This window comes from Methylobacterium sp. J-118, from assembly GCF_057836565.1.
The window spans coordinates 57672-114053 of the sequence record NZ_JBYQFA010000001.1 but is presented as its reverse complement, the minus strand read 5'-3'; the positions used below and the strand labels follow the sequence as shown (position 1 = coordinate 114053).

General features: G+C 71.4%; 52 protein-coding genes (1 of these 52 cut by a window edge). 27 read left to right on the top strand and 25 right to left on the bottom strand.

The genetic code is table 11. The features are described 5' to 3' along the window. Positions 1-629, top strand: partial view of an acetyl-CoA carboxylase carboxyltransferase subunit alpha gene (locus AC3IF3_RS00520; protein WP_243970435.1) — the 3' portion only. The gene continues 334 nt to the left of window position 1, outside the view; the window shows 629 of its 963 coding nt (coding positions 335-963); its start codon lies beyond the left edge, outside the window; the stop codon is at positions 627-629. Next, on the top strand, positions 626-1357 hold the full coding sequence (locus AC3IF3_RS00515) for a DUF1796 family putative cysteine peptidase (protein ID WP_489226709.1): 732 nt from the start codon (positions 626-628) through the stop codon (positions 1355-1357). The genes AC3IF3_RS00520 and AC3IF3_RS00515 overlap by 4 nt, the downstream gene beginning before the upstream one ends. A gap of 16 nt (positions 1358-1373) precedes the next feature. On the opposite strand, the gene AC3IF3_RS00510 is transcribed toward AC3IF3_RS00515, so the two are convergent. Next, entirely contained in the window at positions 1374-2276 is a 903-nt protein-coding gene (locus AC3IF3_RS00510) for a LysR family transcriptional regulator (RefSeq protein WP_489226708.1), read from the bottom strand. A gap of 96 nt (positions 2277-2372) precedes the next feature. Here AC3IF3_RS00510 and AC3IF3_RS00505 point away from each other — a divergent pair, with 96 nt between their 5' ends. Continuing rightward, a complete protein-coding gene (locus tag AC3IF3_RS00505; protein ID WP_489226706.1) occupies positions 2373-3548 on the top strand; it encodes an MFS transporter in 1176 nt (391 codons plus the stop codon). A gap of 353 nt (positions 3549-3901) precedes the next feature. Here the strand turns inward: AC3IF3_RS00505 and AC3IF3_RS00500 are convergent, their stop codons facing one another. Continuing rightward, positions 3902-4153, bottom strand: coding sequence for a DUF1640 domain-containing protein (locus AC3IF3_RS00500; protein ID WP_489226704.1), 252 nt, complete (start codon positions 4151-4153; stop codon positions 3902-3904). Between the two features lie 434 nt (positions 4154-4587). On the opposite strand from AC3IF3_RS00500, the gene AC3IF3_RS00495 reads away from it, so the two are divergent. Further along, positions 4588-6081, top strand: coding sequence for a L,D-transpeptidase family protein (locus AC3IF3_RS00495; protein WP_489226702.1), 1494 nt, complete (start codon positions 4588-4590; stop codon positions 6079-6081). Positions 6082-6150: 69 nt separating this feature from the next. On the opposite strand, the gene AC3IF3_RS00490 is transcribed toward AC3IF3_RS00495, so the two are convergent. The 10 genes from AC3IF3_RS00490 to AC3IF3_RS00445 form a co-directional block, all read right to left on the bottom strand. Then, positions 6151-6324 (bottom strand): YqaE/Pmp3 family membrane protein, encoded by a 174-nt coding sequence (locus AC3IF3_RS00490; RefSeq protein WP_243970443.1) that lies wholly within the window; start codon positions 6322-6324, stop codon positions 6151-6153. A 130-nt stretch (positions 6325-6454) separates the two neighbouring features. After that, positions 6455-6724: a hypothetical protein gene (locus tag AC3IF3_RS00485; RefSeq protein ID WP_489226701.1), complete on the bottom strand. Its 270-nt coding sequence runs from the start codon at positions 6722-6724 to the stop codon at positions 6455-6457. Between the two features lie 670 nt (positions 6725-7394). Further along, positions 7395-8984, bottom strand: coding sequence for a c-type cytochrome (locus tag AC3IF3_RS00480; RefSeq protein ID WP_489226699.1), 1590 nt, complete (start codon positions 8982-8984; stop codon positions 7395-7397). A 61-nt stretch (positions 8985-9045) separates the two neighbouring features. Further along, the gene (locus tag AC3IF3_RS00475) at positions 9046-9351 is read right to left on the bottom strand and encodes a hypothetical protein (RefSeq protein ID WP_489226698.1); all 306 of its coding nucleotides are present in this window, start codon (positions 9349-9351) and stop codon (positions 9046-9048) included. Further along, positions 9351-9845 (bottom strand): TspO/MBR family protein, encoded by a 495-nt coding sequence (locus AC3IF3_RS00470; protein ID WP_489226696.1) that lies wholly within the window; start codon positions 9843-9845, stop codon positions 9351-9353. Before AC3IF3_RS00470 ends, AC3IF3_RS00475 begins: the two co-directional genes overlap by 1 nt. Then, the gene (locus tag AC3IF3_RS00465; protein ID WP_489226694.1) at positions 9842-11017 is read right to left on the bottom strand and encodes a geranylgeranyl diphosphate reductase; all 1176 of its coding nucleotides are present in this window, start codon (positions 11015-11017) and stop codon (positions 9842-9844) included. The genes AC3IF3_RS00470 and AC3IF3_RS00465 overlap by 4 nt, the downstream gene beginning before the upstream one ends. A 244-nt stretch (positions 11018-11261) precedes the next feature. Further along, positions 11262-12602, bottom strand: coding sequence for a BCD family MFS transporter (locus AC3IF3_RS00460; protein WP_489226693.1), 1341 nt, complete (start codon positions 12600-12602; stop codon positions 11262-11264). Continuing rightward, on the bottom strand, positions 12602-13486 hold the full coding sequence (chlG, locus tag AC3IF3_RS00455; protein ID WP_243970455.1) for a chlorophyll synthase ChlG: 885 nt from the start codon (positions 13484-13486) through the stop codon (positions 12602-12604). Before chlG ends, AC3IF3_RS00460 begins: the two co-directional genes overlap by 1 nt. A gap of 322 nt (positions 13487-13808) precedes the next feature. Next, positions 13809-15254: a transcriptional regulator PpsR gene (gene ppsR, locus AC3IF3_RS00450; RefSeq protein WP_243970457.1), complete on the bottom strand. Its 1446-nt coding sequence runs from the start codon at positions 15252-15254 to the stop codon at positions 13809-13811. 30 nt (positions 15255-15284) lie between these two features. After that, on the bottom strand, positions 15285-16187 hold the full coding sequence (locus tag AC3IF3_RS00445; RefSeq protein WP_489219282.1) for a cobalamin B12-binding domain-containing protein: 903 nt from the start codon (positions 16185-16187) through the stop codon (positions 15285-15287). Positions 16188-16502: 315 nt separating this feature from the next. On the opposite strand from AC3IF3_RS00445, the gene bchF reads away from it, so the two are divergent. The 16 genes from bchF to AC3IF3_RS00365 all read left to right on the top strand — a co-directional run bounded on the left by bchF (position 16503) and on the right by AC3IF3_RS00365 (position 35336). Further along, positions 16503-17009 (top strand): 2-vinyl bacteriochlorophyllide hydratase, encoded by a 507-nt coding sequence (bchF, locus tag AC3IF3_RS00440; RefSeq protein ID WP_489226691.1) that lies wholly within the window; start codon positions 16503-16505, stop codon positions 17007-17009. Next, positions 17006-18295, top strand: a complete 1290-nt coding sequence (locus AC3IF3_RS00435) for a ferredoxin:protochlorophyllide reductase (ATP-dependent) subunit N (protein ID WP_489226689.1) — start codon at positions 17006-17008, stop codon at positions 18293-18295. The genes bchF and AC3IF3_RS00435 overlap by 4 nt, the downstream gene beginning before the upstream one ends. Before the next feature lie 4 nt (positions 18296-18299). After that, on the top strand, positions 18300-19892 hold the full coding sequence (bchB, locus tag AC3IF3_RS00430; protein WP_243970465.1) for a ferredoxin:protochlorophyllide reductase (ATP-dependent) subunit B: 1593 nt from the start codon (positions 18300-18302) through the stop codon (positions 19890-19892). Continuing rightward, entirely contained in the window at positions 19882-23625 is a 3744-nt protein-coding gene (locus AC3IF3_RS00425; RefSeq protein ID WP_489226688.1) for a magnesium chelatase subunit H, read from the top strand. The genes bchB and AC3IF3_RS00425 overlap by 11 nt, the downstream gene beginning before the upstream one ends. After that, entirely contained in the window at positions 23622-24515 is an 894-nt protein-coding gene (bchL, locus tag AC3IF3_RS00420) for a ferredoxin:protochlorophyllide reductase (ATP-dependent) iron-sulfur ATP-binding protein (protein ID WP_243970468.1), read from the top strand. Before AC3IF3_RS00425 ends, bchL begins: the two co-directional genes overlap by 4 nt. Before the next feature lie 16 nt (positions 24516-24531). Further along, positions 24532-25425 carry a magnesium protoporphyrin IX methyltransferase gene (bchM, locus tag AC3IF3_RS00415; protein ID WP_489226687.1) on the top strand — a complete coding sequence of 298 codons (894 nt, stop codon included), beginning with the start codon at positions 24532-24534 and terminating at the stop codon, positions 25423-25425. Next, on the top strand, positions 25422-26852 hold the full coding sequence (locus AC3IF3_RS00410; RefSeq protein WP_489226685.1) for a BCD family MFS transporter: 1431 nt from the start codon (positions 25422-25424) through the stop codon (positions 26850-26852). Before bchM ends, AC3IF3_RS00410 begins: the two co-directional genes overlap by 4 nt. 18 nt (positions 26853-26870) lie before the next feature. After that, entirely contained in the window at positions 26871-27650 is a 780-nt protein-coding gene (gene puhA, locus AC3IF3_RS00405; protein ID WP_243970473.1) for a photosynthetic reaction center subunit H, read from the top strand. Further along, the gene (gene puhB, locus AC3IF3_RS00400; protein ID WP_489226683.1) at positions 27647-28297 is read left to right on the top strand and encodes a photosynthetic complex putative assembly protein PuhB; all 651 of its coding nucleotides are present in this window, start codon (positions 27647-27649) and stop codon (positions 28295-28297) included. Before puhA ends, puhB begins: the two co-directional genes overlap by 4 nt. Positions 28298-28307: 10 nt before the next feature. Continuing rightward, positions 28308-28823, top strand: coding sequence for a photosynthetic complex assembly protein PuhC (gene puhC, locus AC3IF3_RS00395; RefSeq protein ID WP_489226681.1), 516 nt, complete (start codon positions 28308-28310; stop codon positions 28821-28823). Beyond that, positions 28823-29119, top strand: coding sequence for a hypothetical protein (locus AC3IF3_RS00390; RefSeq protein ID WP_243970479.1), 297 nt, complete (start codon positions 28823-28825; stop codon positions 29117-29119). Before puhC ends, AC3IF3_RS00390 begins: the two co-directional genes overlap by 1 nt. Further along, the gene (acsF, locus tag AC3IF3_RS00385; protein ID WP_489226679.1) at positions 29116-30204 is read left to right on the top strand and encodes a magnesium-protoporphyrin IX monomethyl ester (oxidative) cyclase; all 1089 of its coding nucleotides are present in this window, start codon (positions 29116-29118) and stop codon (positions 30202-30204) included. The genes AC3IF3_RS00390 and acsF overlap by 4 nt, the downstream gene beginning before the upstream one ends. 1 nt (position 30205) lies before the next feature. Continuing rightward, positions 30206-31000: a putative photosynthetic complex assembly protein PuhE gene (gene puhE, locus AC3IF3_RS00380; RefSeq protein ID WP_243970483.1), complete on the top strand. Its 795-nt coding sequence runs from the start codon at positions 30206-30208 to the stop codon at positions 30998-31000. A gap of 112 nt (positions 31001-31112) precedes the next feature. Then, the gene (hemA, locus tag AC3IF3_RS00375) at positions 31113-32330 is read left to right on the top strand and encodes a 5-aminolevulinate synthase (RefSeq protein WP_489226678.1); all 1218 of its coding nucleotides are present in this window, start codon (positions 31113-31115) and stop codon (positions 32328-32330) included. Positions 32331-32469: 139 nt separating this feature from the next. Then, entirely contained in the window at positions 32470-33486 is a 1017-nt protein-coding gene (bchI, locus tag AC3IF3_RS00370) for a magnesium chelatase ATPase subunit I (protein ID WP_489219270.1), read from the top strand. Positions 33487-33713: 227 nt separating this feature from the next. Next, the gene (locus AC3IF3_RS00365; protein ID WP_489226677.1) at positions 33714-35336 is read left to right on the top strand and encodes a magnesium chelatase subunit D; all 1623 of its coding nucleotides are present in this window, start codon (positions 33714-33716) and stop codon (positions 35334-35336) included. A gap of 42 nt (positions 35337-35378) precedes the next feature. Here the strand turns inward: AC3IF3_RS00365 and AC3IF3_RS00360 are convergent, their stop codons facing one another. Beyond that, positions 35379-35525, bottom strand: coding sequence for a hypothetical protein (locus tag AC3IF3_RS00360; RefSeq protein WP_243970491.1), 147 nt, complete (start codon positions 35523-35525; stop codon positions 35379-35381). 207 nt (positions 35526-35732) lie between these two features. Between AC3IF3_RS00360 and bchO the strand changes: the two genes are divergently transcribed. The 6 genes from bchO to AC3IF3_RS00330 all read left to right on the top strand — a co-directional run bounded on the left by bchO (position 35733) and on the right by AC3IF3_RS00330 (position 41764). Continuing rightward, the gene (bchO, locus tag AC3IF3_RS00355; protein WP_489226675.1) at positions 35733-36632 is read left to right on the top strand and encodes an alpha/beta fold hydrolase BchO; all 900 of its coding nucleotides are present in this window, start codon (positions 35733-35735) and stop codon (positions 36630-36632) included. Positions 36633-36723: 91 nt separating this feature from the next. After that, positions 36724-37509, top strand: a complete 786-nt coding sequence (locus tag AC3IF3_RS00350) for a gamma-glutamyl-gamma-aminobutyrate hydrolase family protein (RefSeq protein ID WP_243970495.1) — start codon at positions 36724-36726, stop codon at positions 37507-37509. Between the two features lie 295 nt (positions 37510-37804). After that, positions 37805-38563, top strand: a complete 759-nt coding sequence (gene gntA, locus AC3IF3_RS00345; protein WP_489226673.1) for a guanitoxin biosynthesis heme-dependent pre-guanitoxin N-hydroxylase GntA — start codon at positions 37805-37807, stop codon at positions 38561-38563. A 63-nt stretch (positions 38564-38626) separates the two neighbouring features. Beyond that, on the top strand, positions 38627-39223 hold the full coding sequence (locus AC3IF3_RS00340) for a DUF1989 domain-containing protein (protein WP_489226672.1): 597 nt from the start codon (positions 38627-38629) through the stop codon (positions 39221-39223). 278 nt (positions 39224-39501) lie between these two features. Beyond that, positions 39502-41241 (top strand): methyl-accepting chemotaxis protein, encoded by a 1740-nt coding sequence (locus AC3IF3_RS00335; RefSeq protein ID WP_489219263.1) that lies wholly within the window; start codon positions 39502-39504, stop codon positions 41239-41241. A gap of 139 nt (positions 41242-41380) precedes the next feature. Beyond that, a complete protein-coding gene (locus AC3IF3_RS00330; RefSeq protein WP_489226670.1) occupies positions 41381-41764 on the top strand; it encodes a VOC family protein in 384 nt (127 codons plus the stop codon). A gap of 118 nt (positions 41765-41882) precedes the next feature. On the opposite strand, the gene AC3IF3_RS00325 is transcribed toward AC3IF3_RS00330, so the two are convergent. From AC3IF3_RS00325 to AC3IF3_RS00315, 3 genes are read right to left on the bottom strand one after another with little or no spacing between them, the layout of a single operon-like run. Next, positions 41883-43136, bottom strand: a complete 1254-nt coding sequence (locus AC3IF3_RS00325; protein WP_489226668.1) for a cytochrome P450 — start codon at positions 43134-43136, stop codon at positions 41883-41885. Positions 43137-43144: 8 nt separating this feature from the next. After that, the gene (locus tag AC3IF3_RS00320; protein ID WP_489226666.1) at positions 43145-44416 is read right to left on the bottom strand and encodes an NAD(P)/FAD-dependent oxidoreductase; all 1272 of its coding nucleotides are present in this window, start codon (positions 44414-44416) and stop codon (positions 43145-43147) included. After that, positions 44416-44661, bottom strand: a complete 246-nt coding sequence (locus AC3IF3_RS00315) for a ferredoxin (RefSeq protein WP_243970509.1) — start codon at positions 44659-44661, stop codon at positions 44416-44418. Before AC3IF3_RS00315 ends, AC3IF3_RS00320 begins: the two co-directional genes overlap by 1 nt. A gap of 229 nt (positions 44662-44890) precedes the next feature. On the opposite strand from AC3IF3_RS00315, the gene AC3IF3_RS00310 reads away from it, so the two are divergent. Continuing rightward, positions 44891-45487, top strand: coding sequence for a hypothetical protein (locus AC3IF3_RS00310; protein ID WP_489226665.1), 597 nt, complete (start codon positions 44891-44893; stop codon positions 45485-45487). Here AC3IF3_RS00310 and AC3IF3_RS00305 read toward each other — a convergent pair. From AC3IF3_RS00305 to AC3IF3_RS00265, 9 genes are all read right to left on the bottom strand, one after another. After that, positions 45454-47226 (bottom strand): class I adenylate-forming enzyme family protein, encoded by a 1773-nt coding sequence (locus AC3IF3_RS00305; RefSeq protein WP_489226663.1) that lies wholly within the window; start codon positions 47224-47226, stop codon positions 45454-45456. The genes AC3IF3_RS00310 and AC3IF3_RS00305 overlap by 34 nt on opposite strands. After that, the gene (locus tag AC3IF3_RS00300; protein ID WP_489226662.1) at positions 47223-47993 is read right to left on the bottom strand and encodes an SDR family NAD(P)-dependent oxidoreductase; all 771 of its coding nucleotides are present in this window, start codon (positions 47991-47993) and stop codon (positions 47223-47225) included. Before AC3IF3_RS00300 ends, AC3IF3_RS00305 begins: the two co-directional genes overlap by 4 nt. A 259-nt stretch (positions 47994-48252) precedes the next feature. Then, positions 48253-49041 carry an SDR family NAD(P)-dependent oxidoreductase gene (locus AC3IF3_RS00295; RefSeq protein ID WP_489226660.1) on the bottom strand — a complete coding sequence of 263 codons (789 nt, stop codon included), beginning with the start codon at positions 49039-49041 and terminating at the stop codon, positions 48253-48255. A gap of 2 nt (positions 49042-49043) precedes the next feature. Then, positions 49044-50102 (bottom strand): phosphotransferase family protein, encoded by a 1059-nt coding sequence (locus tag AC3IF3_RS00290; RefSeq protein WP_243970310.1) that lies wholly within the window; start codon positions 50100-50102, stop codon positions 49044-49046. Next, the gene (locus AC3IF3_RS00285; RefSeq protein ID WP_489226658.1) at positions 50099-51340 is read right to left on the bottom strand and encodes an acyl-CoA dehydrogenase family protein; all 1242 of its coding nucleotides are present in this window, start codon (positions 51338-51340) and stop codon (positions 50099-50101) included. Before AC3IF3_RS00285 ends, AC3IF3_RS00290 begins: the two co-directional genes overlap by 4 nt. 189 nt (positions 51341-51529) lie before the next feature. After that, entirely contained in the window at positions 51530-53047 is a 1518-nt protein-coding gene (locus AC3IF3_RS00280) for an ATP-binding cassette domain-containing protein (protein ID WP_489226656.1), read from the bottom strand. Further along, positions 53044-53964 (bottom strand): branched-chain amino acid ABC transporter permease, encoded by a 921-nt coding sequence (locus AC3IF3_RS00275; protein ID WP_243970304.1) that lies wholly within the window; start codon positions 53962-53964, stop codon positions 53044-53046. The genes AC3IF3_RS00280 and AC3IF3_RS00275 overlap by 4 nt, the downstream gene beginning before the upstream one ends. Before the next feature lie 208 nt (positions 53965-54172). Further along, positions 54173-55048: a branched-chain amino acid ABC transporter permease gene (locus AC3IF3_RS00270; RefSeq protein ID WP_489226654.1), complete on the bottom strand. Its 876-nt coding sequence runs from the start codon at positions 55046-55048 to the stop codon at positions 54173-54175. 19 nt (positions 55049-55067) lie between these two features. After that, complete coding sequence (locus AC3IF3_RS00265) at positions 55068-56327, bottom strand: ABC transporter substrate-binding protein (protein ID WP_489226652.1); 1260 nt, start codon at positions 56325-56327, stop codon at positions 55068-55070. Between the last annotated feature and the right edge of the window lie 55 nt (positions 56328-56382).

Here is a 56382-nt window from a genome sequence, read left to right as displayed (position 1 = left end):
CGGTCTTGGTGCTCGGCCAGGAGAAGGGCGCCACCACGGAGGCGCGGCTGCGCCACAATTTCGGGATGGCCCGGCCCGAGGGCTACCGCAAGGCGGTCCGGCTGATGGAGACCGCCGACCGGTTCGGCCTGCCGGTGATCGCCTTTGTCGACACCGCGGGCGCCTATCCGGGGATCGAGGCGGAGGAGCGCGGCCAGGCCGAGGCCATCGCCCGGTCCACCGAGGCGTGCCTGGCGCTCGGCGTACCCAACGTCGCCGTGGTGATCGGGGAGGGCGGCTCGGGCGGCGCCATCGCGCTCGCCACCGCCAACCGGGTGCTGATGCTGGAGCACGCCATCTACGGGGTGATCTCCCCGGAGGGCGCCGCCTCGATCCTGTGGCGCGACCAGGGCCGGGCCGCCGACGCCGCCACCGCCATGAAGATCACCGCCCAGGACCTGCTGCGGCTCGGTGTCATCGACGGGATCATCCCGGAGGCCACCGGCGGGGCCCATCGCGACCGCGAGGCGGCGATCGGCGCCGCCGGCGACGCCGTCGCCGACGCGCTCGCCCCGTTCGACGGCCTGAGCCCGGCCGAGATCCGCGACAAGCGCGCGGAGAAATTCCTCGCCATCGGCCGGAGCCTGTGAGCACCCCGGGCGCGACGGGGGGCCTGCTCGGCGCCCTCGGGCGGCTGCTCGGCCGGCGCGACGCCCGGGAGCCGGGGCGCTACAACCACGTGTCGCTCGGCTGCAATTGCCAGATGGCGCACGTGCTCAAGACGCTCGACCTGCGCCTCTGGTCGGGGCCCCTCGACTGGGTGTTCTCGATGCCCGGCATGGCCCTCGATTGCCTCGCGGACGATTTCGCCGCGCTCACCGACCGGAGCCAGCTGGAGAGCATCCCGGAACCGGAGCGGCGCGGACCGGGCATCTGGCGCGGCCGGCACCGGCTCTACCGGGAGCGCCACGGTCTCGAATGCGTGTTCAACCACCACGACCCGGCGGCGAGCGAGGCGGATTACGCCTTCCTGACCGAAGGGGTGCGCCGCCTGCGCCAGGCGCTCGACACCCCCGGAACCGACAACCGCCTGTGGATGATGACCCACCTGCACACGCCCCGGGCGACGGTCGAGGCGATCGACGATCTGCTCGCGCGGCGCGCGAGCCGCAACCACCTGACCTTCCTGCAGCTCGAGCCGGGACATCCGGAGGTGGCGGTGGTCGAGGCCGCGGACCTGCGGCCCTCCTTGCGCTGGCTCACGGTCCAGACCGCCTCGGAGCCGGTCGGCCTTCGGCTCGCCGACCCGGCCGAGGACGCCCGGCTCGTGGAGATCATCCGCACCGAGGCAGGGCGCCTGCCGGTGGTGTTCGGCTGAGCAGTCGCCGCACCGCTCAACCCCCGCGCATCCGCTCCACCAGAAAATCCACCAGCACCCGAACCCGGGCCGGCAGGCCTGCGCCTCCCACGAACACCGCGTGGATCGCCTCGCGGTCCTGCGGGTTGAACGGCTCCAGCAGGGGCACCAGCCGGCCGGCGGCGAGGTCGTCGGCGATGTGGAAATTTCCGACCCGGGTGATGCCGACGCCGCCGAGCGCGAGCTGCACCAGGGTCTCGCCGTTATTGGCCGCGAGGGTGCCGCGCACCGGCAGGATGACGTCGCGTCCGTCATCGCGGAACGGCCAGCCGGGCTCGCTCCGGCGGAAGGTGAAGTCCAGGCAATTGTGCTCGGCGAGGTCGGCGGGCCGGTGCGGAATCCCGGCCCGGTCGAGATAGGCCGGCGCGGCGACCACGGTCCGGCCGGTCTCGCCCAGCCGCCGGGCGGTAAGCGGGCTGTCGGCCAGGGGCCCGAACCGGATGCCGATATCGGCCCGGCCGCCGAGCACGTCGACGATTTCGTCGCTGAGGTCGATCTCGACCACGATCCCGGGATGGCGCACCACGAAGTCCCCGAGCAGAGGCACGATCACCAGGCGCCCATGGGCGGTGGCGGCGCTGACCCGGACCCGACCGCGCGGGCAGCCCTGATCGGAGAGCGCGGTCTCGGTCTCGTCGAGATCGGCCAGGATGCGCCTCGCCGCGCGCGCGTAGGTCTCGCCCTCGGCGGTGAGGCGCAGCGTCCGAGTCGTCCGGACCAGGAGCTGCACGCCGAGCCGCGCCTCGATCCGGGCGACGACCCGGCTCACCGCCGAGGGCGTCAGCCCGAGCCGGCGCGCCGCCGCCGACAGGCTGCCGGCCTGCGCCACCGCGACGAATACAGCCATGTCCCCGGCGCGGTCGGCCTTGTCGCGCTGCATTCGTGCCTCCACCGCACAGATCTTGGTCCCGCCAACGGACTACTCCCCGCACGCCGAATCCGCCACCTGCGGTCCCGGAACACCCGGAGACCCCTCATGGCGATCAATCCTCCCCTGCTGGCCCTGGCGGTCGGCGCCTTCGGCATCGGCGTTACGGAATTCACCCCGATGGGCATGCTGCCGCTCATCGCCGGGGATCTCGGCGTCTCGATCCCCGCCGCCGGCCTCGTGGTCAGCGCCTACGCGCTGGGGGTGCTGGTCGGCGCGCCGCTGATGACCCTGGCCTCGGCGCGTATACCCCGCCGCCGGCTGCTGGTCGGGCTGATGGCGATCTTCACCCTCGGCAACCTTCTGGCTGCCGTCTCGGACAGCTACGCCATGCTTGTCGTGGCCCGCCTCGTCACGGCGCTGAACCACGGGGCGTTCTTCGGGATCGGCTCGGTGGTGGCCGCCGGGATCGTGCCGCCGGAGCGCCGGGCCGCCGCGGTGGCGTCGATGTTCTCCGGGCTCGCGATCGCGACGATCGGCGGCGTGCCGCTCGCCGCCTGGATCGGCCAGGTTCTGGGCTGGCGCACGGCGTTCTGGGGCATCGCAGGCGTCGGCGCGGTCGCCATGGTGGCGCTGCGCCTCGCGTTGCCCGAGTTGAAGGTCGAGGCCCGGGACGACCTGCGGGCGGAGTTGCACGCGCTCGTCCGCGGCCCGGTGCTCGCCGCGCTGGCGCTCACCATGGTGGGCTTCAGCGCGATGTTCACGCTGTTCACCTACATCGTGCCGATCCTGCGGATCGAGACCGGCGCGACGAGCCTGTTCGTCACAGCGATGCTGGTGCTCTTCGGGATCGGCCTCACGGCCGGCAATTGGCTGGGCGGTCGCCTCGCCGACCGCTCGGTTGACGGCACCATCCTCGGATCCCTGGCGGCCCAGATCGTCATCCTCGCGCTGTTCGCCTGGGGCATGCACGGGGAAGCGTCGGCGTCGCTGCTGATTGCCCTCTGGGGCATCGCGAGCTTCGCCATCGTGCCCCCGCTCCAGATGCGGGTCATGGATGAGGCCAGCGCGGCGCCGAACCTGGCCTCGGCGATGAATATCGGCGCGTTCAACCTCGGCAACGCCATCGGGGCGGCGGTCGGCGGCGGCGTGATCGATGCCGGGCTCGGCTACGAGGCCGTGCCGCTCGCGGGCGCCGCCATGGCGGCGTTGGGGCTCGCTTTCCTGCTGTGGCTGCGCCGGGACGGACGGGCGCAGGCCGCCGCAGCGGCGAGCTGCGGATAATATCGCCCGCTCAAGGACTTGGAACCATCTGCGAAGGTCTCGGATTCAAAAGGTCCGGGACCCGGCCCTTTCAAGGTGTTTGGATTGGGCCGCGTTCGGGACGTTTCGCCGACGGGTTCACACGTCTCCACTTGACGGCAACGCTCTGGAAAAGTGGCGCTTTCCCCGCCCCCTTGCGGGGCAGAGAGCGCGTTGCGTCTCGCTTGAATGGCTGCGCCAAACACCTTGAAAGGGCTGGGTCCGGGACCTTTTGCGGGCCCAGGGCAAAGCCCTGGGTCGAGCGAAGCTCGATGCATCGGGTCTCCGCCCCGATACCCCGCCAAAGGGCTGGGCCCTCTGGAAACCCGTCTCCGTCAGTGCGTGGCGCGCGACAAGGCGACAATGGCGCCGACGATGACGATCGTCTGGAAGCCGATCGAGCCGATCATCCACTTCATGATGTCGAACTTGGCCTCGGCCAGATCGGTCTTGGTGACCAGGTTCGCGAGATCGGCATCGCGACTCTCGCGGATCGCACTGGTGATCGCCTCGGCCTGATCCTCGGACAGACCGGATGCCTTGAGCCGACGGACCAGGGCATAGGTGTCGAGTGAGAGCGCCGTCATGGGCCACGCCTCCCTCTTCGCGAGCCGGTTCCGGCCGCTGTGATGCCTGGATCGATCCGGATACCGATGCCCATCGTTCGCTGATTCCGGCAGAAGCTCGCGCGTCAGGGAAAGCTGGCGATTTTGCCGAATGGGCGCAAGCTGGTCCTTGCAGCGTGCGTCTCCTCACCAACGCAGCGGCTGGATGCCTCGGGGTCGCGGCAAGCCCGAAGCCGTTCAGAACAGGAATGATTCGCCGCTGGTGGCCCGACCCGGATCGCCTTCCCTGCAGGCTCGGTGGCGCCGCCATTCACCGAAGAGTCCCGTGCCCTGTTGCAGACAGGATCTTGCGGTAACAAAGGCGCAAGCTTAACGAGCCTATTGGGTTGGGGAGTGGCGCCCGATGTCGGCTATGAAAAGGCCGCCGGGCGCAGGCTAAGACGACGAGGTTCCCCATGACGGCGCGTCTCGCGACTGCGCGACTGCTGGCGGCCGCTTCCCTGCTGGCCCTCGCGCTGGCCGGCTGCCAGGACGGTTCCGGCATCAACGGCCCGAGCGCGCGCAGCCTCGCGCCGATCGACCCTCAGACGCTCGCCCTGATGCAGACCAAGGGCCTGCAGCCATCCGACCCGATCCTGATCCGCACCTACAAGAAGGAGGCGGAAATGGAGGTCTGGAAGCGGGGCGGCGACGGCCGCTACGCCCTGCTCAAGACCTACCCGATCTGCCGCTGGTCCGGCCAGCTCGGCCCGAAGGTCCGTGAGGGCGACCGGCAGGCGCCGGAGGGCTTCTACACGATCACCCCGGGCCTGATGAACCCGAATTCCGCGTATTACCTCTCGTTCGATACCGGCTTCCCGAATGCGGTCGACCGGGCCAACGGCCGCTCCGGCCGGTATCTGATGGTGCACGGCACCTGCTCGTCGGCCGGCTGCTTCGCCATGACCGACGCTACCATCGCGGAGATCTACGCCATCGCCCGCGACGCGTTCATCGGCGGCCAGCGCAGCTTCCAGTTCCAGTCCTACCCGTTCCGGATGACCGCCGAGAACATGGCCAAGTTCCGCAACGACCCGAATATCGGGTTCTGGCGCAACCTCAAGGAGGGGTCGGATTATTTCGAGGCCCTGCGCGAGGAGCCGAAGATCGGCCAGTGCGGGACCAAATACGTGTTCGGCGGCGCGGATGCCGCGGCCGGTTCGTGCAAGCCGAAGGTCGAACCCCAGGTTGCCGAGAAGAGCGAGCGCGACGAGCGCACGGTCGCCGAATTGGTCGCCAAGGGCACGCCTGCGGTGCGGGTGGTCTACCAGGACGGTGGACAGAACCCGGTCTTTCGCCCGCCGGCCAACACCAGCGCCTTCGCGAGTCTCGGCGGCACCGAGACGGTGCTGCCCTACGACGCCAAGGAATACGGCCGGCACAATCTCGGCGATGTCAGCCGCCCGGAGACCCTGGCGGCGGGCCCCCAGGAGATCGAGTTCGAACCCAAGGGGCAGCCGACCCTGGTGGCGGCCGCCGAACCGGCCAAGGCCGCCAAAGCAGGCCGGGCGGTCGGCAGGGGGCCGGCGAAGCCGGTTGCCGCGACCCTCATGGCGAACCGGGCCGAGCCTGAGATCAAAGTCGACACCACCGCGGCCCTGCCCGAGAAACCCGCGCGGATCGCCGTGGCGGACGCGGACGGCGATGCGAGCAGCTACCAGAAACTGTTCGGCACGCTCTTCGCCAAGAACAGCGCGGCCCCGACCACCCCGCCGACCCCGGCGGTTGACGCCACGCTCGTCCCCGAGCCGGTCAAGCTGGCGAAGGTGGCCGACGCGGTGTCGCCCAAGCACGTCGTGAAGGCGCACGCGACGCCCGCCAAGGGTCAGGGGAAGATCGCCCTCGCCAAGACCCAGCCGGAGGGCAAGCCGAAGGACGACAAGGCCAAGGCGGAGAAGACCAAGCCCTGATCCGGGCGAACCGGCGCGTCGGCCGCCCCGCTGCGGGCGGCCAGGTCGGGACGGCGCTCCGCTGGCAATTCAGAGCAGCGGCCGGTCGCGGTTCATCAGCCAGAGGGCGTGGACGGTGCCGGGCAGCCAGCCGAGGATCCAGAGCAGGATGTTCAGCAGGAACTGGATGCCGAAGCCGGTGGTGACGAGGACCGCGATCGGCGGAATGAAGATCGCGAGCAGGATGCGGACGAGGCTGGACACGGGCGCTCCGGATCGGACGTCTCGGGGGATCCACGCTCAAACGACGCGCGGCGATGTCCGTTCCCGCGGGACCCGCAGACTGCGCGGCCGGCCTCGAACTGCGCATCGAGCGTCACGCCGGGGCGCATGATCATGGACCCGTGTCGCCGCCCCTTCGCTGCGCGCGTGCCGCCATCGCCTCGATCATCCGGAGTGCCCGCAGACGGTTCTCTATGCCGGGCAGGGCGAAATAGGCCCTGAACAAGCGCGGCAGCATCGCAGCGCGCCGATATCCCCGCCGCAACGGAGAACCGCCCGCCGATTCGGTTATGTGCGGCGGCAACACGAAGAAATCGATGTCGGTCCCACTCGCCTCGGCGATCGTTCGCAGAAGCGCAAGGGTAATCTTGCGTTCAGGCACAACCAATCTCCGTATCTCAAATCGCGTCCTGATATAAATACGTCATTACAGGTCTTAGATAAGTAACCTGTACAGTTGTAAATCTTTTTCTTATAAATTATCCGAATCTTAAACCACAGAGGCATGATTAAGTGCGCAGATATCCTTCCGTCGTCAAGCGGCTCCCACCCTTGTTGTCACCGTCGGGGACCTGAATTCAGATCGTAGTCTTGCAATAACACAATCGGTCTGGACAGATTTCTGGCTGCACTCTGCTGTTTCGACGCGGCGTGCATCACACAAGACAATGCACCCTAAATCATCCCAGAAATATCTCAGGTTGGGATGGACCAGGGTTGCGTCGGGGGGCACATCCGTGCCTGTCATGCACTGGGCAGAGCGCACGCTTCCCTGAGGGCCGCCGGATCCCGGACCGGCCATCATCGAGCATCGTTGCGGTCCCGACCGATGCGCCGGACTGCCCCCCCGGTGAATCTCCGAGGTTCGACGCAGGTGCTGTTCCAGCGGGCGGTGGTCCGAGAGGAAAACGGCCAGGGCTCCGTCCCGGGCGCCCCGCGCCGGTCACAACACGCGACCCGTTGATCCGGGCCTCGCGCTTGGAGCGCCGCACCGAGGCCTGCCGCCCTTTGCCAACGAGTGCCGCCGGGCAGGCCGGGCGTGAGCCCCGGCCTCAATCCTTCCGTGTCGGCGGCGTCGTCGCAGACGGGACGTTCACCGCCTGCTTCTCCGGGTGCTTCACCTGGCTGTAGGCGACGTTGGAGAAGGTACCGATCACGGCCGGCCAGCTGGGCTTGCCGTATTGCGGGTCGTCGTGGGCGACCTTGCAGAAGGCCGTGGTCAGCGCGTTGACCACGTCGTCGTCCGTGGCACCGGCGGCGGCCGCCTTGATCTGCGGCACCAGCCGGACCAGGGTCGGCACGAAGTCCTGCTGCTTCACGCCCCTGAGGGTGTCCTGGACGCCCACTTGATCGAAGGCGGTCTTGAGCGTGTCCTGCTCGATCTCCGCGCAGGGGGCGGTGCCGGCCAGCATGGTCTTGGTGGCGGCCCGCGCTTCGGAGGCCTTGTCCCCGGTCACCGGCGGTGCCTTGTTGCCCCAGGAATTGCGGATGTAGTCCGTGACGTTCTTCACCTCGACATCGGTCATCTGCTGGCCGATGGCCACCATCGGCGCGAGCCCGCTCTGGGCGGCCAGGCCGCCATAGATCACCCGCAGGACCGTCTCGGGCCCCTCGGACATCACCGAAGTATTGCCGGCGAGCGCCGGAACCGCGCCCTCGATGCCCTTGCCGTCCGGCTGGTGGCAGGAGGAGCAGTAGGTCAGGTAGGTCGAAGCGCCCGGAGCGCCGGCGGTATCGAACGCCGCGAGATCCTTCGGCTTGTAGGTCTGCTTGGCGGGAACCGTGCGCAGGTAGGCCACCATGGCCTTCAGGTCCTCCTCCTTCACCTTGGAGAGGGATTCCATGATGGTCTGGCGCATCGGGCCGGCGGCGACCCCGGGCCGGTCGCCCGGGGCGGTGCCGGTCTTGAGGTAGGTCACGACCTGCTCGTCGGTCCAGGCACCGATGCCCTGGTGGCCGTCCGGGGTGATGTTGGGGGCGTACCAACCATCGATGACGCCGCCGCCGAAGCGGCCGGCGAAGCTCGTATTGCCCACGAGCTTGTTCTCGTTGTGGCACATGGCGCAGTGGCCGAGGCCCTCGACCAGATAGGCGCCGCGATTCACCTCGGCGCTGGCGTTGGGATCGGGCTTGAAGCGCTCCTCGGTGAAGAAGGCGGTCCGCCATGTCACCAGCGCGGTGCGCACGCTGAACGGGAACGGGATCTGGCTCTCCTGCCGCTTCTCGTTCACCGCCGGGACCGATTGCAGATAGGCCCAGATCGCCTTGGTATCCTCGTCGGTGACCTTGGTGAACCAGCCGAACGGGAAGGCCGGGTACAGGTAGCCGACGTTCTTGCTGTAACCGTGCCGGAACGCCTTGTCGAAATCCTCGTAGCTCCAGTTGCCGAGGCCGGTCTCCTTATCGGAGGTGAGGTTGGGGGTCATGATCACGCCGAAGGGCATGTTCAGGGCGTAATTGCCGGCAAGGAACTTGCCGCCCGGCGCCGTGTGGCAGGCGGCGCAATCGCCCATGGTGACGAGGTATTTTCCCCGCTCGACCGGGTCGGAGCCGTCCTGCGCCAGGGCCGGAGCGGCCAGGAGCAGGCTCGCCAGGATCGGGGCCGAGACCCGGCCGGAGGAGAGGGCTTTCGTGCGCTGCATGCCGCGTCTCCGTCCCTAGCGTGGAAGAATTTCAATGTGTGCCGCGCGTGAACGCGGCCCTTCAAGCGGGAGTTCCGGACGACGGAGCCCTGCGGCGTTGTGCCGTTGCTGCCCGGAACCGCAGACCGAGGTCGGCGAGATGCGCGACGAGCCCGGCGAGCAGCCAGCCGGCGACGTTGATCCATCCCGCCGCCACCAGGGCGGACCGCAGGGCCAGCATCAGCGCGGCCCCGGAGGAGAGGTTGGCGAGCAGCGCCGGCAGCGGCGGCCCGCCCCGGCGGCGCAGCCACGCGAGGAGGATCGCCTCCCCGGCGACGAGCAGCAGGATCCCGTCGATCATCCGGCCGGAGGCGAATAGGGCCTCCATCAGGCCGCCCGGAACGGCGCATTCAGGCGCACGATCCGCAGGTTCAGGCTGGCGGCGACGCTGACCCAGGCGAGGTAGGGCAGGTTCATGAGCCCCGCTGCGACGCTCACGCGGCCGGTGACCAGCACCAGCACGGCGATCGACAGCCACAGGGCCGCGACCTCGGCGAGCGCCCAGTCCGGGCGGCGGAACCGGAAGAACAGCACGCTCCAGGCGATGTTGAGCGCCCCGTTCACCGCGTAGGCGGCGAGCAGCAGGAGCCGGTCCGTCGGGTCGGGATCGCCGTTCCAGGCGATCACCCCGGCCGTGGCGGTGAGCAGAAAGATCACGGACCAGACCGGCCCGAACGCCCAGTCCGGCGGCTTCCAGGCCGGGAACCGCAGGTGCCGGTACCAGCTGTCCGTGGTGGTCGCGAGGGCACCGGCCAGCGCCACCAGCACAGCCGCGAGCGCCGCCACGACGGGCGGGCCCCAACCGGTCCCGATGAGGCTCACGGGGAGACCCAACGGAACAGGTGGGCGAGGTCCTTGAAGAAGATCCGCGCATGCGCGGCGGGTTTCGCCCGGACCAGCTCCTTGTTCATGTAGCTGTCCCAGGTGAGCTGCTGCACGTCCTTGTCCCGGCAGATCGAGACGAAGCGCTCGCGCAGGCCGTCGCTGCGGTACCAGACCCACTGCATCATCCCGAGGATCCAGAACACGCGCCCGTGCAGCTTCATGAAGCTTTTCCGCGCCCGCGCGAGGGCCTTGACGTCACCGGTCTTCAGGAAGACGGCGGCGGCCTCGGCGGAGAGGCGGCCGCCCAGCATCGCGTAGTAGATGCCCTCGCCGGAGGCCGGCGCCACGACGCCGGCGGCATCGCCCGCCAGCAGCACGTCGCGACCGTTGTCCCAGCGCTTCAGGGGCTTGAGGGGCAGCGGCGCACCCTCGCGGCGCAGGGTCTCGGCATGCTCGAGCCCGGTCGCCGCGCGCAGGGCCCGGATCGAGGAGCGCAGCGAGAAGCCCTTCTTCGCGCTGCCGGTGCCGATGCTCAGCGTCTCCCCGTGCGGAAAGATCCAGCTGTAGAAGTCGGGCGAGTGACGGCCCTGGTAATAGACGTCGCAGCGGGTCGCCTCGACCGATTCGGCCCCGGGGGCGCCGGCCTCCGGCACCCGCAGGATCTCGTGATAGGCGAAGACCTGCCGCATCTTGGCGTGGCCCGGCACCTCGGCCCGGCCGACGGGGGAACAGGCGCCGTCGGCGCCGATGACCAGGCGCGCCCGGACGGCGTGCCGGACGAGGGCTTCTCCGGCGCCGGTGCTGAAATGGACCAGCGCCGGTCCGTCATCCGGCCGGGTGATCTTTTCGTAGGCGGCCGCGCGCAAGTCGGCGCCGGCCTCCTCGGCGCGGGTGCGCAACCAGGGGTCGAATTGCTCGCGGTCGACCATGCCGACAAAACCCTCGCCCACCGGCATGTCGACGGCCTTGCCGCTCGGCGCCACCATCCGGGCGGACCGGATCTTCGCCACGAGGAGCGAATCGGGGATCGCGAAGTCGCGGATCAGCCGGGGCGGGATCGCGCCGCCGCAGGGCTTGATCCGGCCGGGCTTGTCGAGGAGCAGGACCGCGTGGCCGGCCCGGGCGAGGTCGGTGGCCGCGGTGGCGCCTGCGGGACCGCCGCCGACCACGACGACGTCGTAGGACGCATCGGCACGACGCGCTTTCCCTCCCCCCTCTGCGGGGGAGGGTGGGCCGGCCGTCAGGCCGGGTCGGGGGAGGGGAGCGACGGTGCCGGAAACGGCGAGCCGGGAGCCGAAACCCGCTCCGTCGTGCTGCCCCCCTCCCCCCCTGCTTCGCAGGGTACCCTCGCCCGCAGGGGGGGGAGGGAGGGCGTCGCGGCCTTCACCGCCATCATCCAACCGTGCCATCGCGTCACCTCACGCCGAGGAGGGGATTGAGTGGAATTGTGCGCCGGCCCGGGGTCCGGGCGGGCGCGAGCCGCAAGGCCAGCAGCACCGCGACGAGGAACAGCGCCCCCTCCGCGGCGAAGACGGCGGCGTAGGCCTGGACCGGCTCGGCCGTGACCAGCCGCACCAGATCCACCGCGGCCGCCCCCAGAAAACCGCCGGCCCCGAAGGCGACGCCCTGCGCCGCGCCCCAGACACCCATTCGGGTCCCGCGCTCGCGCTCGCCGCCGCGCCCGGCCAGAGCCATCATCGAGCCGATGGCGGCGACCGCGTAGGCGCCGTTGGCGACCCCCAACGCGAACACCGAAGGCCGCAGCGGCAGGACATCGCCACCCGCCGCCAGCGCGAACAGGGCGGCGGCCGAGCCGGCGCAGCCGAGGGCGATCCAGAGCCGCAGGGAGGCAAGGGGGGTGCCCCGGGCCGCGAGGGTCACGCCGGCCACCAGCAGCATCCCGGCCAGCACCCCGCCGTGCTGGAGCCCGGCGAGCTTGGTGGTGGCGCCGGGGCTCATGGCGAAGACGAGGCCGGCATAGGGCTCCAGGATCAGTTCCTGGCCGCTGTAGGCCAGCATCGAGACGAAGACGAAGATCGTGAAGGTCCGGGCCAGGGGATCGGCGAGCACCTGGGCCAGGACCGCGCGAAACGGCAGCCGTGCCGTCTCGGACTCGGCCGCCCGGGCGGGCAGGCGCCGCTCGATGCCCGCCACCGCCAGGAGGGCGACCGTGAAGGCGATGAGCGAGACCGTGCCGGAGACCGCCACCAGGCGCAGGCCGGAGAACGGATCCAGGAAATGGCCCGCCAGCGGGGCCGTGACCGCGAAGCCGACGATCATCATCACCCAGACGATGGTGGCGGCCGCGCCGCGCCGCGCCGGCGCGACGCCGCCCGCGAGCAGCACGAGCAGCGAGGTCCCCGCCGCCCCGACCCCGATCCCGACCGCCAGGAAGGACAGGGCGGCGAGCGCCAGCCCGAGGGCGAGGTTTTCAGCGGCGAGGGCGGTACCGCAGGCCGCGCCGAACCCGCCGAGGCAGAGCGCCGCCATGCCGCCGACGATCCACGGGGTGCGCCGGCCGCTCCGGTCGGAGCCATAGCCCCAGCGCGGGCGCAGCACCTGCACCGCGTAATGGAGAGCGACCAGCAGGCCCGGGACGAAGGCGGGCAGCGCGAGTTCCACCACCATCACCCGGTTGAGGGTGGCGGTCATCAGCACGACGACGCTGCCCAGAGCGGTCTGGACGAGACCGAGGCGGACGATCTGGGGCCAGCCCAGCGTCCGCTGGCCCGCGCTCGAACCGGGCTCACCCATCACGCCCCTCCCACCAGCGGCCGCAGCGCGAAGGCCGCGACCAGCATGCCGAGGACGTAGAGGGTCGTGCCGGTGCCGTTGTACCAGGCCGCCCGCTCCCGGGGGGCCTTGAGGAACCGGACCATCAGGGCGAGTTGGCCGACGAGCAGCGCCGCCACGAGCCCGGCATGCCCATACCGCGCCCAGCCGACGAGCAGCGCGATAACCACGACCTGCGGCACGGCCATCACCAGGCAGGCGAAGCGCGCGGCGCGCTCCGAACCCATCTGAACCGGCAGCGAGAGCAGGCCCATGCGCCGGTCGCCCTCCACCGACTTGAAGTCGTTGAGCGTCATGATGCCGTGGGCGCCCGCCGAATAGAGCAGGGCGATGACGAGCACCCGCCGGTCGGGCAGGGCGGCGGCCATCACGGCGGCGCCGGTGAACCAGGGCAGCCCCTCGTAGCAGAGCCCGACCGCGGCGTTGCCCCACCAGCCGTTCTTCTTCAGGCGCAGGGGCGGCGCGGAGTAGATCCAGGCGAGGACCAGCCCGAACAGGGCGGCCCCGAGGATCCAGGGGCCCAGGGCGGCCGCCACCGCCATGGACAGCAGCGTCCAACCGAGGGCGAGATAGAGACCCCAGCGCCCCGGGATCCGCCCGGAGGGAATCGGCCGCCCGGGCTCGTTGATCGCGTCGACGTGCCGGTCGAACCAGTCGTTGGCGGCCTGGCTGGTGGCGCAGACCAGCGGCCCGGCGAGCAGGACCCCGGCGGCGATCACCGGCCATTGCCCATGGGTGGATTGCCCCGACGAGATCACCCCGCAGGCGAACGCCCACATCGGCGCGAACCACGTGATCGGCTTCAGCAGCTCGATGACTGCGCTCGGGGCGGGCGTAGCGGCCATGGCGTCAGGCTAGCGACCCTCCACCATGTGTCAAGTTGGATTTACACAGACCGCGGGAACGCCGGATTGGTTTGTCTGCCGAATACATCGTCGGGCTAGAATACAATATGCAGAGCCCGCGCGGTTCCGGTGTACCAAGCACCCGCGACGCGCCGAGATCCCCGCCCGTGGGAGGCCGCTGCGGGCGCATCCGGATCGGTCCCGGGGCCACGGCCGAATGCGGTCCGCGTGGTGTCGCGGGCGGCGAATCGGGACAATCCGTCCCCGCACCACCGGATGCCCGTCTTCGGGATCGGCCGATCGGAAGGGCCGTATCCGGCGATCAGTCCGCCTCGACCGGACCATCGAGATCGCCGACGCCGTAGCGGCGCATCTTGGCGTAGAGACCCTGCCGGCTCAGCCCGAGCATCTCCGCCGCCGAGGCCCGGTTGTCCCGGGTGATGCGCAGGGCCGCCTCGATGCACAGCTTCTCGATCAGGTCGGTGGTCTCGCGGACCAGGGTCTTCATCGAGACCCGGCCGACCAGTTCGGTCATCTGCTCCACCGAGCGCGGCACGTCCCGCCCGCCGGAGAATCGCCCCTCGGGGATCCGGCGGGGGGTCGTCCGAATCGCGAAGCCCATGCAGGGGCGGGCGCCCGCCACCGAGACGGCCGCGACCTCCACGTCCTCGACGCCGCCGTAGGCGCCGCGGATCACGGTCGCGAAGCGCCGCACGGAGCCGTGATCGACCAGGGTCGCGAACAGGGCCTGTGCCTCCGTCTCCTCGCGGCCGAGCCATTGGTCGAGGGTGCGCCCGCGAACCTGCCCCTCGCTGGCGAGCTGGATCAACTCCAGGAAGGCGGCGTTCGCGGTGAGGATCCGGCGGGCCGAGTCGGTGACCACGAACCCCTCGGGCATCGCCTCGATCACCGCCCGGGTGGGCGCCTCCTGGCCGGGGCCGGCCTCGACGGTGGCCGGATCGGCCACGAGCCGCATCAGGGCGCTGGCGCCGCCCTCACCCCGGAACAGCGAGACCGAGACCGAGACCTCGCCGCGCCCGTGCGGCAGGGCGGCCCGGACCTCCCCGGCCTGCCCGGTCGCCCGCAGGGCGGCGAACTGCGCCTCCAGCGCCCGCGTGCTGACGGCGTCGAACAGGTCGATCACGTCCTGGCCGGCGACGCGCTTGGCGGGTCGACCCAGCAGGCGCGCGGCCGCCGGGTTGGCCTCCGCCACCCGCCGGTTGCCGGCATCGACCACCAGCACCGGCTCACCGGAGATCTGGAACAGGAGCCGGTAGCGGGTCTCGACGGACCGCAGGCGCTCGTAATCCCGCTCCAGAGCCTGCTGGCTCTCCATCAGGCGGCGCTGGAGCGCGGCCACCGCCCGCATGTCGCGCCCGAGGACCAGGATCGGGCCACCCTCCGACGCGCGGATCGAGGCGTAGCGGATCGGCAGATCGATGCCGCTGGGGGAGGGGTGGTTGACCTGGCGCCAGCGGGTGATGCCCTCGGGCCGGGCATCGCGCAGCAGGGCGTCGACCTTCGGCCGGCTCTCGGCGGTCACGATATCGACCCAGCGCCGGCCCAGCCAGCCGGGGATGTTCTCCGCTTCGAGATCGGCGCCGATCGAGGCGTCGCGGATCACGCCCTCGGCGTCGATCACAAGCGACAGATCAGAAGACGCCGCGACGATGCGCCCGACCGCCTCGCCGCCGAGGTGGCCGGCCACCTGGTCCAGGGCCGCGAGCGGCCCTGGGGGGGTGGGGTGGGGCTGGAGCGTCACGATCACCGTGATGTGATGAGGTGGATTGGGGCCCTTTCAGCAGGCCAGGGCCTGTCTGTCCAGCAAAGCTTCCGCCGCGGCGGGTGCGAGGCACGCGTCCAGTGCGCAGGCATCGGCGCCGACAATACTCGCATCGCCGCCGTGGCGCACGAAATAGGGACCGCCGACCAGCACGCGGACCGCCGGGTTGCGGGAGGCGCGTCGCACATCCGCCACCGTCGCGACCAGGACCGGCAGGAGCACGTCGCTCGAGAGCGACAGGCCGACCACGTCGAACCAATCGGTGGCGAGCAGGTCGAGGGGATCGAGTCCGGGTTCCGGCACCGCCGTGGTCACGTCCCAGCCGGCCTCCCGGAAGAAGCTCGCGACGATCGAGAGGCCGAACCGATGGGTCTCGCTGGGACAGGGCAGCAGCAGCACGCTGCGCCCGCAGACGGAGACCGCCTCGTCCTCCAGTTCCAAACAGAGATGCCGGCACATCGCCTGGAGCCGGCCGAGCGCCTCGGTTACGGCCAGGAAATCGCAGGCATCCTCCTCCCACAGGGCCCCGAGATGCCGGGCCGCCGGGGCGAGCAGATCGAGGAGCAGCCGCGCCAGCGGCAGGCCGGCATCCAGCAGGGCGTCGACCTCGGCGTCGAGATCCACCGGTCCGGGGGCCAGGAGGAGGGCGCTGAACGCGGCGATCTCCTGCGGTGTCAGCGTCCGCTCGACCGGGGACCGGCGCCCGGCACCCGGGCGGTGGGCCAGCATCAGCCGCGGCAGGATCTCGGCTTCCACGACCCGGGCGAGGGAATCCGGCAGGGGGCTGAGGGTTCGCTTGGGGGCGGACCAAGCGCGGGAAACGCCGCGGAATGCCGGGACGACATCGCCAACGGACCCGCACCCCGGCCCGGATGTCGCGTGTTCTAGGCGCGCTCCGAAATGCCTCCAGTCCCCCATCGGCATCCCTCCTTGAAACGGCCGCGGCTCGAAAAACCGGCAGCTGCGCTCACACATCGGATGCGGGACTGCGAGCCCGTCTAGTCTTCGACTTCCTCAGTCCCGGATCTGATGTGCCAAGTCACCGGACTGTCTGCTCTCGAGCCAGACGATACGCTTCCTGGCGATCTTGGCAATCATCTTAGACCAAGAAAAATTTTCGCCCCACTGTCATACATCCCGAGCGTCAAGCGCACTTGACACTTCCGGACCCGACGCCCTAGCCTCTGCCAGGGACGGGGCCTCAGGCGCCGCCGAGAAACAGGGGGCGGATGCATGGGTCCCGAGGACCGGCCGGCACGACCGCTCTACACGCCTGCCGAACGGCGCCGGCGCGACGCCACGCCCTGGACCCTGGTTCAGGGCGTGCTGGCCCCGCTGCAATTCGCGGTCTTCCTGGTGAGCCTCGTCCTGGTGCTGCGCACCCTGGCCACCGGCGAGAGCCCGCTCGCCGCCGAGATCTCCGTCGTGGTCAAGACCCTGGCGCTCTACGCGATCATGATCACCGGCTCGATCTGGGAGAAGGCGGTGTTCGACCGCTGGCTGTTCGCGCCGGCCTTCTTCTGGGAGGACGTGGTCAGCATGATGGTGCTGGCGCTCCACACGGCCTACCTCGCGGCGCTGGCCACCGGCGCCCTCGGTGAGCGGGCCCTGCTCATGCTCGCGCTCACGGCCTACGCCACCTACGTGGTGAATGCCGGCCAGTTCGTGCTGAAGCTGCGGGCCGCCCGCCTGCAGGGCACGGGCACCAGGGCGCCGCGCCTCGCGGAGGCGCTGTCATGAACGCGCCCCTGCCGCGCCAGACCGCCCGGGACGCCGAGGCCTGCGGTGGCATCGACCTGCACCAGGAGCACGGGCAGCGCGCGGTGTTCTGCGGGCTCACCGGCATCGTCTGGCTGCACCGGAAGATCCAGGACGCGTTCTTCCTGGTGGTCGGCTCGCGGACCTGCGCGCACCTGATCCAGTCGGCCGCCGGCGTGATGATCTTCGCCGAGCCGCGATTCGCCACCGCGATCATCGACGAGCGCGACCTCGCGGGAATCGCCGACGCCAACGAGGAGCTCGACCGGGTCGTGACCCGTCTGATCGAGCGCCGGCCGGACATCAAGCTCCTGTTCCTGGTGGGCTCCTGCCCGTCCGAGGTGATCAAGCTCGACCTGTCCCGGGCGGCGCAGCGGCTCTCGGGGCGCCTCGCGCCGGTGCGGGTGCTGAACTACTCGGGCTCCGGCATCGAGACGACGTTCACGCAGGGCGAGGATGCCTGCCTCGCCGCCCTGGTGCCGGAACTGCCCCGGGCGCCGGCCGAGGCCCCGCCGTCGCTGCTGATCGTGGGCGCGCTCGCCGACGTGGTCGAGGACCAGTTCCTCCGCATCTTCTCCGCGATGGGGATCGCGGATGTCCGTTTCCTCCCGGCCCGTCGTGCCGGTGCGATGCCGGCGGTGGGGCGCGGCACCCGCTACCTGCTGGCCCAGCCGTTCCTGGCCGACACCGCCCGTGCCCTCGACGAGCGCGGCGCGCACCGGCTCGCCGCCCCGTTCCCGCTCGGCGCCGAGGGCACCACCGGCTGGCTGCAGGCGGCAGCCGACGCGTTCGGAGTCGCCGACGAGATATTCGCGGCGGCGACCGCCGCCGGCCGCGCCCGGGCCGAGACCGCGCTCGCGCCCCACCGCGAAAAACTCGCCGGCAAGCGGGTGTTCTTCTTCCCCGATTCGCAGCTCGAAGTGCCGCTCGCCCGGTTCCTCGCCCGGGAACTCGGCGCCGCGCTCGTGGAGGTCGGGACCCCCTACCTGCACCAAGGCCATCTCGCCGCCGAGATCGCGTGGCTCCCCGCCGGCACCCGGGTGACCGAGGGCCAGAGCCTCGACGACCAGATGGACCGCTGCCGGGCGGCCCGTCCCGACCTCACGGTCTGCGGCCTCGGCCTCGCCAACCCGCTGGAGGCCGAGGGCCTCTCGACGAAGTGGTCGATCGAGCTGCTGTTCACGCCCGTGCAGGGCTACGAGCAGGCCGGCGACCTCGCCGAATTGTTCGCGCGCCCGCTCCGGCGCCGCGCGCTGCTGGAGGTGTAGGGCCATGCAGCTCACCCTCTGGACATACGAGGGTCCGCCCCATATCGGCGCCATGCGGGTCGCCACCGCGATGACCGGGCTGCACTACGTGCTGCACGCGCCGCAGGGCGACACCTACGCGGACCTGCTGTTCACGATGATCGAGCGGCGCGATGCCCGCCCGCCCGTCACCTACACGACCTTCCGCGCCCAGGATCTCGGCCGCGACACGGCCGAGCTGTTCAAGACCTCGGTGGCGGCCGCCTACGCGCGCTTCCGGCCCCAGGCGATGATCGTCGGCGCCTCCTGCACCGCCGAATTGATCCAGGACGATCCGGGCGGCCTGGCCAAGGCTCTCGACCTGCCGATCCCGGTGATCCCGCTGGAACTGCCCGCCTACCAGAAGAAGGAGAACTGGGGCGCCTCCGAGACCTTCTACCGCCTGGTGCGGGCGCTCGCCGGGGCACCCGCCCCGCGCCAGCCGCGGGAGCCGGGCCGGCGCCCGCTCTGCAACCTCCTCGGGCCGACAGCCCTCGGCTTCCGCCACCGGGACGACCTGATCGAGATCCGCCGGCTGCTCGACGCGCTGGGCATCGACGTCAACGTCGTGGCCCCGCTCGGCGCATCCCCCGCCGATCTCGGACGGCTCAAGGACGCCGACTTCAACGTCGTGCTCTACCCGGAGACCGCCCGGGCCGCCGCCGAATACCTCAAGAAGGCCTTCGGGCAGCCGTTCACGCAGGCGATCCCGCTCGGCGTCGGCGGAACGCGCCGCTTCGTCACCGAGGTGGCGGGCCTCGCCGGCGTCGATCCGGCGCCTGTCCTCGACGGCCCCGGCTCGCGCCTGCCCTGGTACAGCCGCTCGGTCGACTCGACCTACCTCACGGCCAAGCGCGTCTTCGTGTTCGGGGATGCGACCCACGCCCTCGGCATCGCCCGGGTGGCGGCCCAGGAACTCGGCTTCACGGTGGTCGGCCTCGGCACCTACAGCCGCGAATTCGCTCGGGAGATCCGCGCCGAGGCGGCCGAGCACGGGATCGAGGCGCTGATCACCGACGACTACCTCGACGTCGAGGCCGCGATCCGCGCGGCCGCCCCGGAACTCGTCCTCGGCACCCAGATGGAGCGCCACGTCGCCAAGCGGCTGGGCATCCCCTGCGCGGTGATCTCCGCCCCAGTCCACGTCCAGGATTTCCCGGCCCGCTACGCCCCGCAGATGGGTTTCGAGGGCGCCAACGTCCTGTTCGACACCCTGGTCCATCCGCTGATGATGGGCCTGGAGGAGCACCTGCTCGGCATGTTCCGGGAGGACCCGGAATTCCACGACGGCGTCGGGCCCTCGCATCTCGGCGGAACCGCGCGGGCGGCCTCGTCCGAGGCGGCCGCCGAGGTCGCGGAACCGGCCGCTCCGTCGGCGCCCGCCCCGATCCTCCTGGACGAGCCTGTCGTGATCACGACCGCTCCCTGGGCGCCCGAGGCCGAGAAGGAGCTGAGGAAAATCCCGTTCTTCGTGCGCGGCAAAGCGCGCAGCAACACGGAGAAGTTCGCCCGTGAGCGGCGCCTGCCGCTCATCACCCTCGAAACCCTCTACGACGCGAAGGCGCATTATGGCCGCTAGAGCGCTCACCGCCGGCCCGGCGGCTGACTCGGCGACGGCCCCGGCGAAACGCCGACCGCCGATCCGCGTCGTCATCGTCACCCTCGACAACCACCTGGCCAGCGCGGTCGAGCGGGCGCGCCTGCGCCTGCGCGCCGAGATGCCGGGGCTGGTGCTCGATTTCCACGCCGCGGCCGAGTGGGACACCGATCCCGCGTCCCTCGACGCCTGCCGCAGCGACATCGCGCAGGCCGACATCGTGCTCTCGGCCATGCTGTTCATGGACGAGCATGTCCGGGCGATCCTGCCGGCGCTCGCCGCCCGGCGCGACGCCTGCGACGCGATGGTCGGCTGCATGTCGGCGAGCGAGGTGGTGAAGACGACCAAGCTCGGCCGCTTCGACATGAGCGGCACCAAGCGCAGCGCCCTCGACTTCCTCAAGAAGCTGCGCGGCAAGCCCGGTCAGCAGGGCAATGCCGGCCGTCAGATGGCGCTCGTGCGCAAGCTGCCGAAAATCCTGCGCTTCATCCCGGGCTCGGCCCAGGACGTGCGCGCCTATTTCCTGACCCTGCAATACTGGCTGGCCGGCTCCGACGAGAACGTCGCTGCCCTGGTGCGCTTCCTCGTGCACCGCTACGCGGCCGGCGAGCGGGCCGCCTGGCGCGAGGGGCCTGCGGCGCCCGCGCCGCTCGATTATCCCGAGACCGGCCTCTACCACCCGCACCTGGCCGGCCGGATCGGCCAGAATCCGTCCCGCCTGCCGCGCTCGGCGGCCGCGCGGGGCCGCGTCGGGCTGCTGGTGATGCGCAGCTACGTGCTCGCCGGCAACACCGCCCATTACGACGGCGTCATCGCGGCCCTGGAGGCGCAGGGCCTCGACGTGGTGCCGGCCTTCGCCAGTGGCCTCGACAACCGCCCGGCGGTGGAGTCCTTCTTCATGCGGGACGGGCGCGCCAGCATCGACGCCCTCGTGTCCCTCACCGGGTTCTCGCTGGTCGGCGGCCCCGCCTACAACGACGCGGCGGCGGCCGAGGCGATGCTGGCCCGGCTCGACGTACCCTACATCGCCGCTCAGGCGCTGGAGTTCCAGACCCTCGAACAGTGGGAGACGGGCGAGCGCGGCCTGTCGCCGGTCGAGGCGACCATGATGGTGGCGATCCCCGAACTCGACGGCGCCACCGCGCCGATGGTGTTCGGCGGCCGCTCCTCCGCCTCCGGCAGCGACAATGCCCGGGATATGCGGGTCCACCCGGAGCGGGCCGCGCGGCTGGCCGAGCGCGTGGCGCGGCTGGTGTCCCTGCGCCGGACCCCGAAGGCCGAACGCCGGGTCGCCGTGGTGCTGTTCAACTTCCCGCCCAATGCCGGCGCGACTGGCACGGCGGCATTCCTCTCGGTCTACGCCTCGCTGCTCAACACCCTGAAGGGCCTGGCGGCGGACGGCTACGCCGTGGATGTCCCGGAGAGCGTCGACGCCCTGCGCGAAGCGATCCTGGAGGGCAACGCCAAGCGCTACGGGACCCAGGCCAACGTCCACGCCCGCATCCGGGCCGAGGACCATGTCCGCCGCGAGACATATCTCGCCGAGATCGAGGCCCAGTGGGGGCCCGCCCCGGGCCGCCACCAGACCAATGGCGCCGACCTGTTCGTGCTCGGCGCCCAGTTCGGCAACGTCTTCGTCGGGGTGCAGCCGGCCTTCGGCTACGAGGGCGACCCGATGCGGCTGCTGTTCGAGCGCGGCTTCGCGCCGACCCACGCGTTCTCGGCCTTCTACCGCTACCTGCGCGAGGATTTCTCCGCGGACGCCGTGCTGCATTTCGGCACCCACGGGGCGCTCGAATTCATGCCCGGCAAGCAGACCGGCCTGTCCGAGGCCTGCTGGCCGGAGCGGATGATCGGGGCCCTGCCCAACGTCTATCTCTACGCCGCCAACAACCCGTCCGAGGGGACGCTGGCCAAGCGCCGCTCGGCGGCGACGCTGGTGAGCTACCTGACCCCGAGCCTGGCCACCGCCGGCCTCTATCGCGGGCTCCTCGACCTGAAGAGCTCCATGGAGCGCTGGCGCGGGCTCGACCTCGAGGCAGCCGTCGAGCGCGAGGGCCTCGCCCGGCTGATCCAGGAGCAGGGCGCGGCCGTCGATCTCGTAGCGGCAGAGCCGGCCTGGACCGGCGATCTGGGCGCCCGGGTCGCGGATCTCTGGTCCGCCGTGCAGGAGCTGGAGCAGACCCTGATCCCGCACGGCCTGCACGTGGTCGGGCAAGGCGTACCGGCGGAGGAGCGGGGCGACCTGCTGCTCGCCCTCGCCGAGGCCTCGCATGGGCTGCGGCCGGACCCGGCCGGCATCGCCGCGCTGGTCGCGGGCGAGGGCGTCGAGGCGGCCTTCGCGGCCTCCGGGCTGCCCGGCGACCCCGAGACCCGCGCGGCCTTCGCGGCGCTGGCTGAGACCGACCGCCTCCTCGCGCAGGACCACGAACTTCCGGCGCTAATCCGGGCGCTCGACGGCCGCTTCATCCCACCCGTGGCCGGCGGCGACCTGCTGCGCAACCCCGCAATCCTGCCGACCGGGCGCAACATCCACGGTTTCGATCCCTACCGCCTGCCCTCCGCCTACGCGGTGGCGGACGGCGCCCGGCAGGTGGCCCGCATCCTCGAACGCTTCGCGGCGGACGGGAAACCCTGCCCGGAGAGCGTCGCCCTGGTCCTGTGGGGCACCGACAACCTCAAGAGCGAGGGTGGCCCGATCGCCCAGGCCCTCGCGCTGATCGGCGCCGCCCCGCGCTTCGACGGCTACGGCCGGCTCAGCGGCGCCGAGTTGATCCCGCTAGAAACCCTCGGTCGCCCGCGAATCGACGCCGTGGTCACCCTCTCGGGCATTTTTCGCGATCTGCTGCCGCTCCAGACGAAGCTTCTTGCGGAGGCATCCTTCCTCGCGGCGAGCGCGGATGAGCCCCTCGAGAAAAACTTCGTCCGGAAGCACGCCCTGGCGATCCAGGCCGAGCAGGGCTGCGACCTGGAGACGGCGGCCCTGCGTGTCTTCTCCAACGCCGAGGGCGCCTACGGGGCCAACGTCAACCACCTGGTCGATTCGGGCAGCTGGGACGACGACGCCGAGCTGTGCGAGACCTTCTCGCGCCGCAAGAGCTTCGCCTATGGCCGCTCGGGCAAGCCGGCGCCGCAGCGGGCCCTGATGCAGGCGGTGCTGGCCTCCGTCGACATGGCCTACCAGAACCTCGATTCGGTCGAGGTCGGCGTCACCTCGGTCGACCATTACTTCGACGGGCTCGGCGGCATGGGCCGGGCGGTGGCGAAGGCCCGCGGCGAAGCGGTGCCGATCTACATCAGCGACCAGACCCGCGGGGAGGGGCGCGTCCGCTCCCTGGAGGAGCAGGTGGCGCTGGAGACGCGCACCCGCATGCTCAACCCGAAATGGTACGAGGGCCTGCTCGGCCACGGCTACGAGGGCGTGCGCCAGATCGAGACCCACCTGACCAACACGGTCGGCTGGTCGGCCACCGCCAACGCGGTCCAGCCCTGGATCTACGAGCGGATCACCGAGACCTACGTGCTCGACCCCGCCATGCGCGAACGCATGGCGGCCCTCAACCCCACCGCCTCCGCCAAGGTCGCCCAACGGCTGATCGAGGCACACAAGCGCGGCTTCTGGACTCCCGACGCGGCGACGCGTGACGCCCTCGACCGGGCCGAAGAGGAGCTGGAAGACCGTCTCGAAGGCGTCACCATAGGAGTCGCCGCATGAACATCGCCATTCGCAATCCGGTCATCGCCCGGAAGGAAGAAGGCAGCCTCCAGGTCGCCCTCGATCCGGACCTGAAGATCGAGACCGCCAAGGTCTTCGCGGTCTACGGCAAGGGCGGCATCGGCAAGTCGACCACCTCGTCGAACCTGTCGGTGGCGTTCTCCAAGCTCGGCAAGCGGGTGCTGCAGATCGGCTGCGACCCCAAGCACGATTCGACCTTCACCCTGACCAAGCGCCTCGCCCCGACCGTGATCGACGCCCTGGAGGCGGTGAACTTCCATTCGGAGGAGCTGCGCGTCGAGGATTTCGTGGTCGAGGGCTATAACGGCGTGATGTGCGTCGAGGCCGGCGGGCCGCCCGCCGGCACCGGCTGCGGCGGCTACGTGGTCGGCCAGACCGTGAAGCTCCTCAAGGAGCACCACCTCCTGGAGGATACCGACGTCGTGGTGTTCGACGTCCTGGGCGACGTCGTCTGCGGCGGCTTCGCCTCGCCGCTCCAGCACGCCGATCGGGCGCTGATCGTCACCGCCAACGACTTCGACTCGATCTTCGCGATGAACCGGATCGTGGCGGCGATCCACGCCAAATCGAAGAACTACCCGGTGCGGCTCGGCGGCGTCATCGCCAACCGCTCGGCCAAGACCGACGAGATCGACCGGTTCAACGACGCGGTCGGCCTGAAGCGCCTCGCCCACTTCCCCGATCTCGACGTGGTCCGCCGCTCGCGGCTCAAGAAATCGACCCTGTTCGAGATGGATTCCTCCCCGGAACTCGATGCCGTGACCGCCGAGTACATGCGGCTCGCCGAGACGCTCTGGGCCGGGGGCGAGCCCTGCGAGGCGATCCCCATGAAGGACCGCGACCTGTTCGAGTTCCTCGGGTTCGATTGAGGTTGGGATCCGACCGATGGCCAGCGCCAGCTACGAATCCCGCCGGGGTGAACTGACCACCTACTTCGACCGCACCGCGGTCGAGGCGTGGTCGCGCCTGACCTCCGACGCGCCGGTGAGCCGGATCCGCGCCACGGTGCGGGCCGGGCGGGACGCCATGCGGGCGACGCTGCTCTCGTGGCTCCCGACCGACATGACCGGAATGCGCCTGTTGGACGCCGGCTGCGGCACCGGGGCGCTGAGCGTCGAGGCGGCGCGGCGCGGGGCCGAGGTGGTGGCCATCGACGTCTCGCCGACCCTGGTCGACCTCGCCCGGGAGCGCCTGCCGGCGATCCCGGGCCCCGGCGGCATCGACTTCCGCGTCGGCGACATGCTCGACCCGGGCCTCGGCCGCTTCGACCACGTCGTGGCGATGGATTCACTGATCCATTACCGCGCCGCCGACATCGCCCGGGCGCTGGCGGTGCTCGGCGCGCGCACGGACGGCTCGGTGCTGTTCACCGTGGCGCCGCGCACCGCCCTGCTGACCGTGATGCACGCCGCCGGAAAATTCTTCCCCCGCGGCGACCGCTCGCCCGCGATCGTGCCGGTGACCGAGGGCGGATTGCGGCGGCGGATGTCGTCCGAACGGGCGCTCGACGGCTTCGCCTGGGCGGGGAGTCACCGGATCAACAGCGGCTTCTACCTGTCGAACGCGATCGCGCTGACGCGCTCTTCCCCTCCCCCCTCTGCGGGGGAGGGGACCCTGCGCAGCAGGGGGGGAGAGGGGCAGCGCGACGTTGCGGGTTTCGCCTCCGAGCGTGATCTTTTCGGCACCGTCGCTCCCCTCTCCCGACCCCTGCTGACGCAGGGGCCACCCTCCCCCGCAGGGGGGGGAGGGGGTGCGGCGGCGACCGGGGTGCGATCATGACCGCCGCCTCGAAAAAGCTCACCCGTGCCCTGATGCGCCTCGGCCCGGCGATCCTGCCCTTCGCGGATGCCGCCACGGTCGAGCTGCCGCTGGGGCGCCTGCTCCGGCTCGCCCTGTTCCAGGTCACCGTCGGCATGGCGGCGGTGCTGCTGATCGGAACGCTCAACCGGGTGATGATCGTCGAGCTCGGCGTGCCGGCCTGGATCGTCGCCATGATGCTGGCGCTGCCGCTGATCTTCGCCCCGTTGCGGGCGCTCGTCGGCTTCCGGTCGGACACGCACCGCTCGGTGCTGGGCTGGCGGCGGGTGCCCTACATCTGGTTCGGCACGCTGCTCCAGTTCGGCGGGCTGGCGATCATGCCCTTCGCCCTGCTCATCCTGTCGGGCGACACCACCGGGCCGCTCTGGGTCGGGGACGTGGCGGCGGCTCTGGCCTTCCTGCTGGTCGGCGCCGGGCTGCACACCACCCAGACCGTGGGCCTCGCGCTCGCCACCGACCTCGCCCCGGCGCATGCACGGCCGAAGGTGGTGGCTCTGCTCTGCGCGGCGCTCCTGTTCGGCATGATGGCGAGCGCCGTGCTGTTCGGTCTGTTCCTCGCCCACTTCTCGCCGGTGCGGCTGATCCAGGTGATCCAGGGCGCGGCCCTGGTCACCATCATCCTCAACGGGATCGCCCTGTGGAAGCAGGAGCCCCGCGATCCCCACCGCACCCGGGAGGCGCCGCAGCGCGACTTCCGCGCCTCCTGGCAGGCCTATGCCGGGCAGGGCACCGCCCGGCGGCGCCTCGTGGCGATCGGGCTCGGCACGGCAGGCTTCTCCATGCAGGACATCCTGCTGGAGCCCTATGGCGGCCAGATCCTGCATCTGTCGGTGGGCGCCACCACGGCGCTGACCGCGCTGCTCGCCGCCGGCGGCGGCCTCGGTCTGCTGGTCGCGGCCCGCTGGCTCGGGCGCGGCGGCGATCCGTTCCGGGTCTCGGCGGTGGGCGTCGGGATCGGCATCCTGGCCTTCTCGGCGGTGGTCTTCGCCGCGCCGCTGGCCTCGGCCGACCTGTTCGCGGCCGGCGTCAGCCTGATCGGGCTCGGGGGCGGCCTGTTCGCCCACGGCACGCTCACCGCCTCGATGAACCGCGCCGGCCCAGAGGATACCGGGCTCGCGCTCGGCGCCTGGGGCGCCGTCCAGGCGACCGCCGCCGGGCTCTCGATCGCGGCGAGCGGCCTCGTGCGCGACGTCGGTGGCGCCATCGCCCAGTCGGGGGTGCTCGGCGAGGGCATGAACGAGCCGGCCATCGGCTACCTGATCGTCTACCACATCGAGATCGCCCTGCTGTTCGCCGCGCTCCTCGCGCTCGGGCCGCTGGTGCGTGAGGACGCGCGTGCAGAGGTTCGAGACCGCATCGCCGGCGAGCTTGCCGGCCGAGCGGCCTGAGAGACGGGGAGGTCAGCCATGCCAACCGGCGCACTTACGGGTTACGTCGACGTCGCCCAGGTCGTGCTCTACGCCTTTTTCCTGTTCTTCGCGGGGCTGGTCTTCTGGTTGCGCCGCGAGGACCGCCGGGAGGGTTACCCGCTGGAGAACGAGGCGGTCGGGCTGCGCAAGACCACGGACCCGTTCCTGATCCCGCGCTCCAAGGCCTTCCACCTGCCGGGCGGGGAGACCACCTACGCGCCCCAGGCGGTGCATGGCCGCGACGACATCGAGACCGGCATCCCCGCCCGCAAGGTCGAGCCCTGGCCGGGCGCCCCCTACGAGCGGACGGAGTCCTCCCTCCAGGCGGGCGTCGGCCCCGGTTCCTGGGTGCTGCGGCACGATGTGCATGACAGGACCTGGGACAACGAGATCCGGATCGTACCCCTGCGGGTGGCGACGAACTTCGTCGTGCACGAGGACGGCCCGAACCCGATCGGCATGACCGTGTTCGGCACTGACAACGGCGTGGCGGGCGTCGTCAGCGACGTCTGGGTGGACCGCGGCGAATCGCTGATCCGCTACTACGAGGTGGAACTCACGACCGGCGGCCGCCGGCTGATGCCGACCACCTTCTGCCGGGCGGGCGGCTTCACCAAGACGGTGAAGACCGAGGCGCTGCTGGCCAGCCAGTTCGCCGACATCCCCGCGACCCGCGATCCCGACAGCGTCACCTTCCTGGAGGAGGAGCGGATCGTCTCGTATTTCGGCGCCGGCACGCTCTACGCCACCCCGGCCCGCGCGGAGCCCCTGATATGAGCGGCGATTTCCTCCCCGAGGGCACCCTGCGGGGGCTGCCCGGCCCGCTCCCGGCGGGCGAGCGCATCCTGTGGCAGGGGGCGCCCACCACCACAGGTCTGCTGGTGCGGGTGTTCCACGCCCGCCTGGTCATCGCGTGGTTCACCGCCTGCGCCCTGGCCTTCGGCCTCGCCGCCGGCTCGCCCGGGGCCGCGCTGAGGGTGCTGGGACCGACCCTCCTGACCGGCGGCGGCGCCGTCGTGCTGCTCTGGGTGCTCGCGTGGCTCACCCACCGGGCGACGCTCTACACGGTGACCAACCGCCGCATCGTGCTGCAGACCGGCATCGCCCTGCCGGTGACCCACAACCTGCCCTTCGCCCAGGTCGACGGCGCGGCCCTGCGCGCCTTCACGGATGGCAGCGGCGATCTGCCTCTACGGTTGCGGCCGGGTACGCGTATAGCCTACCTTCAGCTCTGGCCGCATGCCCGGCCCTGGCATCTCACCCGAACGGAGCCCATGCTGCGCTCCGTCCCGGGTGCGGAGGCTGTGGCGGCGTTGCTGGCGCGGGCGCTCGAAGCCCATGCCGACGGCACCGCGCCTCCGGTTCGGGTCGCCCGTATGGGCCGAGTGGACGAGAATCCCGGCCGCCTCGTCGCGGCCGAGTAGGGAGGGGGCGATGGGCGAGCAGGCGAAGAACGCCAGCCGAGCCACGGCACGGGCCGTCACCGGACGCCCCGTGGCGGGTCCGGCGCCGGCCCTGCTGATGATCGGTGCCGGGGCGCTGATGGGCTTCAGCATGCTCGCGGTCCTGATCGGCCGGAGCGAGGGGGTCGGCCTCGTCGCCCTGCCGCCCGCCAAGCCGGTGGCGCGGCTCGAGTTCCGCGCCGAGGATCAGGTCGATGGCTCCATCGCCCTGCGCAACGTCGCCGACCGGCAGATCGTCGCCTGGATCCGCCCGGGCGAGGACGGCTTTTTGCGCGGGACGCTGCGCGGCCTCGCCCAGGCCCGCCAGCGCGGCGGCCTCGGCCCGGACCAGCCCTTCAGCCTGACCCGCTACGATGACGGCCGCCTGTCGCTGGCCGACGAGGCCACCGGCCGCCAAGTTCCGCTGGAGGCCTTCGGGCCGACCAATGCCGGGGCCTTCGCGCGGCTGCTGCCCGGGCAGGCCGGCCCCGTCACGGAGCTGCGCTGATGGCCCTGTTCGGCAGCCGCACCGTCACCGTGCCCTGCACCGTGGAGATCGAGCAGACGCCCGAGAGCCTGCACGCCCACGTCACCCTGGATGCCGGATTCGAGATCGAGCCCGGCGACGAAGTCCAGGTCCACGACGCGCCGACCGCGGTGCCCTACGGCGAACGGCTGACCGTGCGCCGCACCGCCACCGTCACCCGGGCCGGCCCGCTGGAGCGGGCCTGGACCAAGCTCATCGCCCATCTCGAACTGACCGAACTCTACGAGGTCAGCTTTTCCGAGCGGAGGAAGCTGTGAACGCACCCGTCGCACCGCTCTCAGGCCAGCCCGTCCCGAAGGCCCCGGTCAACGAATCGACCAAAGCCGCGCAGGAGACGACGTTCCTCAGCCCGCGCTTCTACACCACGGATTTCGTCGAGCTCGACCGGACGAACGTCGAGCCGGTGCGGCGCGACTGGGATCTGCTCATCGCCGAGCTGCGCGCCGACCCGAACAAGCGCCACTTCACCCGCAACGCCGAGTTCGACTGCGACCTGTCGCAGATGGAGCCCGAGCTGCGGAAGGAGTTTCTGGATTTCCTGGTGTCTTCGATCACCGCGGAATTTTCGGGCTGCGTGCTCTATGCCGAGATGAGAAAACGCGCCAAGAACAAAGACATCAAAGAATTGTTCGGCTTCATGAGCCGGGACGAGGCGCGCCACGCCGGCTTCATCAACGACACGCTCAAGGATTTCGGCATCGGCGTGGACCTGGGATTCCTGACCAAGTCCAAAAAATACACGTTCTTCCGGCCGAAATTCATCTTCTACGCGACCTACCTCTCGGAGAAGATCGGCTACGCCCGCTACATCACCATCTTCCGCGAGCTGGAGCGGCATCCGGAGCGGCGCATCCACCCGATCTTCAAGTGGTTCGAGCTGTGGTGCAATGACGAGTTCCGCCACGGCGAGGCCTTCGCCCTGCTGATGCGGGCGAACCCGAAGCTCACGAGCGGCGTGAACCGCTACTGGATCCGGTTCTTCCTGCTCGCGGTCTTCGCCACGATGTACGTGCGCGACCATCACCGCCCGGCCTTCCACAAGGCACTGGGGGTCGATCCCAGCGACTACGATTTCAAGGTGTTCCGGATCACCTCGGAGATCTCGAAGCAGACGTTCCCGCTGGAACTCGACCTCGACAACCCGAAGTTCAAGGCGGGGCTCGACCGGCTGCTCGCCTGCTCCCGGGCGATCGCCGAGGCGAAGGCCCGGGGCGGTCCCGTGGGCAAGGTCCTGCACGGCATCCAGATCCTCCGGGCGGCCGGAACCTTCGTCCGGCTCTATCTGCTGCCGGTCAAGGCCAACGCCCTGCCGGCCGACATCCGCCTCCAGCCGGTCTGGTAAGATGGCGACCTTCGCAACCCCGATGCTCTACGCGGTGCTGCTCTGGTGGTTCTCCACCGGGCTGATCCTGCTGCTCGATCACGCCCCGCGGCGGACGCATCCGTGGAGCATGGCCGGGGCGACCCTGCTGCTCGCCGCCGCCCTGGTGGCGATCCGCGCCAGCGCGGGGGACACGAGCGGGACGGGGGCCTACACGGCCTTCACGGCGGCCCTGGTCGTCTGGGGCTGGCAGGAGATGAGCTACTACATGGGCTTCCTGTCGGGGCCGCGACCCGCCGCCTGCGCGCCGGGTCTGCGGGGGTTCGACCGGTTCCTGGCGGCGCTGGCCACCAGCCTGTGGCACGAATTCGCCATCGTGATCGGGGGCGTGGCGATCCTGGCGCTGGTCTGGGGCAGCCCCAACCGCTTCGCCCTGTGGACCTACGGCGCCCTGGTGGTGATGAACCTCTCGGCGCGGCTCAACCTGTTCCTGGGCGTGCGCAACCTCCACGCCGAGTTCCTGCCGGACCATCTCGGCTACCTGGCCTGCTATCTGTCCCGGAAGCCGATGAACCTGCTGTTCCCGGTCTCGGTCAGCCTCGGGACCCTCGCGGCGGCGCTGCTGGGCCGCGCGGCCCTGGGCGCCGACCTGCTGGAGCACGAATTGATCGGCTTCACGGTCCTGGCGACGCTGACGGCGCTCGCCACCCTGGAGCACTGGTTCCTGATGCTGCCGCTGCCCTCGGCGGAGCTGTGGCGCTGGAGCCTGCCGGCCCGGGCGTCCGGGGAAGCGGCGAGACCGCCGGATCACGTTTAAGTCGAGGGATCGCAGCCGGGCGACGCATGTCCGCCAATCTGGAATTGGTCTCGTGCGAAATCCGGTGTCACAGGCGGGATCAACCCGCAGGGTTTATTCGGGGAGAGGCGACATGGATTACGAGACCTTCTTCGAAGGCGAGATCGCCGGTCTCCACCGGGAGGGGCGCTACCGGGTCTTCACCGACCTCGAGCGCCACGCCGGCAACTTTCCCCACGCCACCCACCACCATGGCGGCGGCACGCGGCCCGTGACGGTCTGGTGCTCCAACGACTATCTCGGCATGGGCCAGCACCCGGCCGTCACCGGGGCGATGCACGCGGCGATCGACCGCTGCGGCGCCGGCGCCGGCGGGACCCGCAACATCTCCGGGACCAACCACTACCACGTGCTCCTGGAGCAGGAGCTCGCCGACCTCCACGGCAAGGAGGCGGCGCTCCTGTTCACCTCCGGCTACGTGTCGAACTGGGCGGCGCTCGGGACCCTGGCCTCGCGCCTGCCGAACTGCGCGGTCTTCTCCGATTCCGAGAACCACGCCTCGATGATCGAGGGCATCCGCTTCTCCCGGGCCGAGCGCCACATCTTCCGCCACAACGACCCGGAGGACCTGAACCGGAAGCTCGGGCTCATCGACCCAGCCCGGCCGAAACTGGTGGCCTTCGAGTCGGTCTACTCGATGGACGGCGACATCGCCCCCATCGCCGAGATCTGCGACGTGGCCGAGGCACACGGGGCGCTGACCTACCTGGACGAAGTCCACGCGGTCGGCCTGTACGGGGCCCGCGGCGGCGGGATCTCGGAACGCGACGGCGTCGCTTATCGGCTCGACGTGATCGAGGGCACCCTGGGCAAGGCCTTCGCGGTCCATGGCGGCTACATCACGGCCTCGGAAAAGCTCTGCGATTTCGTGCGCAGCTTCGCCTCGGGCTTTATCTTCACGACATCCCTGCCGCCCGCGGTGGCGGCGGGCGCGGCGGCCTCGATCCGCCACTTGAAGGCGAGCGGCGCCGAGCGCGCCCGGCATCAGGAGCGCGTGGCGAAGGTCCGGCAGGCGCTCGAGGCCGCCGACATCCCGACCATGCCCAACGACAGCCACATCGTGCCGGTGATGGTCTGCGATCCCGTGCTCTGCAAGGGGATCTCCGACACCCTGCTGGACGAGTTCGGCATCTACGTGCAGCCGATCAACTACCCCACCGTCGCCCGGGGTACCGAGCGCCTGCGGATCACCCCGTCGCCGCTGCACACGGATGCCGATATCGGGCACCTCGTCGAGGCGCTCGCCACGATCTGGGGGCGGATCGGGCTGCGGCAGAAGGCGGCGGAGTAGGGCGCTCTTCCCTCCCCCTTGCGGGGAGGGGTAGGGGTGGGGGTGGTGCAGATGGCACCGCTTCGACCTATCCTGCGCCACCCCCACCTCCGGCTCCTCCCCGCAAGGGGGAGGAGAGGGGGCACAGTGCGAGTTCTGCGTGCCCACCTTCCCCTTCTCGGCCATCGTCGCTCAGGACGAGATGCGCCAGGCGCTGCTGATCGCCGCGGTCGACCCGGCGGTCGGCGGCGTGCTGGTCTTCGGCGACCGCGGCACCGGCAAGTCCACGGCGATCCGGGCGCTCGCCGCCCTGCTGCCGCCGATGCGGGCGGTGGTCGGCTGCCCGTACAATTGCGATCCCGACAGCCCAGCGGAGAGCTGCCCCCACTGCGCGAGCCTGCCGGGCGCGCGGAAAAAGTCCGAAAAGAAACCGGTGCCGGTGGTGGACCTGCCGCTGGGGGCTACCGAGGACCGGGTGGTCGGCACCCTCGACCTGGAGCGGGCGCTCGGCGCCGGGGTGAAGGCGTTCGAGCCCGGGCTGCTCGCCCGGGCCAACCGCGGTTTTTTGTATATTGACGAAGTGAATCTCCTGGAGGACCACCTCGTGGACCTGCTGCTCGACGTGGCGGCCTCCGGCGTCAACACCGTCGAGCGCGAGGGACTATCGCTGCGCCACCCCGCGCGGTTCGTGCTGGTGGGCTCCGGCAACCCGGAGGAGGGGGAGTTGCGCCCGCAGCTCCTCGACCGGTTCGGCCTGGCCTGCGAGGTCGCGACCCCGAAGGACATCGCCACCCGGATCGCCGTTGTGCGTGCCCGGGACGCCTACGAGCGCGACCCCGAGGGCTTCTGCGCCGCACGATCCGGCGACGAGCGGAAAATCCAAAAACAGATCCTGCTGGCGCGGGAGCGGCTGCCGTCCCTGAGCGTCCCGGATGCCGCCCTGGAGCGCGCGGCGCGGCTCTGCCTGGCGCTCGGCACCGATGGGTTGCGCGGCGAGCTGACCCTGATGCGCACCGCCCGGGCGCTCGCCGCCCTCGACGGCGCCGAGACGGTCACCGACGACCACCTCCGCCGCATCGCCCCGGCCGCCCTGCGCCACCGCCTGCGCCGCAATCCGCTCGACGAGTCCGGCTCCACCGCCCGGGTGGAGCGGGCGCTGGCGGAGGTGTTTGCGTGAGGCACGCGCCGCCTCTGGCTCCCCCCTCTGCGGGGGAGGGTGGTCCTCGCGTCAGCGAGGGTCGGGAGAGGGGAGCAGCGGTGCAGAAGAGGGCTGCGGCCTCCTTGAAGGCCGCGCCACCTTCGGATGCCGGGTTCCCCTCTCCCGACCCCCTTCGGGGGTTACCCTCCCCTACAGAGGGGGGAGGGAGCGCGCCGGGCGTTTGGACCGACGCTCATTGTGCCGCCTTGCTGCTCGCCGCCGATCCGGCCGCCTTCGGCGGTGCGGTCGTCCGAGCGCCGCCCGGTCCGGTCCGCGAGCGCTGGCTCGAAACCCTGCGCGCCGCGCTCGCGCCCGGGACACCCTGGCGGCGCCTGCCGCCCGCGATCGGCGATGACAGCCTGCTCGGCGGCCTCGACCTCGCCGCGACCCTGGCGGCCGGCCGCGCGATCACCCGGGCCGGCCTGCTGGCGCAGGCCGATGGTGGGATCGTCGTCGTGCCCATGGCCGAGCGCCTGCCGCCCGGCACCGCCTCCCGGCTCGCCGCCGCCCTCGACACCGGCACCGCGTCGGACCGGCCGGCGCGGTTCGGCCTGATCCTCCTCGACGAGGGCGAGGCGGACGAGACCGTCGCCGAGGCCCTGGCCGACCGTCTCGCCTTCCGGATCGACCTCGGCGGCGTCGGGATCGGCGATTGCGACGCCGCCCCCGCCGACGCCGAGCCCGACGCGGCCGCGGAGCCCGACCCGCTCGGCACCCTGTGCCGGCTGGCGGAGGCGCTCGGTGTCGACTCCCTGCGCGGGCCGATCCTGGCAGCCCGCGTGGCGCGATGGCTCGCGGCGGATCGCCCGGTCGGCACGGCGGAGATCACCGCGGCGGCCCGCCTGGTCCTGGCCCCGCGCGCCACGCGCCTGCCCATGCCCGAGGAGCCGCGGACGGAGGAGGCGGAGGCGCCGCCCCCGCCCCCCGCGGAGGACCGGGACGCGCCGGACGCGGCCGAGCCGGCCGAGGCCGAACCGGCCGACGCGCGCGTGCTCGAGGCGGTGCGCGCTGCGATCCCGGCGGGGCTGCTCGATCAGCTGATGGCGGGGGGCGCGCGTCTCTCGGCCGCGAAGGCCGGGCGGGCGGGTCAATTCGCGGCGGCGCGTACGGGCCGCCCGATCGGCAGCCGCCGGGGCGACCCGCGGCGCGGGCGCCTCGATCTGCTCGCGACCCTGCGGGCGGCTGCACCCTGGCAGGCCCTGCGGCGCGGGGGGGAGGAGACGCGCCGCCTCGTGGTGCGGCGGGACGACCTGCGGATCCGGATCCTGCGGCAGCGGACCGAGACCACGACGGTGTTCTGCGTCGACGCCTCCGGCTCGGCCGCCCTGGAGCGGCTGGCCGAGGCCAAGGGTGCGGTCGAGCTTCTGCTGGCCGAGGCCTATGTCCGGCGCGACCGGGTGGCTTTGGTGGCCTTCCGCGGGACCGGCGCGGAGCTGGTCCTGCCGCCGACCCGCTCCCTGACCCGGGCGAAGCGCGGGCTCTCGGGGCTGCCGGGCGGGGGCGGGACGCCGCTCGCGGCGGGGATCGATGCGGCGCTCGGCGTGGCACTGGGGGTGCGCCGGAGCGGCAGCCGGCCGGTGATCGTGCTGCTGACGGACGGGCGCGCCAACGTCGCGCGGTCGGGGGAGGGCGGACGGGCCCGCGCCGGGGCCGAGGCCCTGCAGGCGGCCCGCGCGCTCCGTGCGGCCGGGCTGCCGGCCCTGGTGATCGATACCGGCGCCCGTGGCGAAGGCGCGCGCGCGGTCGCCGAAGCCATGGCCGCCCGCTACCTGATCCTGCCGCGCGCCGATGCCGGGCGGCTCAGCGCGGCCGTGCGGGCCGCGCTCTGAGCATCGCGATGGCCCGGTTCAACGAACGCCGTCGAACTCTGATCAGAGATGGATGCCGGCGCCGATATCGGCCACGCGCTGGTTGTGGGACATCCAGGCGTTCAGCATCTCGCGGAACAGGCCGCGGAACGTCCAGCGGCCCGGGGTCGAGGCGGCGAAGTGCTCGGTGGAGGAGGTGAAGACGATCATGGCCGGTTCCATTGGTGCGCGCTGTGCAGGGTCAGCTCTCGCATCCGTGATGCCGTTTTTGCTGCGACGCAGCAATCCGGTTTCCGGCAGCGGTGGCATGCGGTTTCTGCATGCTTTTATAGTATGTTACGAAATACTTCCAACCCAGCACGATAGCGCAGGACTCCGATCCTTGGCCGGCTTTGGTGCGATGCAGGATGGCGGCCGGTGCTGAATCTCCGCGATGCGGACCGTCCGGACTGGGCGGTGGATGGCCGGGACTGGCCGCACCGGGCGGCGAGCCGCTTCGTCGAGGCGGCGGGCCTGCGCTGGCACGTTCAGGAATTCGGCCGACCCGAGGCGCCGGCCCTGCTGCTGCTGCACGGAACCGGGGCGGCGACCCATTCCTGGCGCGGGCTCGCGCCGCTCCTGGCCGAGGATTTCTTCGTGACCGCCCCGGACCTGCCGGGCCACGGGTTCACCGATCCGCTGCCGGATGCCGACCTGTCGCTGCCCGGCATGGCCCGGGCGGTGGCGGGTCTCGTGGCGGCGCTCGGGCGACCGCCGGTTGTGGCGGCGGGCCACTCGGCCGGTGCGGCGGTGCTGGCGCGGATGTGCCTCGACGGCGCCATCGCGCCCCGGCTGCTGGCCGCGTTCAACGGCGCCCTGGCGCCGCTGCCCGGGGCGGCCAGCCTGCTGTTCCCCAGCATGGCGCGGCTCCTGTTCCTCAACCCGTTCACCCCGAAGATCTTCGCCTGGACGGCGGACCGGTCGGCGGCCAAGCGGCTGATCGAGGGGACCGGCTCGCGCCTCGACCCGCAGGGCGTCGAGCTGTACCGGCGGCTCTTCGCCCGGGCCGGCCATGTCCGGGGGGCATTGGGCATGATGGCGAACTGGGACCTCGCGGGCCTGCACCGGGCGCTGCCGGGGCTCGCGACCCGCACCCTGCTGATCGTCGGCGGCGACGACCGGGCGATCCTGCCGGACACCGCCTTCGCGGTGAGCGACCGCCTGCCCGACGCCCGCGTGGCGCTGATCCGGGGCCTGGGTCACCTGGCGCACGAGGAGGCACCCGCGCAGGTCGCCGAGGCGCTGCGGGCGGAGGCGAAGGCCATCGGCCTGCTCTGAACGCGGGGACTGGCGCCGGCCTTGCCAGGGTCGTAGAGCCAGCCGCACGGGACAGGACCCGCGGCCAGGCCGGGAAGGAGCAGCCGGAACGATGGCGAGACCCGTGATCGGCGTCATCGGAAACGCGCGCCTGCTCGACAACCGGTTCCCGGCGCAGATCGTCGGCGAGAACAACATGCGGGCGCTGGCCACGGTGGCCGGCGTCCTGCCGCTGATGTTCGCCGCCGCCCCGGCGATCACCGATCTCGGCGACCTCCTCGACACGGTGGATGGCGTCCTGCTGACCGGCGGCCGCGCCAATGTCCACCCGACCCGGTTCGGGGCCGAGCCCTGCGCGGCGCACGAACCCTACGACGAGGCCCGCGATGCCGTGGCGCTGCCGCTGATCGAGGCCTGCGTGGCCCGCGGCGTGCCGCTGTTCGGCATCTGCCGCGGCTTCCAGGAGATGAACGTCGCCTTCGGCGGCAGCCTGCACCCGGAGATCCGCGAGCTTCCCGGCCGGCTCAACCACCGGATGCCGCGCCTGGAGAATGGCGAGATCCACCCGGATCTGGAGTTGATCTTCGCCGACCGCCACGCGGTCCGCCTGACGCCCGGCGGCACCTTCGCGCGGCTGATCGGGCGGGAGACCATCCGGGTGAATTCCCTGCACGGCCAGGGCATCCTGGAGCCGGGGGCGCGGGTGGTGATCGAGGGCGTCGCCGAGGACGAGACCGTGGAGGCGATCCGGATCCGCGACGCGGCGGGGTTCGCCCTTGGGGTGCAGTGGCATGCCGAGCACGATCCGGCGACGAACCCGATCAACCGGGCGTTGTTCGAGGCGTTCGGGGCTGCGGCGGCGGCGCATCGCGGCGCGTGCGCGGCGGGACGGCGCTGACCCGAATCCGTCTCGGGGGATCCCGATCTCGACCCGGCACGCGGCAGCAAAATGCCGCCTCGCAGCAGGATGACCGAGTCTTCCACAACTTGATCTATGTTTATCGCGCGGCGCAGATCTATCGGTGATCTTGTCTCGCCCGGGAAAATCCTTTCCGCCCCGCGGATGGATTCACCGTATCCACGGACGACCTGTCGCAGGCCGGAACGACTGCACGGGTGTCGGGTTGCCGGAGTCCCGCACATGGGCTGCCTTCTCCCGCGGCAGCCTTGCGCAGAACATGAGCACCGACCGCATGCAGTTTCCCCGCGACGACCGAGAGCACCCCCGTGCCGAGGCCTTCCGCGAGTTCATCCGCAACCCGCCCTTTCCCTGCGTCGGCGCCAAGTCGGCGCTGTCGCGCGGCCGGATGACGATCGTGGTAGCCCGGGACATCACCTCCGGTTGGGACGATATGCGGATCTACCCGGCGCTGCTCGCCTTCGTGGCGCGCTACCGCCTGCAGCCGGACCTGTTCCAGAGCTTCGCCGTCGTCTTCGAGGGCCCGGGCGACCTCTCGGAGGAGGGCTTCGAGCGCAACCTCTGGGCGCGCGCGCAATCCCTCACCGACAAGGATGCCTGGCTCGGCCAGCCGCACGATTCCCGGGTGGCGGACGATCCGGATAACTCGCATTTCTCCCTGAGCTTCGGCGGCGAAGCGTTCTTCGTGGTCGGCCTTCACCCCAACGCGAGCCGCCCGGCGCGGTGCTTCTCCTCCCCCGTGCTGGTCTTCAATCTGCACGCGCAATTCGAGCGGCTGCGCGCCGAGGGCCGCTACGAGAAGCTGCGCGCCTCGATCCTGGAGCGCGACGAGGCCCTGGCCGGCAGCCTCAACCCGATGCTGGCGCGCCACGGCGAAACCTCGGAGGCCCGCCAGTATAGCGGCCGCGTGGTCGGGGCTGATTGGCGCTGCCCGATGCAGGGCCGCCCCGCGGCGCCCGAGGCTGCAGCCACGGACGCGTGGCATCCCCCGGCCCTGTCGCTCGACGGCCTCTTCCCGGTGAATGGCGGCTGAAGCGTTGGATCGCGGCAGCGCCGGCGGCGTTGCCGGCAGACGCGTGGCGGGAGCGGAGACATCATGGACTGGGCGGACGTTCAGCAGATCGAGCCGCGCTCCGGCGTCGCCTTCACCCTCGACCGGGGGCAGCGCCTGACGGTGATCGACCCCCGCGGCGAGCAGGTGGCCGACCTCGTCGCCTACAACCGCCACGACACGGGCGAGGTGATCTCCTCCGGGCGGACCCTCGACTATGCCAGCCGGATCTACCTCACCACCGGCGACCCGCTCTATTCCAACCGCTCGAACGTGCTCCTACGCATCGTCGAGGACACGGTCGGGCGCCACGATTTCCTGCTGACCCCGTGCTCGGCCGACACGTTCCGGATCATCTACGGCGACACCGACCCCCATCGCGGCTGCTTCGGCAATCTGGCGGCGGCGCTCGCCCCCTACGGCATCGCGCCGGACGCGATCCCAGTCGCGTTCAACTGCTTCATGAACGTGCCGATCGACGGGGCGACCGGAGCGCTCACCGTCGCGCCGCCCTTGAGTCGGGCCGGAGACAGGATCGTGTTCGTCGCCGAGACCGATCTGATCATCGGCTTGACCGCCTGCTCGGCCCTGCAATCGAACAACGGCAGCTTCAAGCCGATCCATTACCGGGTCGAGGTCTGAAACCGGTCGATAGCCGCGTCCCGCGGGGCGGTCGCCGCGCCGGGATAGGGGCTCAATATTCAAACGCTGCCATGCGCGCGGATCTTCGAAAAGCTTCCGTACGATCTGTGCGATAGGCCAATAGGACGATCTTCAGGCAACAATCGCTGAGGTTGCCCGGCGTTGTTTGCCATTTACTAACCTTATCGGACGACCCTACGATGGTGCAGTGCGTCGTCCCCCGGGATCGGCGTGCGACAGGCGTTCCGGCGGCCCTTGCCGTCCCGTTCGGTGCTCGGATGACCTCCACGCAGACAGACAGCCCCCCCGCCGACCGCGTCGCGCCGCGGCGGAGCCTCGCGACGCTCAAGCTGCGCCACAAGTTGGCGGCGGTGATGGCCCTCATGGTCCTGGCCATGGGCGCCCTGAGCGCCCTGAGCTTTGTCGACACGCGGACATCGGCGCTGGAGGATCGGGCGCTCATGACGCGCCGGCTCACCGATGTGGCGCAGAGCCTGCTCGCCCATTACGAGGGGTTGGCCACCTCGGGCCGGATGCCCCTCGACGCCGCGCAGCAGGCGGCCCTGGCGGCGATCAGCGCCCTGCGATTCGGCAACGACGACTATTTCTTCGTCCTCGCCTCCGACGGACGGCTGATCGCCAACGCCTTCAACGCCAAGAATGTCGGCAAGCAGGTCCTGGATCAGACCGACATCCCCGGCGGCAAGCGCTACTTCGCCGAGATGGTCGAGACCGCCCGGCGCGACGGGTCGGGCTTCGTGGACTACCTGAAGCCGCGGGCGGGCGGGACCGTGCCGGTCGAGAAGGTCGCGAGCGTGCAGATGTTCAAGCCCTGGGGCTGGATCGTCGCCACCGGTCTATATCGCGACGACGTGCAGGAGGCCGTCCGCGGCCGCGCGATCACGATCGCGCTCTGGTCGGCGGGCCTCGCGATCCCGGTGCTGGCGCTGCTCCTGCTCATCGGCAACAGCCTGTCGCGCCCGATCGGCCGGCTGACCGCGGCGATGCGCGGCCTCGCGGACGGGGATCTCGCGGTCGCGGTCGGGGATCAGCAGCGCGGCGACGAGGTCGGCGCGATGGCCCGGGCCGTGCAGGTGTTCAAGGACGCGATGATCGCCAAGCGCGCCGCCGACGCGGCGACCGTGGTGGAGAACGCCGCGAAGATGCGCCGGGCGCAGGTGCTGGACGAGGTCACCGTCCGGTTCGACGCGCAGGTGAGCGCCCTGACGCAGGGGCTGGCCACGGCCGCCGTGGAGATGGAGGCCACCGCCCGGGAGATGACCCGCACCGCCGCGCGCACCACCGAGCAATCCGTGCGCGTGAGCGCGGCCTCCGAGCAGACCTCGAGCAACGTCCAGACGGTGGCGGCCGCCAGCGAGGAGATGTCCGCCTCGATCCAGGAGATCGCCGCCCGCGTCGCCCAATCCTCCACGATGGCCGACCGCGCCAGCACGGATGTGGCCCGCACGAACGCGCTGATGCAGGTCCTGTCCCGGGGGACGGAACAGATCAACGAGGTGATGGGGCTGATCGCCGGGATCGCCGGGCAGACCAACCTTCTGGCCCTCAACGCGACCATCGAGGCCGCCCGGGCCGGGGAGGCCGGCAAGGGCTTCGCCGTGGTGGCGGGCGAGGTGAAGGCGCTGGCCGCGCAGACCGCCAAGGCCACCGAGACCATCGCCGGCCAGATCGCGGCGATCCAGGGGGAGACCCGGCACGCGGTCGAGTCGATGCGGACGATCGGCGGCACGATCGACGCGATGCGCACGGTGGCGCTCGGGGTGGCCGCCGCCATGGAGGAGCAGGGGGCGGCGACCAGCGAGATCGTCCGGAACGTCTCGCAGGCGGCCCAGGGCACGCAGGCGGTGAGCGCAGATATCGACGACGTGCGGAAGGCGGCGGGCGAGACGGGGAGGGCCTCGGGCCAGGTCCTGAGCGCCGCGCAGGAGCTGGCGCGCTACTCCGCGCGGCTCGGGCAGGAGGTGTCGACCTTCCTCGACGCGGTCAAGGCTGCCTGACGGCGTTTCCGCGAACTGACGGGTCGGCACCGCAACCCTGGAGTGGTGGACAGCGTCGACCCGAACGGACACGGTTCGAATCCAGCAACCCGGCCGCGGAGCCGGCCGGTTCGGCACCGCCTCATCCAGGAACCGATCGATGCGCTTCGCCCACGTGGCCCTGTGGACGCAGGACCTCGACGCGGCCGCCGCGTTCTGGAGGGCGTATTTCGGTGCCGAGGTCGGCGCGCCGTACCACAGCCGGCGCCGGCCGGGATTCGTGTCGCGGTTCGTGACGCTCCCCGGGCCGGGCGCGCATATCGAGCTGATGACCGGACCCTGGGTCGAGGACGGGCCGGGTCCGGACCACGTCGGCTGGGCGCACGTGGCCATCTCGCTGGGCTGCATCGCGGCGGTGGACGCGTTGGCCGAACGGTGTGCGGACGGGGGATGCCTCGTGTCGCCACCCCGCCGGACCGGGGACGGCTTCTACGAGGCGATCGTCGCCATGCCGGACGGGACGCCGGTGGAGATCACGGTCTGAGGGCAGCGATCCACAGGCGCGTCCCCCCGCTCCTCAGACGCGGACGGCGTGATGATGGCCCCGCAAGCGGGACGCCTGAGCAGGCGGAGACGCGGCCTCGGCGCCGGCGCGACGCCGCTCACGCGATCCCGTCGATCGCCACCCGCAGATGCTCCGGCCCGCGCAGGGCGGCGCCCGGCCGGTAGGGCGGCGGGTCCTCGATGAGGCGCGGCGCCTTCAGCCGGGCGGCGAGGGCGGTGAGCGCCGCCTCGGCCTCGAACCGGGCGAGCGGCGCGCCGACGCAGTAATGCAGGCTGCCGCCGAAGCCGAGATGGCGGGTGCCAGTGCGGTCCGGATCGAACCGGTCGGGATCCGGGAACACGGCCGCGTCGCGGTTGCCGGAGGCGAGCAGCAGCACGAGGTCGGCGCCCTCGGGGATCGTGACCCCCGCGATGTCGATGGCCGACAGCGTTCGGCGGGTCCGGAACTGCACCGGCGGCTCGTAGCGCATCAGCTCCTCGATCACCCGCGGGGCGCGCAGCGGATCCTGCCGCAGGCGCTCCAGCTCGTCCGGATGCCGCAGCAGGGTGAGCAGGCCGTTGGTGATGAGGTTCACGGTGGTCTCGTGGCCGGCCACCAGCATCAGGATCGAGGTGGCGACCAGATCGTAATCGCCCATCTTCGCGCCCTCGGGGGTGGCGTGGTTGGCCAGGCCCGAGAGCATGTCGTCCCGCGGGTGCTTGCGCTTGTCCTTGATCAGGTCGGCCATGTAGCCGCCGATAGCGTCGAAGGTCCGGCTGTTCTTGGCACGGATCTCGGTATCGGACAGGCTGTCGGGCTCCAGCGCGGTGGCGAGCTGCGTCGCCCATCCGTGGAACTTCGGCTCGTCCTCCCGGGGCACGCCGAACAATTCGCAGATCACCGTAACCGGCAGCGGGTAGGCGAGGTCGTCGACGGCGTCGATCTCCCGGGCGCCGCTTTTCGCGTCGAGCAGGTCGGCCACCAGCCGGTCGGAGCGGGCGCGCATCGCCTGGACGCGCTCCCGGGAGAACTGGTGCATCACCGCCGCGCGCAGGGCATCGTGGTCCGGCGGATCCCGGAAGATGAAGACCCGGTGCCGGTCCATCATCCAGTCCTTGAGCGGCTTGACGATCAGGTCGGTGAGCGGGTTGCCGGTGCGCGGCCGGTCGGCCGGGGGGAGGGTGTCGGAGCTGACCCGCGGGTCCTGGAGCAGGCGCGCGATGGTGTCGTGGGTCGCTGCCACCCAGGTCCCGTCCCCGGTGCCGTCGTCCTGGCGCGAGACGGGAGTCTCCCGTAGCTTCGCGTAGACGGGGTAGGGGTTCGCCCGATTGGCGAAATCCTTGACCTGACCGAGGAGGCTGGCGTCGGGCATGCGGTCTCTCAGGAAAAGCCCGGCTCGAGGATCTTGATCGCCTTCGGTCGGTCGGCCGCAGCGCCGCGGGGCGGGAACGGCGCACCGGCCGCCACCATCTCGGCATGGGCCGGCAGCCACCGGGCCGAATCCACCGACAGGGCCGCGATGCAGCGCCCGGCGCGGCCGTAAAGGGCGATGAATCGGCCCGCGGCGGGGTCGCCCTGGGTGATCGCCACCGCGTCGGCGCCCTCGGTCAAACCGGCGGACTTGACCACGAGGTCCCCTTGCGTCGACCAGAAGGTCGGCAGGGCGCCGTAGGGCTCCCCGGGGGGCGTGCCCGCGAGCAGACGGCCGGCATGGACGGCCTGCGCGGCCGCGTGGCTCCAATGCTCCAGGGCGACGCGCCGCCCCTCGTAGAGCGGGTGGGAGAAGCGCGCCACGTCGCCGGCGGCGGCGATGCGCGGGTCGGTCTGCCCGTCCGTGTCGTGGACGTGCCCGGAGGCGTCGCAATCGACCCCACCGGGATCGGCCGACAGCCCGGACCCGTCGAGCCACTCGGTGTTGCGGACGGCACCCAGCGCGATGACGGCGACATCCGCGTCGATGCGACTGCCGTCGACGAGATGGGCGCGCACCAGGCGTCCCTCCGCATCCTCCAGCCACTCGACCTCGGCGCCGCACCGGATCTCGACGCCGTGACCCGCGTGGATCGCCCCGATAAACGCCCCGACCGTGCTGCCGAGAACGCGGGCGAGCGGCGTCGGGCCGGGCTCGACCAGGGTCACCGGCAGGCCGAGCTTCCGGCACAGGCTGGCGACCTCGCAGCCGATGAAGCCGGCGCCGATCACCAGCACCCGGCGCGGCCCCGCCGCCAGGGCCCGGCGCAGAGCCGCGGCATCGTCGCGGCCGCGGAGGGTGAAGACTCCCGCCAGGCGCCCCTCGTGGGGATTCGGCCACGGGCGGGCGCGGGTGCCGGTGGCGATCAGCAGGCGGTCGTAGGGGAGGTCGCGCCCGTCGGCGAGCAGCACGGCCCGGCGCCCGCGGTCGAGGCCGATTGCGGGGTTGCCGAGATGCCAGTCGGCGTCCAGGCCGTGGATGCCCGGCAGGGTCGTGGCGTCCGCCGGGATCGCGCCGGCGAGGACGTGCTTGGACAGCGGCGGCCGGTCGTAGGGATAATGCGGTTCGGCGCCGATCATCGCCAGCGGACCCGAAAACCCGGCTGCCCGCATCGCCTCGGCGCCGCGTAGGGCCGCGAGGCCGGCGCCGACGATCACCGCCCGCTCGGAGGTGCGTGCCATCAGCCGCGCCGCTCCGGATCTTCGACCCGGATGGCCTGGACCGGGCAAGCGACGCGCGCCCGCTCGATATCATCCCGGTCCTGCGCGGCGGGGGCGGGATCGTAGTAGAGGGCCTCGTGTCCCTCGATGCGGAAATGCCGCGGCGCCGCGTAGCAGCACTGGGCATAGGCCTGGCAGAGGTTGAGATCGACGCTCACCCGCAGGCCGGGTGGGGAGCCGGGTGGCGCATCGGCGGAGGCGGACATGGCGGGGCAACCGCGCGCGGAGCCCGGGGTTCCGCCCCCCGGCGCGACCGCGCGGCCGCAGGCCTTCCGCGCGCGGGCCTGTCCCCGGAGACCACCGGTTACCGATAGAGACAGAGTCTCGCCGATCCCCGCAGAAATGGATCGGCGTGATTTCCCCGGATCGCGGTTCGATCTATTGTCGCGCCGCCCCGCGGGCCTGTCCGGCGCGCCGCGATCCCAGGAGGGCACCATGCCGCACGGTGCGCGAACCAGCCTCGTCGCCCTGTTCCTGCTCGCCGGCCTCGGAGGCGCGTCCGCCGAACCCGCCGCGGGCTCGACCTGGACCGACCCGCCGGCCCACAAGTCGGGCACCGAGACGCCGCCGGCCGCGGATCGGAAGGCCGCGGCGCCGGTTACTGCAGCCCCAACCGCCGCGACCCCGGCTGCCTCGCAGGAGGCCCGATCGGCTCCGGCCGCGCGGAGGGCGGTCGCGGCCCGCCGGGCGCCGGAGCGCAAGGTCGCGCACGCCGCCGTTCCCTCGCCCAAGCGGGTCGCCGCCGCGCCACGCCGCACCCGGATCGCCGCGCCCCAGACCCGGATGGCCCGCGATCCGCGCTTCGTCGCCGTGGCGCCGCCCCCGCCGCCCGCGGAGGGCTACGCCCGCTACCGGTCCTACGGATATGCGCCGGGCTCCGCTTACGGCCCGGGCTACGCGGACGATCGCCTGGAGCGCCTGCGGAGCGCGGAGGCCGCCGGCTACCTCGTGGTGCGCCGCCGGACCGTGCAATTCCCGGACGGCCGGTCGCTGCGCGTCTACCACCCCGACGACGAGGGCGAGCCGTTCTGATCCGACGGCGCGGCGAAGACCTTCCGCAGCGGCGCCCGCAGCACCTTCCCGGCGGGGTTGCGGGGGAGGAGCCCGTCCCAGACCACCACCCGCACCGGCACCTTGAAGGCCGCGAGCCGGGTGGCCGCGAAGGCGCGGATCTCCTCCGGGCCGGCGCTCGCCCCCTCCGCCAGCGCCACGATGGCGCCAGGCTCCTCTCCAAGGGTCGGGTGGGGCACGGGCAGCACCACGGCGTCGACTACGTCCGGGTGTTCGTAGAGGACGTTCTCGACCTCGCAGCAGTAGATGTTCTCGCCGCCGCGGATCAGCATGTCCTTGATCCGGTCGACGATCGTCAGAAAACCCTCGGCGTCGGCGCGGACGAGGTCGCCCGTGCGCAGCCAGCCTTCGGAGAACGTCTCGGCGGTGGCCTTCGGATCGTCCCAGTAGCCGCGGACGACGTTCGGCCCCTGCACGCAGAGCTCGCCGACGCTCCCCGGCGGCAGGTCCCGCCCGAGGGGATCGAGGATCCGCACCGCGCAGACCGGCAGGGGCGGGCCGCAGGAATCGGGGTGCGCCCGATAATCCTCGGCCTGATGGTGGGTGAAGGTCGCCGAGGTCTCGGTCATGCCCCAGCCTGTGCCGGGGACGGCCTGCGGCAGGGCCTCGCCCAGGGTCCGCACGAGGTCGCCGGCCGCGGGGGCGCCGCCATAGGTCACGGCGTCGAGGCTCGGCAGCGTCCGGCCCGCCTCCCGGGCCGCCGTAGCGAGCTGCCACGCGATGGTCGGGACCCCGCCCGCGCTGGTGCAGCCCTCCGCCTCGATCAGGTCGAGGGCCGCGTTCGCGTCCCAGCGATGCATCATCACGAGGCGGTGGCCGCCGTAGAGGGCCGCCCCGAGGCTCGCGTGGCAGCCGGTGACGTGGAACAGCGGGATCACCAGCAGCGCCACCCGCTGCGGCGCGGCCGGGTCGGGCTTGGGCGGCGTCTCGCCCCGGCGCAGGCAGCTGCGCGCCGCCGAGTAGGGATAGGCCATCACCGTGGTGGCGGCCGCCCGGTGGGTGCCGACCGCCCCCTTCGGCTTGCCGGTGGTGCCCGAGGTGTAGAACAGGGTCGCGTCGTCCTCCGGGTCGAGGGCGATGTCGGGCACGGCGACGTCGGGGAGGGCGGCCCAGCCCGCCACCGGGCCGATCACGTCGGTCAACGGCGTCGCCCGGGGGTCGGGCGCCATCCGGGTGGTGTAGACGCGCTCCAGGGCCGGGCATTCGGCCAGGTGCGGGGCGATCCGGGCGAAGCGCTCGCCGTCGGCGATCAGCACCCGCGCCCCGGAATGCCGGAGCCCGTAGGCGAGCTCGGCCCCGGTCCACCACGCGTTGAGCGGCGTGGCGATGGCGCCGGCCAGCAGGGCGGCGTAGTAGCAGACCGGCCATTCGGGCAGGTTGCGCAGGGCGAGGGCGACCCGGTCGCCCTTGCGCACGCCGGCCTCCGCGAGGGCCCGCGCCAGATTGGTCGCGGCGCGGGAAAAGCCCGTGAAGGTCACGCGCTCGTCGCGGTAGACCACGAAGGTCTTCTCCCCATGGCCTTGAGCGATCCGGAACAGGTCGCGGAGCGTCGGCGGGGCCTTCTCCCAGATCCGGGTCGGCACGCCGCGGATGTCAATCGTCGCGATCGCGAAGGGCGCGCCCGGGGCGGTGAGCCGCGCCTCGGCCTCCCGGAAGGGCAGGGCCGGCCAGCCGGCGGGGAGGCGGGGATCGGCGCTCATCGGGCGATCGTCACCCCGCCGTCGATCACCAGCGCCTGACCGGTGACGAACCGGCCCGCCGCCGACGCCAGGAACACCGCCGCGCCCGCGATCTCGTCGGGCTCGCCGATCCGGCGCAGCGGCGCGGCGGAGGTCGTAGACGCCAGCATCTCGGGATCCTCCCACAAGGCCCGGGCGAAGTCGGTGCGGATCAGGCCCGGGCAGAGGCAGTTCACCCGGACGTTGGCCGGGCCGTATTCCACCGCATAGTTGCGGGCGAGCTGGAGGTCGGCGGCCTTCGAGACGTTGTAGGCGCCGATCACGGGCGAACCTTTGAGCGCCCCGATCGAGGAGACGAGGATGATCGCCCCGTCCCGCCGCGCGACCATGCCGGGGGCGACCTTCTGGATCAGCCAGTGGTTCGACAGGACGTTGTTGTCCAGGATCTTGCGGAACTGCGCGTCGGAGATGTCGGCGAGCGGCCCGTAATAGGGGTTGCTGGCGGCATTGCAGACCAGCACGTCGACCGGCCCGAGCCGGTTCCCGGTCTCCTCGACCAGGGCTTCCAGCTCGTCCTTCACTGAGATGCTGGCCGGGATCGCCACCGCCCGGCCAGGCCCGTACGCGGCCTCAATCTCGGCGACCACCGCGTCGCAGGCCTCCCGCTTGCGCGAGGAGATCACCACCCGGGCGCCGTGCTCGGCCATCCGCAGGGCGATCGCCCGCCCGATGCCCCGGGACGAGCCGGTGACGAGGGCGACCTTGCCGGTCAGATCGAACAGGGACATGGCGGGATCTTACGCTGATATGAATGACCGGCGCTCTCCCTCCCCCCTCTGCGGGGGAGGGTGGCCCCCGAAGGGGGTCGGGAGAGGGGAACCCGGCTTCCGAAAGGGGTGGAGCCGGCATGAAGGCCCGTGCTCTTTTCTGAACCGTCGCTCCCCTCTCCCGACCCCTGCTGACGCAGGGGCCACCCTCCCCCGCAGCGGGGGGAGGGGGACGCGCGGGTCCCGCCGGCGTTGCGATCTGCGTGGCCCCCGCCCATCCTCACGCCTCCGCCAGCATCGCCTGCCGCAGGCACGCCATGCCGGCGAGCCAGCGCTCGGGATCCTCGGCCCGGCGGCGGGCGTACTCTGCCACCTGCGGGTGCGGCAGGATCAGGAAGCGCCCGGCCGCCAGCCCGTCGAGGGCGGCCTCGGCCACGGCCTCCGGGGACAGCACGCCGTCGCGGGACGCCGCGCTGGCCGCCCCCAGCATGGCGGTGTCGACCCCCTGCGGGCACAGGGCGGCGACCCGGATCCCGTCCGCCGCATGCGCGATGGCGAGGTGTTCCAGGAAGGCCAGCGCCGCGTGCTTGGTGGCCGAATAGGTGGCGCTGCCGATCTGGCTCAAGAGGCCCGCCGCCGAGACGGTGCCCAGGAACGCACCGCCGCCCCGGGCGCGCCAGAGCGGGACCAGCACTCGGGCCGCGTGGACATGGCCCATGACGTTCACCGACCAGGACCGCGCCCAGCTGTCGAGATCCGCGGAGGTGGCCAGTTCCGGGTCGGGGTCGCGCTCCAGGATGCCGGCATTGGAGCCATAGAGCGCGATCGGGCCGATCTCGGCCTCGATGCGCGTCAGGATTGCAGCGACCGCCGCCGCGTCGCCCACGTCGAGGGCGAAGCCCCGTCCGCCGAGCGCGGCCGCCACGGCCTCCGCCCCGGGCCCGTCCCGGTCGAGGGCAACGACCCGTGCCCCCCTTGCCCCGGCCGCGACGGCGAGCGCCCGGCCGATGCCGCGGGCGGCCCCCGTGACGGCGACGACGCGGCCGGCCAGGTCGCTGCCGAGGTCCACGCTCAGGCCCCCGCCCGCGCGGCGAAGGCCCAGGCCGCGGCGGCGAGCTTGGGCACCCGCGCCGCCATGGCGGAGGCGTGCTCGCTCGCGGCGTTGCCCGCCTTCGCCCGGGCGGCCACCCCCTGGAGGATGCCGACCAGCCGGAACAGGTTGTAGGCGAAGTACCAATCGAGGTCGGGGAGGTTCTCGCGGTCCGCGGCCCGGCAGTAGAGGGCCACCGCCTCGTCGCGGCCGGGGATGCCGAGCGCCGCCAGATCGAGGCCGCCGAGGCCGCTGCGCCCGTCGGCGGGCAACTCCCACTGCATCAGCAGGTAGCTGAAATCGGCGAGCGGATCGCCGAGCGTCGACAGCTCCCAGTCGAGCACCGCGCTGACGCCGCCATCCGCGGAGAAGATCAGGTTGTCGAGGCGGTAGTCGCCGTGGACCACGCAGGCACCCTGCTGCTCCGGCACGGTCCGGGGCAGCCACGCGATCAGCCGCTCGACATTCTCCAGGCGCCCGTCCTCGGCGGCGCGGTACTGGCGGGTCCAGCGGTCGACCTGCCGGGCGAAGTAGTTGCCGGGCCGGCCGTAATCGGACAGCCCCGCCGCCTCCGGGTCGATCGCGTGGAGGCGGGCGAGCGTCGCGATCATCCCGGCATAGTGCCGGTGGCGGGCATGGGGATCGAGGCCCGGGAGCGCCCCGTCCCAATGCACGGTGCCGCCCACCGCCTCCATCACGTAGAAACCCGCGCCGATGATGTTTTCGTCCTCACAGAGGGCGAAGGGGCGCGGCACCGGAAAGCCCTCGCCGTAGAGGGCGCCGATCACCCGGAACTCGCGCTCCACCGCGTGGGCCGAGGGCAGGAGCGGCCCGAACGGTTTTCGCCGCAGCACGTAGGCCTGGGCCGGCGTGTCGAGCCGGTAGGTCGGGTTCGACTGGCCGCCGCGGAACTGCTGCACGGTGAGCGGCCCGGAGAAGCCGCGGACGTGCCCGTCCATCCAGGCGGCGAGCCGCGCCTCGTCGATCCGGTGGCGCGGCTCAACCGGCTTCACGCCGGAGAAGATTTCGGCGTCGCTCATGAACGCTCCGCCTCACGGGCGTTGGTGTAGCGCCCGAATTCGAGCCGGGCGATCGCGCGGTTGTGGACCTCGTCGGGCCCGTCGGCGAGCCGCAGGGTGCGGATATGAGCGTACATCTTGGCCAGCCCGAAATCCTCCGACACGCCGGCCCCGCCATGGGCCTGGATCGCGTCGTCGATCACCTTCAGCGCCACCCGGGGCGCCGCGACCTTGATCATGGCGATCTCGAGCTTGGCGCCCTTGGCGCCGACCGTGTCCATCATGTCGGCGGCCTTCAGGCAGAGCAGCCGGGTCATCTCGATGTCGATCCGCGCCTCCGCGACCCGCTGCTCCCAGACCGACTGCTCGGAGATCCGCTTGCCGAAGGCGACCCGGGAGACGAGGCGGCGCGCCATGGCCTCCAGCGCCACTTCCGCCGCCCCGATCGTGCGCATGCAATGGTGGATGCGGCCCGGACCCAGCCGCCCCTGCGCGATCTCGAAGCCGCGGCCTTCACCCAGGATCAGGTTTTCGGCCGGCACGCGGACATTCTCCAGCACGACCTCGCCGTGGCCCTTGGGGGCGTCCTCGTAGCCGAAGACCGGCAGCAGCCGCTCGACCCGCACGCCCGGCGTGTCCATGGGCACCAGGATCTGCGACTGCTGCCGGTGGCGGGGCGCCTCCGGGTCGGTCTTGCCCATCAGGATCGCGATCCGGCAGCGCGGATCGCCGACGCCGGTCGACCACCACTTGCGGCCATCGATGACGTAGTGATCGCCGTCCCGGCGGATCGACGTCGCGATGTTGGTGGCGTCCGAGGAGGCGACGTCCGGCTCGGTCATCAGGAAGGCGGAGCGGATCTCGCCCGCCATCAGGGGCCTGAGCCAGGCGTCCTTCTGGGCGGGGCTGCCGTAGCGGTGCAGCACCTCCATGTTGCCGGTGTCGGGGGCCGCGCAGTTGAAGCATTCCGACGCGATCCCGACCCGGCCCATCGCCTCGGCGCAGAGCGCGTAGTCGAGGTTGGTCAGGCCGGCACCGCGGTAGTCCTCCGTGTCGTGCTCGGGGGAGGGCGGCAGGAACAGGTTCCACAGGCCCTCGACTTTGGCTCTGTCCTTCAGCCGCTCCATGGTGGGCGAGGGGTCGCGGCTCTGCGCCCGCTCGGCCGCCACCGCGCCCGCGGCCGGCAGGACCGCATCGTCGATGAAGGCGCGAACGCGGGTCAGCCAATGCGTCTGGGATTGGGAGAGGGTGAAGTCCACGGTGTCCGCTCCGCTCACATCGGTTGCTGCGGGCTTCTCTCCTCCCCCTTGCGGGGAGGAGACGGAGGTGGGGGTGGTGCAGGAGGCACCGGTCCGCTGGATCCTGAGCCACCTCCACCCCTGACCCCTCCCCGCAAGCTCGAGCGATCCCGGGCAGGCCCGGGATCGCCAGGGGAGGGGAAGCGCCCCTCACAGATACGCCGACCCCATCTCGCTGGCGAAGCGCTGCGGCGGGCCCTCCCAGACGATCCGGGCCTGCTCCAGCACGTAGACCCGGTCGGCGTGGGGCAGCGCGAAGGTGACGTTCTGCTCGCCGAGCAGCACCGTGATCGGCGTGGTCTGGCGCAGGCGCTCCAGGGCCTTTGACAGCAATTCCAGGATCACCGGGGCGAGGCCGAGCGTCGGCTCGTCGAGGATCAGCAGGCGGGGCCGCATCATCAGCGCCCGGGCGATGGTCAGCATCTGCTGCTCGCCCCCCGACAGGGTGCGGGCGCTCTGGCCCTCGCGGGCCTTGAGGATCGGGAACAGTTCGTAGAGCCACTCGCGCTGCTTGGCGCTCTCGGCCTTCGGGAAATGCTGGCCGCCGAGGTCGAGATTCTCGCGCACGTTGAGGTCGCCGAACAGCTCGCGGGTCTCCGGCACCTGGACGATGCCGGCCCGGGCGATGGCGGCCGGCTTCATCCGGGTCAGATCCCGGCCGTCGAACCGGATCGTGCCGGTATGCGGCACCAGGCCCGAGATCGCGTTGAACAGGGTGGTCTTGCCCGCCCCGTTCAGGCCTACCACCGAGACGAACTCGCCCTCGTGGACGTGGATCGAGGCGGAGCGCAACGCCTGCGCCTTGCCGTAGAGCACGTCGACGCCCGCGACGGTCAGCAGCGAATCCGGCTTGAACGCCGCCTCGGGCCGGGCGGCGGTCTCGATGCTGCCGCCGAGATAGACCCGGCGCACGGTCGGGTCGGCCATCACGGATTCGGCCGAGCCCTCGGCGATGCGCTCGCCGAGATACATGGCGAACACCCGGTCCACGAGGGCCGAGACGCTCTTCACGTTGTGGTCGACGAGGAGCACGGCCTTGCCCTCGTCGCGGAACCCCCGGATCAGCTCCGAGAAGGCCGCGACCTCGCCACCGGTCAGGCCCGCGAAGGGCTCGTCGACCAGCACCACCCGCGGGTCGCGGGCGATCGCCTTGGCGAGCTCCAGCCGGCGCAGATCCGCGAAGGGCAGGGTGCCGGGGCGCCGATCGATAACCGCGCCGAGGCCGACGCGCTCGGCGATCTCTTTGGCACGCCGCGCCACGTGCGGGTCGGCGGCGAGCCGGATCAGGCTGTCGGGCAGGAGCGCGAGGCTGATGTTCTCTAGCACCGTCTGGCGCTGGAGCGGGCGCGCGTGCTGGAACACGAGGCCGATCCCGGAGCGCGCCACCCGGTGGGCCGGCAGCCCGCCGATCTCGGCGCCGTCGAGGCGGATCGAGCCGGCGCTCGGGCGCTCCAGGCCCATGATCAGCTTCATCACGGTGGATTTGCCCGAGCCGTTCGGGCCGATCAGGCCCAGGATCTCGCCGGGCCGCAGGTCGAGATCGATGTCCTTGACGGCGACGAGGCCGCCGAAGCGCTTGGTCAGGCCGCGCACCGTCAGGCACGGCTCGGCCGCCACGGGGACGGGGGCGACGGCCTGCGGCGGCGCGGGCCTCACGGCGACGGTCATCGCGCTCTCCGGAAGGATGCGAGGCCCAGAAGCCCCGACGGCACGAACAGGATCACGAGGAGAGCCACCGCCGAGACCACGAAGGTCGACAGCGCCCCGAGCGGGCGCAGCAATTCACCCGCGGCGATCAGGAACACCGCGCCCAAAGCCGCGCCCACGATGGTGCGCCGGCCGCCGAGCACCGCCGCGATGATCACCTGCACGCCCACCGCCGTGTCGATCAGCGTCCCGACCGAGGCCGTGCCCATGTAGAAGACCACCAGCCCGCCCGCGAGGCCCGAGAAGGCGGCGCTGACCGCGAAGGCCGCGAGCTTGTGCTTGGCGACGTTGAAGCCGAGCGCCCCGGTCACCACCGGGTCCTGCCCGGCGGCCTGGAGGATCAGCCCCGCGGGGGAGCGGGCGATGGCGGTGAGGATCAGCCCGGAGACCGCCATGAAGCCCAGAGCCAGCCAGTAGTTGGTGTCGGCGTCGATCGAGATGACGTCGGGTACGGTGAGCCCGATCTCGCCGCCGGTCAGCCCGGAGAACACCACGATCATGTTCTGCAGGAGCAGCACCGCCACCAGGGTGATCAGCCCGAAATAGGGGCCCCGCACCTTCAGCGCCGGCAGCGCCAAGGCGAGGCCGCCGACCACGGCGAGCGCGGTCCCGGCAGCCAAGCAGTAGGGGATCGGCAGCTCGTAGCGGTTGTTGAGAATGCCGGCGCCGTAGGCCCCGAGCCCGATCAGGAAGGTCGGACCGAAATTCACCTCCCCGGCAAAGCCGAAGAGCAGGTCCCAGGCCATGGCGAACACGCCGAAGTAGTAGGCGATGGTCAGCAGGCCGAGGATGTAGCCGGAGACGTACCACGGGAGGGTGGCGGCCGCCGCGACGGCGAGGATCGCGATCCAGAAGCCGGGGGTGGTGAGGAGCTTCATGGGGTGGCCTCGCGCAGGATAACGATCAGGCTCGTTCGGCGCAGAGGCCTTTCCCAACCATTCCCCTCATCCTGAGGTGCCGCGCCAGCGGCCTCGAAGGAGGCCTCCAGGGATCGCGCGGCTGGCTGGAGGGCTCCTTCGAGGCCCGCTGACGCGGGCGCCTCAGGATGAGGGCGCGGGTCGGGGACCCGTGGCGTAAGAAAAACCATCACCGCCGCCCCAGCAGGCCCTGCGGGCGCAGGTACATCACGGCCACGAGCAACAGCAGCGCCGGGATCACCCGATAGGCCGGCGAGATCAGGTAGGCGGTGGCGGTCTCGAGATAGCCCACCACGTAGGCGGCGATCAGCGAGCCGGTGACCGACCCTAAGCCCCCCAGCACCACGATCGAGAAGGCGCTCGCGGTAAGCGGCCCCACGGAATACGAGGACACCCCGAGAAACATCCCGAGCAGCACCCCGGCGATGCCGGCGAGCAGCCCGTAGATCGCCCAGACGGCCACGTAGATCTTCGCCATGTCGTGGCCGAGCAGCGTCACGCCGCGCGGGTTCATGGAGGCGGCGAGCAGGACCTTGCCGGCCCGGGCCCGGTTCACGAACAGCCAGAGCAGGGCGATCACCACCCAGCAGATCACCGCGGTGAAGATCTCGTTCCGCGGCGTGCGCACCCCGGCGATCTCGATCACCCCCTCGACGATCGGCAAGACCGTCTTGGGATTGTCGGTGAAGAAGTAGGCCACCAGCTCCTGGATCATGATCCCCCAGAGCAGGGTGCCGGTGAGGACGAAGATCTCCTTCTCCTCCCGGGGGATCGCCCTGCTGCGCTCGATCGGCGCGACGATGGCGAAGTAGGTGACCAGCGCGCCGGCGAGCCCGCACAGGACGCCGATCAGCGCCCCCGCGTAGGAGCCGAGGCCGAACAGCGCCGAGGCCGCCCAGGCCGCCACGGCGGCCATCACCATGATGGCCCCGTGGGAGAGGTTGAGGACGCCCGAGACCCCGAAGATCAGGGTGAAGCCCATCGCGCCGAGCGCGTAGAGGGCCGAGATCGCGAAGCCGTCGACGAGGATTTGGAGGCCGATCACAGCGCGCTCCCCGTCCGCACTACTGCACCGCCGGCTTGACCGCGGGGGGCAGGATCAGGGTCCCGTTGGCGGCCGCCGTCGGCCAGATCGCGACCTGCTTGCCGTTCTGCCACTGGCCGAGCACGCCGGTCATCAGGCCGGGCCCGTACTTGATCGAGTGCGTGAAGGTCTCGTCCCTGCCGTAGAAGGCGATGTGGCCGACGGTGCCGACCCAGTCGGTCTTCTCCAGGGCCTCGATCAGCGTGTCGGCCTCGGTGGACCCGGCCCGCCGGACCGCGTCCGCCACATAGTAGGTCGCGTCGTAGGCCATGTAGCCCGCGTAGGAAGGCGCGCCGCCGAAGCGCTTGGTGAAGGCCTCGGTGAACGGGATGGTCTTGTCGGTGAGCGCCATCCCGGGGAGCGCGACGCTGCCGAACAGCACGCCCTGGCTGGCCCCGTTGGTGTTGGCCCAGAAGGTCGAGGCGGTGGCCTGCCCGCTGATGCCGGTCATGGCGATCGGCACCTGCTGGGTCTGCCACTGCACCGTCGGCTGCACCCCGACATGGGCGATGCCGGTGACGATCAGGTCCGGCTTGGCCGCCTCGATCTTGTTGTAGATCGGCGTGAAGTCGCCCGTGTCCGGCGAGAAGCGGACATGCTCCACCACCTTCAATCCGCTCTGCGGCAGGCATTCCTCGAAACCGGCGTCGAGCGGGCGGGTCCAGGCCGCGTCCTCGCTCATGATGGCCACCGTCTTGGCCTTGAGCTTCTCGACCAGCACCTCCTTGGCCGAATCGCAGATCCCCTGCGCCAGGGCGTGCGAGGTCAGGTAGCCGTGGAAGGTGTACTTGTTGCGCGCGTAGTCCTTGTGGACGTTGACGCTGATCTCGTTCGACGCGGCCCCGGGGGTGATCATCGGGGTCTTGAGCCGGGCGGCCCAGGGCATCAGCGCCAGCACCACCTCGGAGACGTAGCTGGCGATGACGAGACTGACCTTGTCCTCCGAGACCGCCCGCTGGAAGGCGCGCACCGCGTCGGAGGCGGAACTCTTGTCGTCGTAGGTCACGACCTGGATCTGCCGGCCGTCGACCCCGCCCTTGGCGTTGATCTCGTCGGCGGCGAGTTGCACGGCCTGCGGGATCGAGGCCCCGGCGACCGATTGCGCCTCGGCGATCACACCGATCCGGATCGGGTCGGCCGCCCGCGCCGGGCCGGCGAGCATCGAGCCCGCCGCCAGCAGCACGGGTAGCATGCGCCGGATCTGGACGCGCCGGGCGACGGCGCGCGCGGTCTCGGACATCGGCATTTCCTCTCTGGGCGCCCGCATTTTTTATTCGCGGGCTTGGGTCGACTGT

What these genes read in the sequence shown, in the direction of transcription:
- AC3IF3_RS00510 (WP_489226708.1), bottom strand. Translation starts at nt 2,276, where the DNA reads ATGCAGCGCGACAAGGCCGACCGCGCCGGGGACATGGCTGTATTCGTC.
- AC3IF3_RS00505 (WP_489226706.1), top strand. Translation starts at nt 2,373, where the DNA reads ATGGCGATCAATCCTCCCCTGCTGGCCCTGGCGGTCGGCGCCTTCGGC.
- AC3IF3_RS00500 (WP_489226704.1), bottom strand. Translation starts at nt 4,153, where the DNA reads ATGACGGCGCTCTCACTCGACACCTATGCCCTGGTCCGTCGGCTCAAG.
- AC3IF3_RS00495 (WP_489226702.1), top strand. Translation starts at nt 4,588, where the DNA reads ATGACGGCGCGTCTCGCGACTGCGCGACTGCTGGCGGCCGCTTCCCTG.
- AC3IF3_RS00480 (WP_489226699.1), bottom strand. Translation starts at nt 8,984, where the DNA reads ATGCAGCGCACGAAAGCCCTCTCCTCCGGCCGGGTCTCGGCCCCGATC.
- AC3IF3_RS00475 (WP_489226698.1), bottom strand. Translation starts at nt 9,351, where the DNA reads ATGGAGGCCCTATTCGCCTCCGGCCGGATGATCGACGGGATCCTGCTG.
- AC3IF3_RS00460 (WP_489226693.1), bottom strand. Translation starts at nt 12,602, where the DNA reads ATGGGTGAGCCCGGTTCGAGCGCGGGCCAGCGGACGCTGGGCTGGCCC.
- chlG (WP_243970455.1), bottom strand. Translation starts at nt 13,486, where the DNA reads ATGGCCGCTACGCCCGCCCCGAGCGCAGTCATCGAGCTGCTGAAGCCG.
- AC3IF3_RS00445 (WP_489219282.1), bottom strand. Translation starts at nt 16,187, where the DNA reads ATGGGGGACTGGAGGCATTTCGGAGCGCGCCTAGAACACGCGACATCC.
- bchF (WP_489226691.1), top strand. Translation starts at nt 16,503, where the DNA reads ATGGGTCCCGAGGACCGGCCGGCACGACCGCTCTACACGCCTGCCGAA.
- AC3IF3_RS00435 (WP_489226689.1), top strand. Translation starts at nt 17,006, where the DNA reads ATGAACGCGCCCCTGCCGCGCCAGACCGCCCGGGACGCCGAGGCCTGC.
- bchB (WP_243970465.1), top strand. Translation starts at nt 18,300, where the DNA reads ATGCAGCTCACCCTCTGGACATACGAGGGTCCGCCCCATATCGGCGCC.
- AC3IF3_RS00425 (WP_489226688.1), top strand. Translation starts at nt 19,882, where the DNA reads ATGGCCGCTAGAGCGCTCACCGCCGGCCCGGCGGCTGACTCGGCGACG.
- bchL (WP_243970468.1), top strand. Translation starts at nt 23,622, where the DNA reads ATGAACATCGCCATTCGCAATCCGGTCATCGCCCGGAAGGAAGAAGGC.
- bchM (WP_489226687.1), top strand. Translation starts at nt 24,532, where the DNA reads ATGGCCAGCGCCAGCTACGAATCCCGCCGGGGTGAACTGACCACCTAC.
- AC3IF3_RS00410 (WP_489226685.1), top strand. Translation starts at nt 25,422, where the DNA reads ATGACCGCCGCCTCGAAAAAGCTCACCCGTGCCCTGATGCGCCTCGGC.
- puhA (WP_243970473.1), top strand. Translation starts at nt 26,871, where the DNA reads ATGCCAACCGGCGCACTTACGGGTTACGTCGACGTCGCCCAGGTCGTG.
- puhB (WP_489226683.1), top strand. Translation starts at nt 27,647, where the DNA reads ATGAGCGGCGATTTCCTCCCCGAGGGCACCCTGCGGGGGCTGCCCGGC.
- puhC (WP_489226681.1), top strand. Translation starts at nt 28,308, where the DNA reads ATGGGCGAGCAGGCGAAGAACGCCAGCCGAGCCACGGCACGGGCCGTC.
- AC3IF3_RS00390 (WP_243970479.1), top strand. Translation starts at nt 28,823, where the DNA reads ATGGCCCTGTTCGGCAGCCGCACCGTCACCGTGCCCTGCACCGTGGAG.
- puhE (WP_243970483.1), top strand. Translation starts at nt 30,206, where the DNA reads ATGGCGACCTTCGCAACCCCGATGCTCTACGCGGTGCTGCTCTGGTGG.
- hemA (WP_489226678.1), top strand. Translation starts at nt 31,113, where the DNA reads ATGGATTACGAGACCTTCTTCGAAGGCGAGATCGCCGGTCTCCACCGG.
- AC3IF3_RS00360 (WP_243970491.1), bottom strand. Translation starts at nt 35,525, where the DNA reads ATGATCGTCTTCACCTCCTCCACCGAGCACTTCGCCGCCTCGACCCCG.
- AC3IF3_RS00350 (WP_243970495.1), top strand. Translation starts at nt 36,724, where the DNA reads ATGGCGAGACCCGTGATCGGCGTCATCGGAAACGCGCGCCTGCTCGAC.
- gntA (WP_489226673.1), top strand. Translation starts at nt 37,805, where the DNA reads ATGCAGTTTCCCCGCGACGACCGAGAGCACCCCCGTGCCGAGGCCTTC.
- AC3IF3_RS00340 (WP_489226672.1), top strand. Translation starts at nt 38,627, where the DNA reads ATGGACTGGGCGGACGTTCAGCAGATCGAGCCGCGCTCCGGCGTCGCC.
- AC3IF3_RS00335 (WP_489219263.1), top strand. Translation starts at nt 39,502, where the DNA reads ATGACCTCCACGCAGACAGACAGCCCCCCCGCCGACCGCGTCGCGCCG.
- AC3IF3_RS00330 (WP_489226670.1), top strand. Translation starts at nt 41,381, where the DNA reads ATGCGCTTCGCCCACGTGGCCCTGTGGACGCAGGACCTCGACGCGGCC.
- AC3IF3_RS00325 (WP_489226668.1), bottom strand. Translation starts at nt 43,136, where the DNA reads ATGCCCGACGCCAGCCTCCTCGGTCAGGTCAAGGATTTCGCCAATCGG.
- AC3IF3_RS00320 (WP_489226666.1), bottom strand. Translation starts at nt 44,416, where the DNA reads ATGGCACGCACCTCCGAGCGGGCGGTGATCGTCGGCGCCGGCCTCGCG.
- AC3IF3_RS00315 (WP_243970509.1), bottom strand. Translation starts at nt 44,661, where the DNA reads ATGTCCGCCTCCGCCGATGCGCCACCCGGCTCCCCACCCGGCCTGCGG.
- AC3IF3_RS00310 (WP_489226665.1), top strand. Translation starts at nt 44,891, where the DNA reads ATGCCGCACGGTGCGCGAACCAGCCTCGTCGCCCTGTTCCTGCTCGCC.
- AC3IF3_RS00305 (WP_489226663.1), bottom strand. Translation starts at nt 47,226, where the DNA reads ATGAGCGCCGATCCCCGCCTCCCCGCCGGCTGGCCGGCCCTGCCCTTC.
- AC3IF3_RS00300 (WP_489226662.1), bottom strand. Translation starts at nt 47,993, where the DNA reads ATGTCCCTGTTCGATCTGACCGGCAAGGTCGCCCTCGTCACCGGCTCG.
- AC3IF3_RS00290 (WP_243970310.1), bottom strand. Translation starts at nt 50,102, where the DNA reads ATGAGCGACGCCGAAATCTTCTCCGGCGTGAAGCCGGTTGAGCCGCGC.
- AC3IF3_RS00280 (WP_489226656.1), bottom strand. Translation starts at nt 53,047, where the DNA reads ATGACCGTCGCCGTGAGGCCCGCGCCGCCGCAGGCCGTCGCCCCCGTC.
- AC3IF3_RS00275 (WP_243970304.1), bottom strand. Translation starts at nt 53,964, where the DNA reads ATGAAGCTCCTCACCACCCCCGGCTTCTGGATCGCGATCCTCGCCGTC.
- AC3IF3_RS00265 (WP_489226652.1), bottom strand. Translation starts at nt 56,327, where the DNA reads ATGTCCGAGACCGCGCGCGCCGTCGCCCGGCGCGTCCAGATCCGGCGC.